The sequence below is a fragment of the Bradyrhizobium sp. HKCCYLS1011 genome (genome assembly GCF_051167795.1).
Lineage (GTDB): Bacteria > Pseudomonadota > Alphaproteobacteria > Rhizobiales > Xanthobacteraceae > Bradyrhizobium.
Genome location: NZ_JBNPTT010000007.1, coordinates 461374 through 519044, shown reverse-complemented (window position 1 = coordinate 519044; position 57671 = coordinate 461374). Strand labels below are relative to the sequence as shown.

The 57671-nt window shown below is 62.3% G+C and carries 50 protein-coding genes (1 of these 50 running past the window's edge); 15 read left to right on the top strand and 35 right to left on the bottom strand.

Going from position 1 to position 57671, the window contains the following annotated elements; translation table 11 throughout:
* The 3 genes in view from ACQR1W_RS25520 to ACQR1W_RS25510 are tightly spaced (at most 54 nt apart) and all read right to left on the bottom strand, a layout consistent with a single transcriptional unit that may run on beyond the window.
* Nucleotides 1-875, bottom strand: partial view of a fumarylacetoacetate hydrolase family protein gene (locus ACQR1W_RS25520; RefSeq protein WP_434853379.1) — the 5' portion only. It extends 34 nt beyond the left edge of the window; 875 of the gene's 909 nt are visible here — the first part of the coding sequence; the start codon lies at nucleotides 873-875; the stop codon falls past the left edge of the window.
* 51 nt (nucleotides 876-926) lie between these two features.
* A complete protein-coding gene (locus tag ACQR1W_RS25515) occupies nucleotides 927-2033 on the bottom strand; it encodes a cupin domain-containing protein (RefSeq protein ID WP_434853378.1) in 1107 nt (368 codons plus the stop codon).
* A 54-nt stretch (nucleotides 2034-2087) separates the two neighbouring features.
* Nucleotides 2088-3110, bottom strand: a complete 1023-nt coding sequence (locus ACQR1W_RS25510; RefSeq protein WP_434853377.1) for a carbon-nitrogen hydrolase family protein — start codon at nucleotides 3108-3110, stop codon at nucleotides 2088-2090.
* A gap of 125 nt (nucleotides 3111-3235) precedes the next feature.
* Between ACQR1W_RS25510 and ACQR1W_RS25505 the strand changes: the two genes are divergently transcribed.
* The 4 genes from ACQR1W_RS25505 to ACQR1W_RS25490 all read left to right on the top strand — a co-directional run bounded on the left by ACQR1W_RS25505 (nucleotide 3236) and on the right by ACQR1W_RS25490 (nucleotide 8088).
* Nucleotides 3236-5395 carry a thiamine pyrophosphate-dependent enzyme gene (locus ACQR1W_RS25505; protein WP_434853376.1) on the top strand — a complete coding sequence of 720 codons (2160 nt, stop codon included), beginning with the start codon at nucleotides 3236-3238 and terminating at the stop codon, nucleotides 5393-5395.
* The gene (locus tag ACQR1W_RS25500; protein ID WP_434853375.1) at nucleotides 5392-6957 is read left to right on the top strand and encodes an indolepyruvate oxidoreductase subunit beta family protein; all 1566 of its coding nucleotides are present in this window, start codon (nucleotides 5392-5394) and stop codon (nucleotides 6955-6957) included. Before ACQR1W_RS25505 ends, ACQR1W_RS25500 begins: the two co-directional genes overlap by 4 nt.
* Nucleotides 6958-7111: 154 nt before the next feature.
* A complete protein-coding gene (locus ACQR1W_RS25495) occupies nucleotides 7112-7606 on the top strand; it encodes a MarR family winged helix-turn-helix transcriptional regulator (protein WP_434853374.1) in 495 nt (164 codons plus the stop codon).
* A complete protein-coding gene (locus ACQR1W_RS25490) occupies nucleotides 7606-8088 on the top strand; it encodes a MarR family winged helix-turn-helix transcriptional regulator (protein ID WP_434853373.1) in 483 nt (160 codons plus the stop codon). Before ACQR1W_RS25495 ends, ACQR1W_RS25490 begins: the two co-directional genes overlap by 1 nt.
* 9 nt (nucleotides 8089-8097) lie before the next feature.
* On the opposite strand, the gene ACQR1W_RS25485 is transcribed toward ACQR1W_RS25490, so the two are convergent.
* The 11 genes from ACQR1W_RS25485 to ACQR1W_RS25435 form a co-directional block, all read right to left on the bottom strand.
* Complete coding sequence (locus tag ACQR1W_RS25485; protein ID WP_434853372.1) at nucleotides 8098-8826, bottom strand: SDR family NAD(P)-dependent oxidoreductase; 729 nt, start codon at nucleotides 8824-8826, stop codon at nucleotides 8098-8100.
* A gap of 22 nt (nucleotides 8827-8848) precedes the next feature.
* On the bottom strand, nucleotides 8849-10465 hold the full coding sequence (locus ACQR1W_RS25480) for an ATP-dependent acyl-CoA ligase (RefSeq protein ID WP_434853371.1): 1617 nt from the start codon (nucleotides 10463-10465) through the stop codon (nucleotides 8849-8851).
* A gap of 7 nt (nucleotides 10466-10472) precedes the next feature.
* The gene (locus ACQR1W_RS25475; RefSeq protein ID WP_434853370.1) at nucleotides 10473-10949 is read right to left on the bottom strand and encodes an aromatic-ring-hydroxylating dioxygenase subunit beta; all 477 of its coding nucleotides are present in this window, start codon (nucleotides 10947-10949) and stop codon (nucleotides 10473-10475) included.
* A complete protein-coding gene (locus ACQR1W_RS25470) occupies nucleotides 10946-12286 on the bottom strand; it encodes a Rieske 2Fe-2S domain-containing protein (protein WP_434853369.1) in 1341 nt (446 codons plus the stop codon). The genes ACQR1W_RS25475 and ACQR1W_RS25470 overlap by 4 nt, the downstream gene beginning before the upstream one ends.
* 18 nt (nucleotides 12287-12304) lie before the next feature.
* Nucleotides 12305-13255 carry a PDR/VanB family oxidoreductase gene (locus tag ACQR1W_RS25465; protein WP_434853368.1) on the bottom strand — a complete coding sequence of 317 codons (951 nt, stop codon included), beginning with the start codon at nucleotides 13253-13255 and terminating at the stop codon, nucleotides 12305-12307.
* A 163-nt stretch (nucleotides 13256-13418) separates the two neighbouring features.
* Nucleotides 13419-14036 (bottom strand): RNA polymerase sigma factor, encoded by a 618-nt coding sequence (locus tag ACQR1W_RS25460; RefSeq protein WP_434853367.1) that lies wholly within the window; start codon nucleotides 14034-14036, stop codon nucleotides 13419-13421.
* 1055 nt (nucleotides 14037-15091) lie between these two features.
* Entirely contained in the window at nucleotides 15092-15871 is a 780-nt protein-coding gene (locus ACQR1W_RS25455) for a class III cytochrome C family protein (RefSeq protein WP_434853366.1), read from the bottom strand.
* Complete coding sequence (locus tag ACQR1W_RS25450) at nucleotides 15868-16572, bottom strand: iron reductase (RefSeq protein WP_434853365.1); 705 nt, start codon at nucleotides 16570-16572, stop codon at nucleotides 15868-15870. The genes ACQR1W_RS25455 and ACQR1W_RS25450 overlap by 4 nt, the downstream gene beginning before the upstream one ends.
* 1 nt (nucleotide 16573) lies before the next feature.
* On the bottom strand, nucleotides 16574-18598 hold the full coding sequence (locus ACQR1W_RS25445) for a 2Fe-2S iron-sulfur cluster-binding protein (protein ID WP_434853364.1): 2025 nt from the start codon (nucleotides 18596-18598) through the stop codon (nucleotides 16574-16576).
* A gap of 24 nt (nucleotides 18599-18622) precedes the next feature.
* Nucleotides 18623-19330, bottom strand: a complete 708-nt coding sequence (locus ACQR1W_RS25440) for a Spy/CpxP family protein refolding chaperone (protein WP_434853363.1) — start codon at nucleotides 19328-19330, stop codon at nucleotides 18623-18625.
* 131 nt (nucleotides 19331-19461) lie between these two features.
* On the bottom strand, nucleotides 19462-20694 hold the full coding sequence (locus ACQR1W_RS25435) for an OpgC domain-containing protein (RefSeq protein ID WP_434853362.1): 1233 nt from the start codon (nucleotides 20692-20694) through the stop codon (nucleotides 19462-19464).
* 677 nt (nucleotides 20695-21371) lie between these two features.
* Here ACQR1W_RS25435 and ACQR1W_RS25430 point away from each other — a divergent pair.
* Nucleotides 21372-21629, top strand: a complete 258-nt coding sequence (locus ACQR1W_RS25430; RefSeq protein WP_434853361.1) for a hypothetical protein — start codon at nucleotides 21372-21374, stop codon at nucleotides 21627-21629.
* An 82-nt stretch (nucleotides 21630-21711) separates the two neighbouring features.
* On the opposite strand, the gene ACQR1W_RS25425 is transcribed toward ACQR1W_RS25430, so the two are convergent.
* The 20 genes from ACQR1W_RS25425 to ACQR1W_RS25330 form a co-directional block, all read right to left on the bottom strand.
* Nucleotides 21712-21891 carry a hypothetical protein gene (locus ACQR1W_RS25425; RefSeq protein ID WP_008968268.1) on the bottom strand — a complete coding sequence of 60 codons (180 nt, stop codon included), beginning with the start codon at nucleotides 21889-21891 and terminating at the stop codon, nucleotides 21712-21714.
* A 29-nt stretch (nucleotides 21892-21920) separates the two neighbouring features.
* The gene (locus ACQR1W_RS25420; protein WP_434853360.1) at nucleotides 21921-22391 is read right to left on the bottom strand and encodes a hypothetical protein; all 471 of its coding nucleotides are present in this window, start codon (nucleotides 22389-22391) and stop codon (nucleotides 21921-21923) included.
* A gap of 20 nt (nucleotides 22392-22411) precedes the next feature.
* Nucleotides 22412-24475: a sigma-54-dependent Fis family transcriptional regulator gene (locus ACQR1W_RS25415; RefSeq protein WP_434853359.1), complete on the bottom strand. Its 2064-nt coding sequence runs from the start codon at nucleotides 24473-24475 to the stop codon at nucleotides 22412-22414.
* A 244-nt stretch (nucleotides 24476-24719) separates the two neighbouring features.
* Nucleotides 24720-25217: a hypothetical protein gene (locus ACQR1W_RS25410; RefSeq protein ID WP_434853358.1), complete on the bottom strand. Its 498-nt coding sequence runs from the start codon at nucleotides 25215-25217 to the stop codon at nucleotides 24720-24722.
* A gap of 167 nt (nucleotides 25218-25384) precedes the next feature.
* Nucleotides 25385-27016 (bottom strand): molecular chaperone GroEL, encoded by a 1632-nt coding sequence (locus ACQR1W_RS25405; protein ID WP_434853357.1) that lies wholly within the window; start codon nucleotides 27014-27016, stop codon nucleotides 25385-25387.
* Between the two features lie 66 nt (nucleotides 27017-27082).
* Nucleotides 27083-27958: a metal-sulfur cluster assembly factor gene (locus ACQR1W_RS25400; protein WP_434853356.1), complete on the bottom strand. Its 876-nt coding sequence runs from the start codon at nucleotides 27956-27958 to the stop codon at nucleotides 27083-27085.
* 4 nt (nucleotides 27959-27962) lie between these two features.
* On the bottom strand, nucleotides 27963-28985 hold the full coding sequence (locus tag ACQR1W_RS25395) for an amidohydrolase family protein (protein ID WP_434853355.1): 1023 nt from the start codon (nucleotides 28983-28985) through the stop codon (nucleotides 27963-27965).
* A 106-nt stretch (nucleotides 28986-29091) separates the two neighbouring features.
* Entirely contained in the window at nucleotides 29092-29463 is a 372-nt protein-coding gene (locus ACQR1W_RS25390) for an MmoB/DmpM family protein (protein ID WP_008968275.1), read from the bottom strand.
* Nucleotides 29464-29469: 6 nt separating this feature from the next.
* Nucleotides 29470-30540, bottom strand: a complete 1071-nt coding sequence (locus ACQR1W_RS25385; protein WP_434853354.1) for an aromatic/alkene monooxygenase hydroxylase subunit beta — start codon at nucleotides 30538-30540, stop codon at nucleotides 29470-29472.
* 54 nt (nucleotides 30541-30594) lie between these two features.
* Nucleotides 30595-31635 (bottom strand): FAD-binding oxidoreductase, encoded by a 1041-nt coding sequence (locus ACQR1W_RS25380; RefSeq protein WP_434853353.1) that lies wholly within the window; start codon nucleotides 31633-31635, stop codon nucleotides 30595-30597.
* A 94-nt stretch (nucleotides 31636-31729) separates the two neighbouring features.
* Nucleotides 31730-33400, bottom strand: a complete 1671-nt coding sequence (locus tag ACQR1W_RS25375) for an aromatic/alkene/methane monooxygenase hydroxylase/oxygenase subunit alpha (RefSeq protein WP_434853352.1) — start codon at nucleotides 33398-33400, stop codon at nucleotides 31730-31732.
* Between the two features lie 663 nt (nucleotides 33401-34063).
* Nucleotides 34064-35116, bottom strand: a complete 1053-nt coding sequence (locus ACQR1W_RS25370) for an NAD(P)-dependent alcohol dehydrogenase (RefSeq protein ID WP_434853351.1) — start codon at nucleotides 35114-35116, stop codon at nucleotides 34064-34066.
* A gap of 145 nt (nucleotides 35117-35261) precedes the next feature.
* Entirely contained in the window at nucleotides 35262-36305 is a 1044-nt protein-coding gene (locus ACQR1W_RS25365; protein ID WP_434853350.1) for a 5-methyltetrahydropteroyltriglutamate--homocysteine methyltransferase, read from the bottom strand.
* Nucleotides 36306-36338: 33 nt separating this feature from the next.
* Entirely contained in the window at nucleotides 36339-37205 is an 867-nt protein-coding gene (locus tag ACQR1W_RS25360; RefSeq protein WP_434853349.1) for a fumarylacetoacetate hydrolase family protein, read from the bottom strand.
* Nucleotides 37202-37867 carry a polysaccharide deacetylase family protein gene (locus ACQR1W_RS25355; RefSeq protein ID WP_434853348.1) on the bottom strand — a complete coding sequence of 222 codons (666 nt, stop codon included), beginning with the start codon at nucleotides 37865-37867 and terminating at the stop codon, nucleotides 37202-37204. Before ACQR1W_RS25355 ends, ACQR1W_RS25360 begins: the two co-directional genes overlap by 4 nt.
* 9 nt (nucleotides 37868-37876) lie before the next feature.
* Nucleotides 37877-38686, bottom strand: coding sequence for an ABC transporter permease (locus ACQR1W_RS25350; protein ID WP_434853347.1), 810 nt, complete (start codon nucleotides 38684-38686; stop codon nucleotides 37877-37879).
* Between the two features lie 7 nt (nucleotides 38687-38693).
* Complete coding sequence (locus ACQR1W_RS25345; protein WP_434853346.1) at nucleotides 38694-39500, bottom strand: ABC transporter ATP-binding protein; 807 nt, start codon at nucleotides 39498-39500, stop codon at nucleotides 38694-38696.
* Nucleotides 39479-40234, bottom strand: coding sequence for an ABC transporter permease (locus tag ACQR1W_RS25340; RefSeq protein WP_434853463.1), 756 nt, complete (start codon nucleotides 40232-40234; stop codon nucleotides 39479-39481). The genes ACQR1W_RS25345 and ACQR1W_RS25340 overlap by 22 nt, the downstream gene beginning before the upstream one ends.
* Before the next feature lie 2 nt (nucleotides 40235-40236).
* Nucleotides 40237-41202 carry an ABC transporter substrate-binding protein gene (locus ACQR1W_RS25335; RefSeq protein ID WP_434853345.1) on the bottom strand — a complete coding sequence of 322 codons (966 nt, stop codon included), beginning with the start codon at nucleotides 41200-41202 and terminating at the stop codon, nucleotides 40237-40239.
* 64 nt (nucleotides 41203-41266) lie between these two features.
* Nucleotides 41267-41971, bottom strand: a complete 705-nt coding sequence (locus ACQR1W_RS25330; protein ID WP_434853344.1) for a GntR family transcriptional regulator — start codon at nucleotides 41969-41971, stop codon at nucleotides 41267-41269.
* Between the two features lie 191 nt (nucleotides 41972-42162).
* Here ACQR1W_RS25330 and ACQR1W_RS25325 point away from each other — a divergent pair, with 191 nt between their 5' ends.
* From ACQR1W_RS25325 to ACQR1W_RS25310, 4 genes are read left to right on the top strand one after another with little or no spacing between them, the layout of a single operon-like run.
* Nucleotides 42163-42744 (top strand): 2-oxoacid:acceptor oxidoreductase family protein, encoded by a 582-nt coding sequence (locus ACQR1W_RS25325; RefSeq protein WP_434853343.1) that lies wholly within the window; start codon nucleotides 42163-42165, stop codon nucleotides 42742-42744.
* 12 nt (nucleotides 42745-42756) lie between these two features.
* Nucleotides 42757-44022, top strand: coding sequence for a transketolase C-terminal domain-containing protein (locus ACQR1W_RS25320; protein WP_434853342.1), 1266 nt, complete (start codon nucleotides 42757-42759; stop codon nucleotides 44020-44022).
* 57 nt (nucleotides 44023-44079) lie between these two features.
* On the top strand, nucleotides 44080-45120 hold the full coding sequence (locus ACQR1W_RS25315) for a thiamine pyrophosphate-dependent enzyme (RefSeq protein WP_434853341.1): 1041 nt from the start codon (nucleotides 44080-44082) through the stop codon (nucleotides 45118-45120).
* 11 nt (nucleotides 45121-45131) lie between these two features.
* Nucleotides 45132-46757: an NAD(P)-binding protein gene (locus tag ACQR1W_RS25310; protein WP_434853340.1), complete on the top strand. Its 1626-nt coding sequence runs from the start codon at nucleotides 45132-45134 to the stop codon at nucleotides 46755-46757.
* Nucleotides 46758-46814: 57 nt separating this feature from the next.
* On the opposite strand, the gene ACQR1W_RS25305 is transcribed toward ACQR1W_RS25310, so the two are convergent.
* Nucleotides 46815-47759, bottom strand: coding sequence for a helix-turn-helix domain-containing protein (locus ACQR1W_RS25305; protein ID WP_434853339.1), 945 nt, complete (start codon nucleotides 47757-47759; stop codon nucleotides 46815-46817).
* 240 nt (nucleotides 47760-47999) lie between these two features.
* Between ACQR1W_RS25305 and ACQR1W_RS25300 the strand changes: the two genes are divergently transcribed.
* The 6 genes from ACQR1W_RS25300 (at nucleotide 48000) to ACQR1W_RS25275 (ending at nucleotide 56731) form a co-directional block, all read left to right on the top strand.
* Nucleotides 48000-49925 carry an AMP-binding protein gene (locus tag ACQR1W_RS25300; RefSeq protein WP_434853338.1) on the top strand — a complete coding sequence of 642 codons (1926 nt, stop codon included), beginning with the start codon at nucleotides 48000-48002 and terminating at the stop codon, nucleotides 49923-49925.
* Nucleotides 49925-50896, top strand: a complete 972-nt coding sequence (locus tag ACQR1W_RS25295) for an ABC transporter permease (RefSeq protein WP_434853337.1) — start codon at nucleotides 49925-49927, stop codon at nucleotides 50894-50896. The genes ACQR1W_RS25300 and ACQR1W_RS25295 overlap by 1 nt, the downstream gene beginning before the upstream one ends.
* Nucleotides 50897-50934: 38 nt before the next feature.
* Nucleotides 50935-51951 (top strand): sugar ABC transporter substrate-binding protein, encoded by a 1017-nt coding sequence (locus ACQR1W_RS25290; RefSeq protein ID WP_434853336.1) that lies wholly within the window; start codon nucleotides 50935-50937, stop codon nucleotides 51949-51951.
* Nucleotides 51952-52029: 78 nt separating this feature from the next.
* The gene (locus ACQR1W_RS25285) at nucleotides 52030-54147 is read left to right on the top strand and encodes an ABC transporter permease (RefSeq protein WP_434853335.1); all 2118 of its coding nucleotides are present in this window, start codon (nucleotides 52030-52032) and stop codon (nucleotides 54145-54147) included.
* Nucleotides 54144-55238, top strand: coding sequence for a hypothetical protein (locus ACQR1W_RS25280; protein ID WP_434853334.1), 1095 nt, complete (start codon nucleotides 54144-54146; stop codon nucleotides 55236-55238). The genes ACQR1W_RS25285 and ACQR1W_RS25280 overlap by 4 nt, the downstream gene beginning before the upstream one ends.
* Nucleotides 55235-56731, top strand: coding sequence for a sugar ABC transporter ATP-binding protein (locus ACQR1W_RS25275; RefSeq protein ID WP_434853333.1), 1497 nt, complete (start codon nucleotides 55235-55237; stop codon nucleotides 56729-56731). The genes ACQR1W_RS25280 and ACQR1W_RS25275 overlap by 4 nt, the downstream gene beginning before the upstream one ends.
* Nucleotides 56732-57671: the final 940 nt, after the last annotated feature.

Here is a 57671-nt window from a genome sequence, read left to right as displayed (position 1 = left end):
ACGCCATCGACTCCTGCTTCGACCACATCGCCCGGCCACAGCCATTCCTGCGGGCTCATGCCGGCTCCGACGCCTTCCGGCGTTCCCGTTGCAATGATGTCGCCCGGCTCCAGCGTCATGCCGGACGAAATGTCGGCAATCAGGACTGGGATGTCGAAGATCATGTATTTGGTGTTGGAATCCTGCTTCGTAACGCCGTTCTTCGTCAGCCACAGCCGCAGGTCATGCGGGTCGGGAATCTCGTCCGCAGTCACGATGCAGGGGCCGAACGGCGCATAGGTGTCCATGCCCTTGGAGAAGATCCATTGGCCGGCGCGGCGATTGTCGCGCGCGGAAATGTCGATCATCACCGAATAGCCGAAGACGTGATCCATTGCTTTCTCGACGGAGATGCGCGTCGCGGTCCTGCCGATGATGACCGCGAGTTCGACTTCCCAGTCGAGTTGCTGCGTCATCTTGGCGTTGTGTTGGATCGCCGCCCCCGGGCCGATCACGGAAGTCGGCGGCTTCGAGAAAACGACCGGCTGCTTTGGCAGGTCCTTGTCGGTATCAAGGCTCTTGGCGGATTCCGCGACATGCGCCCGGTAGTTCAGCCCGATGCCGAAGATGTTCTTGCGGGGCCGCGGGATCGGAGCTTGCAGCTTCACATCCTCGACGGGAACGGCGGCGCCGGCCGGCAGACACCCATTGGCACCATCAAGGCCATCCTTGAGCGCCGGCAACAGCGTGGCGTTGTTGTCGATGAAGGACAGCATGTCGCTCGGCCATGCGAGACCAGACGACGCGCCGAGACGCTCGACATCGACGACCAACCCGTTGAGGAGAACTCCGAGGCGGGCGCCGCTGGCGCCCAAAGTATAAGTCACGAGACGCATGGAGGCTTGATCCGACTCTTTTCCGTTGAATTTCCAGCGAGCAAGAAAATGTCAGGCGGCGACCGATTGGTGGCCGCCATTGTCGCCATAGGTCTCTTCCCGATACAGCCCGAGACCCTCGATGACAGGCAGATCGTTGAAGCAGAACAGGCAGGCATCCTCGCTCGTCGACGCGTTGCCGTGCTCATGCCAGGCCCAGGACGGAACACAGAAGATGTCGCGCTCCTCCCACTCGAAACGCTTGCCGGCGATGATCGAATAGCCGCGTCCCTTGGCGACCTGGTAGATGAAGCTGCCGGTGTGCCGGTGTGACTTCGTCGTCTCGCCCGGCCGCAGCATCTGCATGCTCGCGCCGATCGTCTGCATCACGTGCCCGCCGGTGATCGGATTGACGTAGTTCATGAGAATCCCATCGTGAGGCGAGCCGTCGGTCGCGGCGGCATATTTTCGCAGGGATTCATAGGTCGGCTCCCACTCATACTTGAACATGGGCGAATAGCCCTTCGACCAGCGCGTGTCAGCCGGCCGAAGACCGGGATTGCCCCAGGTCTTGGTCATGTCGTCCACGGGATAACCGGACGGCTCCTGCTGGATCTTCGGATGCACGACGAAGAAATTGGCTTCCAGCGCATTCACGAGTGGGATGTCCAACCCATCCTGCCAGATGCAGACCGACCCATCGCCTTCGACCCCGTGCTCATGCCAGGTGCCGTTCGGCGTGAGCACGAAGTCCCGTGCTCCCAACGTCATCTTGTGACCATCGACGATGGTGTAGGCGCCCGCCCCTTCCATGATGAAGCGCAAGGCGGAGGCGGAGTGCGCGTGGGCCGAGGCAACCTCGCCGGGATGCATCACCTGCAATCCCGAATAGAGCCAGCCGACAGCGGCGGACACGTCGCGGCGACCCGGATTGTTAAGATAGATCACCCGCCTCCCGGCCTTCTCCGGCGAGACCAGCTCCACCGAGCGCAGCACATGCTCGCGCAAATCACTGTAGCGCCAGAGAACGGGAACGGACGCGGATTGCGGCTGCCATGGCTCGATCTTGTTGGCGACCGTCCAGAGGGCACCGGCTTCGTACTTTTCGAGGTCCTTGTAGTAGGCCATGAGCTCGGGGGTGTCTTCGACATTGGCCCGGCCGATCACGTTCTCGCGCATCCTATCCTCCAAGTCCTGTCTCACGACCCTGCATGCTCGATACGTGCCCGACCATCATTCCGACCGGCCGGGGATCGAGGAAAAGCTCACCTGCTCGTCCCCTGCGCCTCGCTCTGTTTCTGCTAGGCCAAGCGGCGCCAACGGGCGGCGGTTCACACGCAAATCGAAAATGTCGAACCGGTTGTAGTGCCCGACAATGTCATGCATCTGTTTCGGCTGGATGCAGCGGTCGAGGTCGATGTCGGCATAGACGATGCCTTCATCGTCGATCAGCGGTGCGCCGACCACACGGCCATCGGGCCCGATGACCCCTGAGAAAGCGCTCGATTTGCGCTGCAAGCGCGCCCGCGCGTCGGGGACAATCGTTTCCATCGCCGCGATGATCTCCTCCGACACGGTCGAGCAGGAGACGATCGTAAAGATCTTGCCTTCAAAGGAATGGGCAATCGCGCGCAACTTGATCGCCTCTGCCATGTCGTAGTCGGCGGGTGCAACGGGAAGCGAGATGTAGCTGGCGACATGCACGAGTTCGCCCTGGCCCAACAGCGCGAAACGCGCGAGCGTGTTGGTGTTCTCGCCGCAAGCCAGTCCGCCGAGACGCCCGATCTCCGTATCATAGACGCGCAGGCTCGATCCGTCGCCGCCGGTCCAGGTCAGCTTCTCCGCCCAGGTCGGCACCAGCTTGCGATGCTTGCCAAGCAGCGCGCCGTCCGGCCCGATGAAAACCAGCGTGTTGTAGATCGCGCCCAGCGAGACCGGGCTGCGCTCGTTCACGCCGAGCACGACGTAGCATCCGGTATCGCGCGCAGCCTTCCGCACGATGTCAACCTCCGGGCCCGGCACGAGGACCGACGCCTTGGCGAGCTTCTCAAACCACGCGCTCCCCGTGACGGGATCGGTGATCCAGTTCCAGTAGGGATAGCCGGGAACGAACACTTCGGGGAACGCAATGAGCTTTGCGCCGTTGGCCGCGGCCTCACGGACCAGTGACGCCGCCTTTTCCGCGGTCGCGCTCGCGTCGAGATAGACAGGTGAGGCCTGGACGGCGGCAGCTCTAAAGCGAGGCAGCTTCAGCATTGGCCCTACCCTGTCGCCGGCTTATGCCGCCTTCCGCAGCAGAAATGCGCAGGCGCGATAGCATGGCGCGGCGTTGACATATTTTACATATAAACGTATGCTATCGCATATTTCTGGAGGGTGCAATGGCTGAACGGTCTTTCGCTCGTGAGGTCGAGGATCTCCGGCTCGGCGATGGTGACACGTTCCGCGGCGAGGGCATCCTCGCCATCACCAAGGCGCTGCTGCAATCAGGCGTCGCCTATGTCGGCGGCTACCAGGGCTCTCCGATCTCTCACCTCATGGATGTGCTGGCTGACGCCAAGGACGTGCTCGACGATCTCGGCGTCGTATTCCAGAGCTCCGCCAACGAAGCGGCCGCGGCGGCCATGCTGTCGGCTTCGGTGATGTATCCCTTGCGCGGCGCGGTGGCGTGGAAATCCACGGTCGGCACCAACGTCGCCTCCGACGCGCTCGCCAATCTCGCCTCGGGCGGCGTGACCGGCGGAACGATGATCATCGTCGGCGAGGACTATGGCGAAGGCTCCTCCATCATGCAGGAGCGCACCCACGCCTTTGCGATGAAATCGCAGATGTGGCTGTTGGACCCGCGTCCCGACCATGAATGCATCGTCAATCTGATCGAAAAGGGCTTTGAGCTCTCCGAATTCTCGAACACGCCCGTGATGCTGGAAGTCCGCGTTCGCGCCTGTCACATGCATGGCAGCTTTGCCTGCAAGGACAATGTCAGGCCGGCGCATACCATCAAGGACGCGCTCAACAATCCCAAGCGCGACGTCAACCGCATCGTGCTGCCGCCGGCGGCCTATGAGCATGAGCAGGAGAAGATCAAGACGCGCATGCCGGCGGCAATCGGCTTCATCCGGGACAACAAGCTGAACGAATGGATGGGACCGAAGCAGGGCAAGGTCGGCATCGTCATGCAGGGCGGCATGTACAATAATGTCATCCGCGCGCTGCAATATCTCGGATTGTCCGATGCCTACGGCAATACGCAGATCCCGCTCTACGTCATGAACGTCACCTACCCCGTGATCGACAGTGAGGTCGCGGAGTTCTGTCTCGACAAGGAAGCCATCCTGATCGTCGAAGAGGGCCAGCCGGAATATCTGGAGCAAGCGATCAATACGGTGCTGCGGCGCAAGGACATCCAGGCGCGCGTCCATGGCAAGGACGTGCTGCCGATGGGCGGCGACTACACCGCGCAGGTCCTGCTCGGCGGCCTCAGAGAATTCCTGGAGAAGACCGAGCCCCGGCTGCTCGGCAACCGGCCGCCGGCGCCGGACGCCACGCCGGTGCTCCACCACCCGGCAGTCGAGAGGCTCAAGCAGGTCGTGCCGGCGCGCCCGCCCGGGCTCTGCACCGGCTGCCCCGAACGGCCGATCTTCGCGGCCATGAAGCTCGTCGAGGAGGAGCTCGGCCAGCACCACATCTCCGCCGACATCGGCTGCCATCTGTTCTCGATTCTGCCGCCCTTCAACATCGGCGCGACCACCATGGGTTTCGGCCTGGGCCCGGCCTCGACGTCGGCCTTCAACGTCAAGGCCGACAAGCGCTCGATCGCCGTGATGGGCGACGGCGGTTTCTGGCACAACGGGTTGACCAGCGGCATCGGCAATGCCGTGTTCAACAAGCATGACGGCGTGTTCGTCATCGTCGACAACTACTACACCTCGGCCACCGGCGGGCAGGACATCCTGTCGTCACGCGCCATCAACAAGCGGCGCAACACCAACAACTCGATTGTCCAGGCCGTGAAGGGCATCGGCGGCCAATGGGTACGGCAGCTCGACCGTACCTACGATGTCGGCAAGATGCGTGACACGCTGAAGGAGGCGCTGACGACCAGGGAAGAAGGCCCTAAGGTCATCGTCGCCTCATCCGAGTGCATGCTGAACAAGCAGCGTCGCGTAAAGCCGCAGATGAGCAAGGCCATCAAGGACGGCGTACGCGTCGTGAAAGAGCGTTTTGGCGTCGACGAGGACGTGTGCACCGGCGACCATGCCTGCATCCGGCTTTCCGGCTGCCCGTCGCTGTCGGTCAAGCAGCTTGATGATCCGCTGCGCGACGATCCCGTTGCGGCGATCGACAATTCCTGCGTCGGATGCGGCAATTGCGGCGAGGTCTCCGAGGCCGCCGTGCTCTGCCCGTCCTTCTATCGCGCCGACGTCATCCATAATCCGACTCGCTGGGACACGTTCAGATCCAAGGTTGCCATGGCCGTGATCGGTTGGCTGCAGCGGCGGCGCGATCGCCGCCGTCCCGCGCTCGAGGCGCTGGCATGAGAGACGAGACGGTCCGGCTGGCCCTCCCCGCCGCAGGCGAGGCGACCGAGCGGCCAATCTCGATTGCGATCGTCGCGATGGGCGGCCAGGGCGGCGGCGTCCTGACCGATTGGATCGTCCAGCTTGCGGAGAACCATGGCTGGGTCGCGCAATCGACCTCGGTGCCGGGAGTAGCCCAGCGCACCGGCGCCACGATCTACTACATCGAGGCGATGCCGCCGCTCGATGGTCGCAAGCCGGTCCTGTCGCTGATGCCGACGCCCGGCGACGTTGATGTGGTGATGGCGGCGGAATTTATGGAGGCCGGTCGATCCATCCTGCGCGGCCTGGTGACCCCGGATCGCACCACGCTGATCGCGTCCAATCACCGGTCATTTGCGATCGGCGAGAAGATCGCGCCAGGCAACGGCATCGCCGACGGGAGTGCGGTCACCGGCGCGATCGGAATTGCCGCAAAGACCGAAATCATTTTCGATCTGAATGCGCTGGCGATCGAGCATGGCAGCGTCATCTCGGCCGCGATGTTCGGCGCGCTTGCAAGTGCCGGCGTGCTGCCCTTCAGCCGCGAAAGCTATCTTGACGTCATCCGCGCCGGCGAGAAAGGCGCCAAGGCCAGTTTGCGGACCTTCGAAGCCGCCTTCGACCGGGTCAAGACCGGCTCCGCCGGCATCGTCGCGCCGACAGAGCCGAAACAGGCCGACGATATCCCCTCGCCCGTAACGCCCGATCCGCATCTCGCTGGGCTCGTCGCAAGGTTGACGCAGGAGCTGCCCGAGCCCGCGCTCGCCATGGCCCGCGCCGGCCTGAGAAAGGTGGTCGACTTCCAGGACGTCGCCTATGGCGCCGAGTATCTGGACATCCTGAAGACGCTGCACGCGACCGACCGAAGCTCCGGCGGTGCTGGCCGGGGCTATGCGTTTACGCAGACCGCGGCAAAGTATCTCGCCAACGCCATGGCCTATGACGACGTCATCCGCGTGGCCGACCTCAAGACGCGCGCCGGTCGACGCGCGCGTATCGAGAGCGAGCTCGATATGTCGCCGGGCCAGGTGCTTCAGACCACCGAATTCATGCATCCACGCATGGAGGAGGTCATGGGCATGCTGCCCGCCGGCTTCGGCCGCTGGCTCGGGGCGAGGCCGCGCCTGCTCGGCTGGCTCGATCGGCGCGTCAACAAGGGGCGCCGGGTGCGCACCTACTCGCTGCCCTGGTTCCTGGCGCTTTATGTCGTGGGCGGGCTGCGCGGCATGCGCCGCCGCTCGCTGCGTCACATGGTCGAGACGGCTCACCGGGACGGATGGCTCAAGGCCGCGACTGACGCGGTTGGCACCAATTACCAGTTGGGTGTCGAAATCCTGCAATGCCGACGTCTCGTCAAGGGCTATTCCGATACCCACAGCCGGGGACTGTCGAAATTCGACAAGACGCTGGCGGCGATCAAGCTGATCGAGCAGCGCGAGGATGCCGCGGATTGGGCGCGCCGCCTGCGCGAGGCCGCGCTGAAAGACAGCGCCGGCCGGGAGCTCGACGGCGTAATCCAGACCATCAAGAGCTTCGCATGATGCCGTCACGCGAGACGCACGATTGCTTTGCCGCCCAACCGGAGGACGTCGGGATCACACGGCTTGACTAGGATTCTCAGGTTGCTAATCGGAGCGAACCACCCGCGATAGTCCCCCCAAATCGACGAGACACTTTGTACTCGATGGTCATGCAATGCCGGCAGCACTCAAAGAGAACATTGTTCCTGTCCCCGGGCAGATTGAAACCCGGCTCTGGCTTCAATTGCTGTCACTGCATGGCGAGCTGTTCGCCTCGCTGAATGCGATGCTGAGCTCGGAGTTCGGGCTCTCGCTCGCAAAGTTCGACGTGCTGGCCCAGCTCGATCGCTACCCCGACGGACTCGCGCTCGGACAGCTGTCGCAAAATCTGAAAGTATCGGGCGGCAACGTCTCAGGGCTGGTGCAGCGTCTTCTCGCCGACGATCTCATCAGCAAGGAAATGTCGAGCGAGGACCGACGGTCGTTCATCGTGCGCCTGACGCCGAAAGGCGACGCGCTGTTCAGGAAGGCCGCCGCCGTTCACAAGAAGCATCTCGGCAAACGGCTCGAGAACGTCTCGGCCCAGGAGCTGGACACTGCCTTGTCCGTGTTGAAATCCCTCTCCTCGAAAATTCGCACCGAGAGCAAGAAGCAAAGTCGCAAGAGATAATGGCCAAAGAATCCAAGAGCAAATGGAAGTCGGGTCCACCGAGGACAAGGGACCAGCTGCAAGCCTACATCCCGTATCTGTTCAACCGGCTCGCCAATCGCTGGAATCTCGACCAGAACCGCGATCTGAGCGAGCACAACATCAACAATGTCGTGTTCCGGACGCTGTCGGTCCTGTTCATCTACAAGACCCTCACCGTCAACGAGATCGCCGTCCTCGCGGTAACCGAGCAGTCGACCGCGAGCCGCATGGTCGAGTCCATGGTGTCATCGGGCCTCGTCAAGCGCGAGATCGCGGAGGAAGATCAGCGCCGCCGGGTGGTCGGATTGACGCCGGAGGGCGAAGCGCTGTTGCGCAAGATCTGGCCGATCATGGAGCAGAACTACGACCGGCTCACCGCAGGCATCGATCCCGACGAGATCGAGATCTGCGCGCGCGTGCTCGCCAAAATGGTCGAGAACATCCGCCAGAACCAGATCTGACCGGCGCCATCAGGGACTAAGGCCGACGAGGCTGGTGCCGCCGCAGACATAGAGCACCTGGCCGGTGACGAAGTCCGAGCGCTCATCGAGAAAGAATGCGATGGCGTGCGCCACATCCTCGCGCGAGCCAAGCCGCCCGACCGGAACATTGCGCGCCATCCGCTCCTGCTGCTCGGAACCTTTCGGGACGATGCCCCAGAAATTGTCGGTCAGGATCGGCCCCGGCGCGACGACGTTCACGGTGATGCCGCTCGCGGCGAGTTCCAGAGCCCATGTCCGTGCCATCCCGTGCACCCCGGCCTTGGTCGCCGAATAGGCCGAGCGCGTGGGCGCGCCCATCGCGGCGCGCGAGCTGACGAACACGATGCGCCCGAAGCGGCGCGAGCGCATCCCGTCCAGTGCTGCCTGGGTCAAAAGCATCGGCGCGCCCAGGTGCAACTGCGCCAACGTCAGGATGTCTTCCGGCCTCGCATCGGGCAGCAGGTTCGGCAGGATGACGCCCGCATTGTGCACCAGACAATCGATGGCGTGATCCCGGCAGATCTCCTGCGCGATCGCGCGCGTCTCCTCGATATTGGTGAGATCAGCGCGATAGGCCGCGAGCAGATCATGCGTCCAGCCGGGCTTCTCCAGCCCGACCGAGACGACGCGCTGCCCTCTCTCGACGAGCTTTTTCGCCAGCGCCTCGCCGATCCCCGAATTGCCGCCAGTGACGAGGGTGGTGCGGATCTCACTCATGATGACGTCCCCTGCCCCCGTGTCAGACCTGACGCCGCTTAAGGTCGCGCAGATCAAAAAACGCGCCATCACGCATCAGCCTGGCGACGAAATCCTTCAACCCGCCGCGCTGGATCTTCTCCGTTGCCGTTAGCGGCAGGCTGTCGACGAAGCAGATCCAGCCCGGCGCCTTGTAGTAGGCCATCTGCTCCAGGCTCCAGCGCACAATGTCTTCAGCGAGCGCGCGGTCGGCACCGGTCGCTTCGGCGATGATGACCGCGGCAACCTCGTCGCCGCGCACCTGATCAGGCGTGGCCGCAACCGCGGCCTGCCGGATTGCAGGATGGCGGTTGAGCACGGACTCGACCTCGACTGCCGCAATGTTCTCGCCGGAACGGCGGATGACGTTCTTCTTGCGATCAACAAAATGGAGGTCCCCATCCGCATCACGCGACACGATATCGCCGGTGTGCAGCCAGCCGCCCTCCCACGCCTCCGCGGTGGCAGCCGGATTCTTCAGATACTCCCGGAAGAACCCATAACGCGGATCCGCGCCTGCCCGCCGCACCAACAACTCGCCAGGCGTCCCGATCGGCGCGTCATGTCCGCCGTCGCCGACAATACGAACCTCAACCTCGGGAGCCGGGCGGCCGAAGCAACTGGTGCCGACCTTGCGCGGCTCGACATTGGCGGCGATCACGCCGCCGCTTCCCGTTTCCGTCATCGCCCAGGCTTCGAGCAGCGGAAAGCCGAACCGCTCCTCGAAGGGCGCATGCAAGAGCTTGTCGACACCGGCACCGAACCCGAAGCGCACGGTGTGCGCGCGGTCCTCAACCGACGGCGGCGCGCTCATCAGCATCGAGGGCATGACGCCGAGATAGTGCAGGCAGGTGGCGCGGCTATCGCGCACGGATGCCCACCAGGTGCGCGGGTGAAAGCGATCGAGCATGGTCAGGCTGCCGCCAACCGACAGCATCGCCATCAACGACACCGCCATCGCGTTCATGTGGAACAGCGGCAGCGGCGTGATCATGCGCTCGCGGTCGGGTTTGAGATCGATCAGCCCGCCGACATCGCGATACCAGTTTCCCGAATGCAGGAAATAAGTATTGGTGAGCACGCAGCCCTTGGGCTGCCCCGTCGTCCCCGATGTGTAGAGCAGCGCGCATTCGGTGGACCCGTCACCCGCGCTTGCCAGCCGCACGCCACCGAATGGCGGTGGTACGCCGCCCTCGTCGGTCACGACCGGGATCGGCCGGCCGACCTGAGAGGCCGCCATCCCCACCTCGACACGCCGTTCGGCGAGAACGAATGCCGCGTTCATCTCGGAATGCGCGATGATGTACTCGATCTCGCTGATCCGAAGGTCCGGATTGATCGGCACCACGGAGACGCCCAGCGCGTTGAGCGCGAACCACAGCTCGATGAAGACCGGCCGGTTCTGGAGCAGCAGTCCGACCCGGTGGCCTTCGCCAAATCCCTGGCGCGCAAATGCCGAGCGCCAGTGCTCGACCCGATCAAGCATCACGCGATAAGAGATCTCCCCTGCCGAGATGCTATAGATCCCGGCGGTCTCCGGCAGCACGTTGAGGAAGCCCGCCTCGCCGCGACGAAGGGCGGTCTCGCGGAAGCGGGCATAGACTGTGGTCGCGGCGGTCAAGATGCACTCACATGAAGAGCTGGATGTTGCCGAAGGGCGAGTCAAAATTCACGAGATCGACCCGCTTGAGCTTGATCTTGAGGTCGTCGCCGACCTGGACGAGATCATGGGAGACCCATCCCGAATAGCGCTCCAGCGCGTCGCCACGCGTCTCGGTATAGATATAGGAGGTCCGTGCCTTGAAGACCCCTGCAGTCGCGTCGCATGCCACGATCTGCGGCGCCTGCAGAAGATGGTGGCAGCGGCTCTTCGGCTTTTGGCTGAAGGTCCGCTCGCCGGCCAGGCGCTCGACCCGCACCTTGAGCAGCAGCAGGTCCTCGTACATCAACGACGGCTGCAGCACCGGATCCTGCTGTTGCCACTCGAGCGGCATCCAGTATCGCCCTTCGGGGTGAAACAGATCGAGCCACCCTTGCCATTGCATGGTGTCGAGAAGCTCCGCCTCTCGATAGATGAAATCCGTGATGGTCTTCTCGCTGATCATTCGGCGGCCTCGACGTGCTGATCCATGTCCATGGTCATGAACTTCACCCAGGCATGAAACTGGTTCCGCATCTGGCGCTCGGAGGTGCCGTTGATGACGGCAGTCGCGTCCGGTTGCTCGCCGGCCTCATAGAGCCGCTGCAGGTTGACCCATTGGTTGCCGTTGGTCGTCAGCCCTTCCTGCGCCCGCTCATACATCTCCAGGTCGTCGTGACCCACGATCGACGTCGGCGCGTTGATGAAGCGGTTGTACATCAACGCACGCTCATAGAGTTTGTCGGGTGCGCCGACCAGGCGATAGACCCAGCTCTCGACCAGCGTCCTGTCGACCGCAATCGGGATGAAGTTGCGCAGGATCTGGACAGCACCTTTGACCATGATGTTCGGGAAATACACAGTGTTGTGCCGAACCTCGCCGAGAATCTCGTGGGCCCGCTTCTCGCCATAGGCCGCGACCATCTGGTCGAGATAGCCCGGGATGCCCGCGTAGTTCGAATGGATGGAGTTGTTGACGCCGGTATGACCGTGGCCGTTTGGCCAGATCCTGATCCCGCTCTGCTCGTAGAATTCGTAAGGGCTCATGAAGGGAGCGTAGAGCTGGACCGCCATCGGCGCTTCCGTAGCCTCGCCCTGCTCGCGCTTCCAGACCTTGACCGCAGTACCGGCCGAGCTTTCATGCGCGACCATCGGATGGCAGGTGTCGGTCTGGTTTTCGACCAGCATCTTCCAGTTGCAGGTGTGCATGTAGCGGATCGGGGTGGCCATGACGGCGAGCTTGCCCTCCGGCGAGCGGTCGACCATGTTGTCGATCGTCGAAAGGCTTTCGCCGAAATAGTCCTCGAAAGAGAGGCCGCTGTCGTTGAGCCGCGCGAAGATGAAATCACGATAGACAACGACGTTCCTGACCTTCGACAGGCCCTCATTCGCCTGGGTATCGCCAAAGCCGGTACCCTCGTAGCCCTTCTTCAGCGGGATCGCGAGCAGCGAGCCGTCGGTCTTGAAAGACCAGGCGTGATACGGGCAACGGAAGAACTTTCCGGTGTTGCCGCAGGGTTCGGAAGCGATCTTCACGCCCTTGTGCGGACAGCGATTGTAGAACACGTGGATAGAGCCGTCGCTATGGCGGCTCGCCAGGACCGGCTGGCGGCCTATGTTGGCCGTGATGAAATCGCCAGGCTTGGACAATTGGCTTGCATGCCCGACATAGATCCAGCTGTTGGGGAACAGGTGCTCCATCTCGAGCTCGAAGATCTCGGGGGCGACATAGACGTCGCGGTGAACCTCGGCCTCGCGCACCAACGCCGCAATCGCGTGGGCATTCCTTCTGTAGTTCGCCATGGCGTCCCTCGCCTTTCCTCACAAATCCAGCACCAGACGTTCCGACTTCGCGCGTGACACGCAGATCTGTATGACCTTGTTGGATGCCCTCTCGTCCTCGCTGAGAATGACGTCGCGATGGTCGGGCACGCCTGCGATCACGCCGCACTGGCAGACGCCGCAATCGCCGCGCTGGCAGTCGTAGAGCACATCGAGACCCGCCGCCTCCAGCGCCTGGATGATGGTCTGACCTGCTGCAACGCTGACGACCTGCCCGGTCGAGTTGATCTGGACCTCGAACGGCACGTCGGGCGAGGACGCCTGCTCCGCTTTGAAGAGCTCGTAGTGGATGCGGCCCGCCGGGACGCCGTTGGCGAGTGCGGCTGCCCTCACCGCCTCGATCATCCCCGCCGGACCACAGACGTAGATGTGGGAGCTTGCGGCAGCGTCCCCGAGCGCCGCTGCAATGTCCAGGCGGGACTCGTCACTATCGTAGTGAACGGACAGCTCCTTGGCGCAAATCTCCTGCAACTGCGGCAGGAACGGCAACAGTCCTGGCGCACGGCCTGCATAATGCAGGCGGAACGGAGTTGCACGGGCCTTGAGCTCCGCCGCCATCGACAGGATCGGCGTGACACCGATGCCGCCGGCAAGAAGCAGCGCCGGCGCTGCTCCCTCGTGCAGATGAAAATTGTTGACCGGCGCACTGGCTGTCACGACGTCGCCGATCTTCAGCGCGTGCATGAACTGCGAGCCGCCGGTCGAAGCCGCCTCGCGCAGCACCCCGAGCGCCAGCGCCCCCTCGGGAAGGCCCGGCAAAGCCATCAGCGAATACGGCCGGTCTCCTCCATTCGGGAGCGCCACGCGGATATGCGCGCCTGCCTGCCATCGTGGCACCACGCCGCCATCCACCCCGAACACGAGGCGCCGTATGAGCGGCGTTTCCGCCACATACGATCTCACCTCAAGCTTGAGCGGATGCGTGTCCATTCAGGCATCTCGAATTATATGAATTTGCATATTTTTAGACGTGTAATATTTGCCTGTCAATCGTCGGCACGGGGAAGAGGGCTCGGATGGCGGTCCGAGGCCCGGCGCATTACGGTGCGCGATCCGCGACCGCCTGCAGGGGGCGACCGATGATCTGTCAGGTCTAGGGCGGAGTTCTGCCCCGGTTGTCGGCGCAGCGGCACTCCCAGAAGCTGTCCTCAAGACATACCACGCACATTTGCTCGAGACGCTCTCTCAGAGCCTGTCGCGCGCGATGAAGGCGGACGGTCAGATTGTTCACGGTCACTCCGAGATCTGCCGCGACCTGCTCCCTGGGCTCGCCGGCAAGATCCAGTCTTCTGATGACCTCGGCATGCTCCGCCTTCAACAGGGAGAGATGGGTGTAGAGACACTCGCAGGCGGCGGCATCCACCGTGCCGTCCTGGTCGGCGGCAAGACGATCGCTAAGTTCGTTCGGGAACGGTATCTCCCGTATTCTGTTCTTCGAGCTCCGACGATGATGGTCGGCGACGGTGGTCGCAAGCACCCGGCTGAGCCATCCGCGGACCGAGTCCGCGTCACGGATGTCGCCGGAGCGCTCCAGCGCCCGCAACATGAACGCCTGCAGCACCTCGTCGGCCTCCGCCTTCCCCCCGAAGCGCCGCTGCAAATAGCTGCGAAGACGGCCGTAGCCCCCAACAAGAGCGGCACGAACGATCGCATCCGATGCTTCCGAACAACCGGCTACCGGCTCCGAGGGCGTGTCATCTGATGATTTCATAACGCATCGTCCTTGCATCGACATTCGTCAGATCGCTTCGTTCCCGCCGGAGCGGATCGGAGGGAGCCAGCGTTGTCATCAGCGAGTAAATGGAAGAGCTCCCGAACCACGGCGACGACGGTTGTCGTCGCGCCCGGGGCGTGGGGCTGCGACCGGCTGTGCTTGGTCGGCCGGTGATCGTTGTTCCGCCGCTCAGCCAGCAGCGCGTGCGAGCGGCGATCCAGATGCAGCCTTGTCGCGTGCGTGCGAGACCGCGTCCCTCGCCATCATCGGCACGGGCATCGTGATCCCCCCGGGAGGCAATGAGACGCGACTATCCGCGCGCAGAAATAGCGCGAGGCGGCTCAAAACTCCGGAGCTGTGTCAGGCGATGGGAGGACGGTAGTGTCGGCGGGGCGCGCCGTCGTTGCCGATGCTGTCGGCCTGCGCCTCACAGCGTGACTGCGGTGCTACGAATGGAACGATCCAGGGGCCGTGCGGTGAAACGGCGCTAAAACACAGCACCGAACCACAACAGGTCGCATGCCGGTTGCAGGGCTGATCCTGCTCGTCGTCGTCGCAGTCATCAGCCATCGCAGCGTCATGCGAACCCACATCCGATCGAGCAACGGCCTGATCGTGTTGGTGCGCATCTCCAGATGCGCCTGCCCCGTGCGCGCATGGGATCAATGCATCGAGAAAAACCGAGCCCGCGAGAGACGGCGTCATCGACGCAAGCAGATAGGCGACGACAACAAGCCATCCCCACCATCTGCGCCTCGGCCTTCTCAAGCCAATCATCTCTTCACCCGCTGCCAATCCGGAACATATAGCTCCGGTTGCAGCAGCGGCCAACAAAAAAAACAAGACAGATCGAGCTGACGGCGAAGTGCGCGTGGTGCGCCTCGCGAAATTTGCAGTCAGCGTGATTGTCCGATCTTCGGTAGCGCTAAATTGAATCTATAAAAAACTTCTGGTGCAGCTGTAATGAATCACACCAATCGCCGTCGCCCGTCCGATCTCTGCCCGACACAGACGTGGCTCAGGCCGACTTGCATCAAATGCGGTGCGTATCGTCAATGATGCTTCATCCACCCAATGCCCCTGATATCGTTGAACGAGTCAGTCCTGTGGCACAGGTAGCATTGATCGACCGATGCGTGCTCCTGGCCCGTGATCATGCGATCCATCATGACGAAGTGCTCCATATAGTGGCTGGGCGGCGCCTGATGGCACTGCGCACAGTCCTTTGACGTTGGTGAGGGATGCAGGAAGCCAGCGATCTTCCAGGAACCGAGTTCGTGGCAGCCGCCGCATTCCCGCCCGAATAGTCGGCGATGCGGCTCCCGGTTGCCGTGGCAGCCGGCACAATCGAGCTCTGCCTTTTCCCGACCTTCCGATTTCGGCACGCCGACAAACTCTTTCAGATCCACGATCACCTGATCGGCGAAGATCCGCGCGGACTGCTCCAGATCCCCAGAAGGCCTAGTGGCTTGCAGCAACGAAGCGTGGTCCATCCTGGTCGGACGCGCACTCCCGGTGTGCTCGAGATGGCAACCGCGACATTGCATCCCTGCCGCGGCGTGGAAAACTGTCGATTGCTTGCCCAGCTCCTTCGCGGACGGCGCATGACAGGCAATGCAAGAGGCGGCATCGACGCCCTTGACAGGCGTATGGCAGTCTTCACATCGCCCGGACAGGAATGCATGCTTTGCGGAAAGCGGCCCGGGCGCCACAACACTCGTCCAACCCGACACGGCCTGAGAACCGCCCCGATATACAGTGGCCGATACGATTGCAGCGCCGACGACCGCTAATATGGCGACGATCGAATAGAGCGGGCCGCGAATACTCACGCGAGCCACCGCAGACCATAATACAACTCGGCAGAAACATGGAGAGCAAGCAGCGCATACATGATGATCGCGGCGATTACGTGCACCCCGATCCATGGCATGAATATCTTCCTCATCGTGTCACTCGACCCGATCGCAGATTCCAGGTCGGAAATGCCATCGACGAGCTGCCACAGCGGTACGTTCTGCAAGACGGACGCATGCGTGCCGGAGTTGTCGGAAGCCACGGCATCGCGTGAAGACAGATACGCGGCGGTGCGCTCGTAGGACGATCGCAAGACCGCAAGGTAAGACTGTTGTTCGCGGAGCTCCGCTACGGTTTGCGGCAAGTAGTAACGGCCGACAAATCCGATAACGACGACGATCAACAGGCTGATCACAAGCGCGATGCCGAGCGGGCTTTGGAACTTGTGCCCGGTATGCAGCAACGCGAAGAACGCTGCAAGAATTCCGCCATGGACGTGCAAAGTCAAAAGCGTCCGCATCGACATCCGCCAAGTGACCGACGCTTTCCAGGCCCCGCTGTATTTCGTGACCGGGTACAGAAGAAGGAGAAGCAGCAGTGCGGCCGCGCAGGAGCCAAGGACAAAGCCCGCCAGGCTCCCGGCAAACCTGCCATCGGAGTGAAGTAGAAAGGCCGGTACAAACAGTAACAGGCTCGCTAGAACGATATCGACGATCAGCCGCTGCTTTTCGTTCATATCAAGCCTCGACGACCAGATCTTCGACGGACTTGGCCTGGCACGCCAAGATGATGCCCCCCGATTTGTCGTCCTCGGTCAAGGCATCCTGGACTTCCATCGTGACGCGGCCTTCCAGCAGATGTGTCTTGCAGATCCCGCAGATGCCGGCGCGGCACGAATAGTCGATTGGCACACCGATGCTTTCCGCCACCTCGAGAACACTCCTGTCCGGAGGCAGTGCCGCGACCATGCCTGAGGTCGCAAAGCGGATAGTGGCAGTCGCCGGACCGATGGCGACAGCAGCCTGGCCGCCCGCGGCGGACTCGGCCGTTTGCGCCGCGGCAGCGATGCTCGTTGGCGGAGGAACGGCCCCACGCGCGGGTCCGAACGCCTCTGTCCTGATCTGTTCGGATGGCACCCCGAGCTCACGGAGGATCGTCTTGAGGGCCTCCATCATCCCCGGTGGACCACACAGATGAACGCGTCGCTTGACCCGGTCCGGCACTGCCCGTCTCAGAAAATCGGCGGTGATCCGACCCTCGCTCCCCATCCACGATGTGCCCGATGCTCGCGCCATGGTGGCGGCGACATGCAGATTGTTCATTCGCCGCTGAAGGTATTCCAGCTCGTCACGGAAGATGAATTGCTCCGTCGTCTGCGCGCCGTAAATCAGATAGATCTGGCCGGACCATGCGATATCCGACAGGTAGCGGATCGCCGCCATCAGCGGCGTGATGCCGACACCGCCGCCGATCAAAACCACGCTGTCGGCCTCGACCCCTGTGAAGGTGAAGGCACCCGACGGGGCCATGACCTCCAAGAGGTCTCCGGTCTTCACATTGCCATGCATGTAGTCGGACAGCAGTCCACCGTCTTCGCGCTTGATCGTGGTCTCGACAAAGGCGGTCTGCGCGGCGGACGACGCGATCGTGTAGGAACGCCTGACAACTCTTCCGTCGATCTCGATCGCATAGGTCAGGAACTGGCCCGGCAAGAATGAAAATGGAATCGAGCCGCCATCTGGCGCCTGCAGGCGGAACGTCTTGATGTTCGGGGTCTCCCGATAGATCGCAGAGACCCTTAGTTTACCTTTCCAAAGTCCGCCCGCTTTTGCCGGCTCGCGATGAGGGCTCGGCTCTGGAGAACGCACCTCTGCCGTTTGTCGGGCTGGCGCAACGCCCGCCCTTGCGTCTGGATGACGTCCTGCCCCACTGGCGCCCGGTATTTCGATCGCCGGCACGGAAGCGGGCGACACCGGCACGGGCCCGCGCGTCAATCGATCAACAAGCGCACTCGCGCGACGCATGCGCGCCACTTGGATGGCGAGCATCCCCAACGAGAAGATCGCAAGCAGCGCCATAGTGGTCACGTGAAACCAGGAAATTCCCAGTATGCCGTCCGTGTCTACCACAGCAGGCTGAGGCGGCAGGTTCATCTGTGCCTTGAGCCAGCTTTGCGCAATCTGTTGGGGAGACTTTCCTTCGTTCAGCGATCGCAGCACGGTGAAGCCGCTCTGCACCCCATTAAGCGAGTCGCGAATCCGGCCCGCTACCTGATCTGCGCCAACAACATCGCCTGCGGCGATGGCATGGCGCAGGTTCATTTCCGACTCCGAGATACGATCGACCTCGCCGTTGATCCATCCGCGCGCCCGGAATTCCAGATTTTTCCGTTGCTCGGCGGACAGCGCCGGCATGTCCATCAATAACGGGTAGAACTCCTTGCGCGGCCTCCCCATCATTTCGCTCATTCCGCCCATCATGTCCGTCGCATCGCCGCTTGACGGCACATCGGCCGCATGCCCCCTCGCTCCATCCGCCTGCGACAGCGTATCACTGCCCGCGCCTGAGGCTCCGGGATGGTGCGCCGAGTGCCCCTCCTCTGCCTGCGCTGACTGCCAGCCTCCGTCCGCCCGCCGGGCAGAGTGCTTTGCATCAAACCGCACGTCCGATGCGAGCGCGGCGTTGGCTGCAAGCGCTCCCATCAGTAGGGCGAACACACAGAGGCCACGTCGACATTGAAAATGCGATCCGAATCCGGACATGGCTTCTGCTTCCGCAAACGGCCGTCAGAACGTGGCGATCAGAGGCAGCAGGATCGTGTCTGCAGTCTGCCTTTGGCTCTCGTTCAACGATGCATACAGCCGCGTGTAGGCCGAGCGAGCTGATTTGATAGCCTCCAGACGCTCGGACAGATGTCGCTCATAATGGCCGAGCCGATCGATGCTCCCCAGCTTGTCATCCATCGCGATCATCTTACGGGCTTCCAGGAGATGCTGCCGACTTGAACGGAGCGCATCCGCCAGATTGTTCCAGTCGGCGATCTGCCCGTCGTTGATCTGCAACTCGGCCTTCAGGAAAGCGATCCGGCCTTCAAGGCGTTCCGTCACGTCAGCCGGGCCGCTCACCACATTGCCGCCGGCGGACGGGTTCATCTGGCCGCGCATCATCTTCTCCATCATTTGCATCATCTGCATCATGTTGGAGCCTTCCTGGCAGCCAGCGCCTTGGCAGTCCCGCATCTGGCTTTGCGGCTGCATCTTCATCTTATCGCCGTTCATGCGACCGCCGCCCATACCTCCGCCCATGGCGTTCGGCTGGTCACTGGGCTGTCCCATGTTCATGTTGGCGCTTGGATCGGATTTCTTCGACATCTTGTCGTCGTCCATCATCGCGAGCTGCACACGATCGGTGGCGCGCGCCGGCGGCAGCCCAAACGGCGCCAGAACGAGGACGGCAAGCGCCGCGCTCATAGCAACATTTCTTCGGTGGTCCATGGTCATTCTCCAGTTTTGATACGGATGGTCATCTGCTCATTGAGCCGGCTGTGAGTGCCGGTCGGTACGGATCAAGGCATATAGACGCGCGGCGCCTGCGACTCTTACGCGTGCTTGTCTCTCAAACGCCGTCATCCGCTCACCTCCACGCCTGCCCCGGGCGAATGGCTTCTGTCGACGCGCTTGGACCAGGTACGGTAGTAGGCGACGATCGTCATGATCCAGAGGCCTGCGGCGCCCACCAGAAGCTGCGCCAAAACTCCCTCCGATCCGAACTCGAGCACAAAGTGCGCGACAAAGGAGAGAAAGAGGCCGACGCAAAACACAGGCAGCGATTGCTGGCCGCATCTGATCAGCGGCTGCAGCAACGGCGACTTCAAACCCGGCCAATCGATTGGCACGAGCGAGACCACGACCAACAGCAGGCTCGCGAGATGAACAACCCTGTAAGGGCCCAGGTTGGTCTTGTCGTTTGGAATGAACACGCCGGCGAGATCATCGGGAACGTACTTCTGCATCTCTGGGATGCGCTCAGCCAGCGTCATCGCGAGCGCGAACAGCAGAAACCCGGCACTCAGGATGAAGAGCATGCGGGATGACAGCAGCCACCGGCTCGCGGCGGCCCCTCCCAACGCCAGCCAGGCTCCAAACACAAACGGCAATTGCCAGGCAAACGGGTTGAAATACCAAACGCCAGCCGGATAGGATGGTAAATTCCACCCATAGTGCCTGACCGCCAGATAGAGGCCGATCGAGCCGATCATCACCGCATTGCGCCACCGCAGCATGAACCAGAGGACGATCGGGAATGCAGCCATTAGCACGATGTAGAGCGGGAGCACATCGAGATTAAGCGGCTTGAACTTGAGGATCAGGCCTTGCGCGAGGGTGTCGACGGGAAACCTCATCAGCGGCGCAACGTTGAACTGATCCATCAGGTGAAGATCGTCGAACCGGTGGGCGACATAGTGCACAGCGGTGAGATAGAGGACGAAGAGCAGCAGGTGGGCCACATAGAGCTGCCACACCCGCCGCAGCAGCCTTGTTGCACCGATGACAAAGCCGCGCTCCATCATCATGTTGCCGAAGACGAAGGTCGCCGTGTAGCCCGAGATCAGCACAAAGAGATCGGCGCCGTCGCTGAAGCCGTAGTTTCGCGTCGTGAACCAGGCGAGCACCGAATCCGGAATGTGTCCGAGGAAGATCAACCAGTTTGCCAGTCCGCGAAAAAGATCCAGCCGGATGTCGCGCTCGGGCTTCACCAGCACCGACCTGATCGTGATGGTCTCCCAGATACGACGGCGCAGGAGAAACGCGACCTGCAGGGGCCGGCCGGAGACATGGCCGATAGTCTCGTCAGTCAAAGAGGATCCTCCATTCTGCGACATGCATTGAGGGTTTCGATCGCTTCGCGGTTTGCTCGCCGCTCACTGGCGCGGCACGCTAAGTCGCGTCATTGATGCTTGTTTGACGGATATCAAACAGCCACGCCGCGCTAGCCAAATCTTTTTGTAGCTCAGTCGCGTAATGAACCGAGGCGACCGCCGTCCTCAATACGGTCCACACCGTTGCGCCTCTCAGCAACATCTCTCGTTGAACCGACAACAGCCTCGCTGCGCGAAATAGTGAAATTTCGGCAAGCGTGCCGCTCGGATTGAGTAAGAAATGCAGGCCGTCCCCGTCGCAGGCGGCGCCGGCGCGATCAATGACAGGTCATTCGCTCCCCTCTCAGGCGCGATTGCACGACGAGATGGTGATCTCGACTTGGTCTTCACGACAGACGCCGCCGCAAATGCGGAGATTCTGGCCGATGAATGCCGCTCCCGACTTCCCATGAAGAATGCAATTTATTTTTGTAAGAAGATCGAGATTTTCCGTCGCCCGCAGCAAGCGCAACGCTCTGCGCATCGGCGCACGGAAGCACGCGTGGTGACGTTTGATCTTTCTCAAACAGCGCCGGCTTCTCTCGGGTTTGTTGCTGCTCAATCAAGCCGTCTGGACTTGATTGCTACTTCCACAAATTCAAACAGGAGAAACCAGAATGCATCGCTACAAATTTATTATTGCTGCTGCCGCGGCCATGGCCTTCGTCACGCTGCCTGCAATAGCGCAGACCAACACCTCCGATGAACAGAACGGCCATCATTACTCGGGCGGACCGAAGACCGAAGTCCCGCACCACATGGGCAAAAAGGAGAGCGACGCCGGGTCCAGCAGCGGCTCAGGCGGCAGCCATCACTACGAGGGTGGACCGAAGACCGAGGTCCCCCATCACATGGGGCCAAAGAAGCCGCAATGATGATCGAGCTGTGGCCCCGTAAGCACGCGGGGTCACTGCCCTGCTCCGTTCGGGCAGGCAGATGAGCTGATCGGGGCCCTTGCTATGTCGCGTCCGCCGGCATGGTTGATTTGTTCGCCGCGATGAATCTTGCTGCGAGGACCAGCGCTCCCATTGAGAAGTCCTTGCCATGCGCGGCGATCATCCGTTCGGAGAGTTCTGCGAGCTCCTTGAAAAACTGGTCCTTGCTCTCTTGCTCCGCTGATGCGCCTGCGTCTGTCATCGGGTCCTCCCTTCGATTCTTGTCAAGCACTACGGACCATCCTTCGTTTCGGAGGGTGCGCTCTCGATTTGGGTCAAAATCCGCTGCAGCCCGCCGACACCGGATACAAATCCTCGCTCCGCATAGGCGATGTGCGATTGCAGAGAGTCCCAAAGGTCAACCCGAAGCAGCCGGAGCGGGTCACCCGAGAACGTCTCGATCGCCTGCAAGCCGAACTGATGATCAAGGCTCAGACCATGCAAGACGAAATCGGCGAGTTCGCGGGCATGGGTTTCGACAAACGGACGCAGCAGTGGATGGGCGCCGTAGACAATGTCACGTCCTCCGAGCTCACGTTCGATGAAACCGACGAAATGCTCGACTAGAATGGTCTGGCTTTCGCCGGTCACGCGCAGCACGAAAGCGAAATCACGATCGGCGCGCGCCAGAAGCTCCGACGCGACCAGGCCGGCGGCTCTCGCCCCTTCCTGGACATGTCCTCGGTGCGGTACGTCGCTCATCCTGAGGCTCCGCCACTCGCTCACGGCCTCGATCGATATTGATGCAGTTTGCGATACAGCGTGCTGCGGGACACGCCCAGCTTCTCGGCAGCGGCGGCGACGTTGCCACCCGCAGCTGCGAGCGCGCGTTCGATTGCGCGCCGCTCCATTTCGTCGAACCGAGCCACTTCGTCGTCCGGGGCAGCCTTACGCTCAGACAACGGCTTCGCGGATGTCGCGGGAGCGTCCCCTTCGAACATATCTTCCGGCAGATCCTTGAGCGTCACCGGATCGCCGACCGACATCAGCACCAGGGTCTCGACCAAATTGCGCAATTCGCGCACATTCCCCGGCCAAGAGTAGTGCTGCAGGAAATCAAGACATTCCCGTTCGAGCCGCAGCGGCTCGCGATTGTAGGCCCCGGCGAACTGACAATTATAGTGATCCACCAGAATCTCGACATCACCGGCACGCTCCCGAAGCGGGGGAATCGTGATCTTGACCGCGCCGATGCGGAAATAGAGATCCTTGCGAAACCGCCCGTCGGCCACCTCCTGTTTCAGGTTTCGGTTGGTCGATGCGACCAGCCGGACGTCGACAGGTCGCAGCTTCGACTCGCCGAGCCGGCAGACGGCGCGCTCTTCCAGCACCCGGAGCAGATAAGGCTGCAGCTCGAGCGGCATTTCACCGATTTCGTCCAGGCTGAGCACGCCGCCATGTGCGAACTCAAATCGCCCAGGCCGTCCTTCGCGCGTGGCTCCCGTGAACGCCCCCGGAGCATGCCCGAACAATTCGCCGCCGAGAAGCTCGCGTGAGACCGCACCGCAATTAAGCGCGACGAAGGGCTCCTTGCCTGACTTCGCGCCGACGGCATGCACCAGCCGGGCAAACAGCTCCTTACCGACGCCGGTCTCGCCCTCGAGCAGGATCGGCGTCTTGCCCAGCGCAGCGCGCTCGGTCCTGTCCACGGCCTGCAGGAGCGCCTCGCTGCGTCCGACAATCGCGGCGCGGGCCGCCGTCCCGGCCAGGCTCCCGCCAGTTGCGGTCTTGACGGCTGGCGACCGCGGCTTCGCAGGAAGTACGAGCATCGCACCTCGCGCCACCCCATCGATCGCCAGCGGCTCGATCCGCTGCTCGCGTAGCGCCTCGGGCAGATCCTTGGCGATCTCTGCTGGTACGACGCCATCACGATCTGAGAGAAGCCTGGCACCGACACGCAGGTCCGATGCCGGCGCCACCGCCTTCCAGCGCGTCGAGGCGATGTCATTGTGATGAACGACGCGACCAAAGCGATCGAGAATCACAACGCCATCGGCGCTTCCCGTTCCCGGCAAACGTTCCAGCCCAGCTTCGAGCAGGCGCAGTCGCTCGATGCGGATTCTTTCCGCCAGCGTGAGCTCGATGTGCCCCGCTGCGATCACAGCCAGCGCCACATTGTGTCGGTGAAAGATCGCCTGTGGACCGGAGAAATCGATGATGCCGATGATGCTTCCGTCGACCGGACTGCGGATCGGACAGCCGACGCAGGTCCACGCTTTGATGCCTTCCGAAAAATGCTCGGCAGCGTGGACGTGAACCGGCTTGCCTGTCACCAGCGCTGTGCCGATTCCATTGGTGCCGGTCACCGCCTCGCCCCAGGCCGCACCCAACTCTAGACGGATATCGTGCCCGGACTCGATCGTCCGCTGATCGCCCCCGACGTCGAGAACGACGCCATTCCTGTCAGTGATGACCACCATGGTGGCGGCGTCGCCGAGGACCTCGGCCACTCGGCGCAGCGTGTTCGCGCTGGCGCTGAGCAGGTCCTCGTTCTTGAGGCGCAGTTCGTGGATGTTGTCGGCCGAGACGATCAGACTGCTGCCCCGACAACGCGCATCGACGCCGGACTGTACGCTGCGTTGCCACGACTCCTCGATGACGCCCCGCACGGATGCGCCGCCCCTGCGGAGGTCACCCGACGTCACAAAGGACTCCCAGGCCTTGCTCGTCTGTCGCTCGTTATAAGGATGCCCCTCATCCGCGTCCCAGGCGCTCGCCTGGTCGCCGGGAATATGACTTCCGTCGAAGCCAAATGGCGGCTTTGCCATGAGAAGATCCGTCAACATCGCAACACCCACCGCCGGACCACCCGGCCTTACGACACCGGCGCAATGATCCAGACTGGTTGGACCACTGCCGCAACGGTCGCTTCCACTCTCCGGCGCCATGATAGCATGCGAGGCGTCATCACATACCCGCCGAAGGCTGATCATCTCCGAGCGACGACATCGTTATTTGTAGGCGCTCGCTTCAAGCTCGTGACGTCGTGTCTGCGCGCGTCAGACTCATCGGACCTCGCGATCGGCCGCACTACCCTCCACCGCGCGACAGCACCTGGATGCCAAGCCGAATTGCCACCTCCTGCTCCAGGCATTCTTCCGCAGCCTCATCCGGGACGTGCAGCCCTTCGAGGTCTGCCAGTGCAGCATGAAGGTGGTTGTCGAGCGGGTCAAACAAACCATTTTGTGATGTTGCAAGTGCGAGACGCCGTGCAGGGCCGCGTCCTCGCAACTCTCCGATGAAATGGAGCTGCCGTCCCGATGCGAGATCAGCAACAACGATGCGCCCGTTCAGGCTGATCCTCACATAGGGCGAGACTTCGGAAGACGCCCTGCTGGACGGTGTATACCAGAGCCTGCCCGATGCCGCCGGCTGCGGTGCAGCGACGGGATTGCGCATCGCCTGCCACCGTCCACCCGTGAGTTGGTTCGCGATCTTGTCGATTGTCGCCCTGTTGGTCTGGATGAACTCCTTGGCCGCAACATCTTCCTTGCGGGGTCCATCCCGCTTCGAGATGATCTCCACCATACACGTTTCCTCCACCCTGTTCCGGTTACAGCTGCGGGGGTTGCTAGATTCCCCTTGTCTTGATCGTCGCCGGGACTGTCCCAGTCTAGTCCCTTCCACTCTTTTGTCACTCGCTCATCGCGAATCCTGAGGCATCACATCCGCACGTGCTTCCGCCTAAGTGCCGCTCACGCACGCCCCAGCCTCTCGGCACCGCCGCCGAGCGCCGGCCCAGCCGTCGGATCGATGAACTCGGGCCTGTCGGCCACCAGCGTATTTGTGGTCAGAACGAGGGTAGCAACCGACGCCGCATTGCGCAGAGCCGTGTAGGTCACGCGGACGGGATCGATGATCCCTGCGGCAATCATGTCGGTGAAGGTGCCGCTCGCTGCGTCGAAGCCGGTCCCCGCCGGAGCTCCGACCAGTTCCGCCACAATCCGGTCGGGATTGTGGCCAGCATTGCGGGCAATAAAAGCCGCGGGTCGCGAGAGCGTATCGCGAACCAGGCCGATGCCCGCACCGAGATCACCGTTGATGTTGCCGAGCATCCTGGTCACGACCGGCGCACATTGAGCCAATGCGGTGCCGCCGCCTGGGACGATTCCCTCCTCCACCGCGGCACGCGTCGCATTGAGCGCATCGTCGATCAGCTGGATGGTCCGCTTCTGCTCGACCGGCGTAACGCCACCGGCAAAGATGATTGCCGTGCCGCCGGAGAGCTTGGCCAGTCGCTCCTTGAGCTTGTCCTGCTCGATGTTCGGTGGCGCGAGCTCGTATTGCCTGGTCACCTGCTGGCGTCGCGCCGCGATTGCCAGCTCGTTGCCGCCGCCGCGGACGATCACGGTTTCGCGTGCACTTGCCCTGACCTGCCGCGCCGTGCCCAGATCTTCCAGAGCGACCTCTTCCAATTTGCCACCGAGATCGCGCGCGATCACCCGGCCGCCAGTGATGATGGCGAGGTCGTCCATCATCGCTTTCCGCCAATGGCCATAGTCGGGCGGACTGACCACCAGCACCTTGCCTCGGTTACCCTCGCCCAGCAGCGTGACGACGACCTCAGGCGCGATCTCCTCGGCGATGATCACCAGCGGCCGCTTCGTCGCCTCGACCGCAGCGCGAATGCCAGCGATCTCCGCAGGGTTCCTGATCTTCAGATCGGTGAGCAGAATGTAGGGCCGGTCGAGCACCGCCTCCATCTTCTCGACGTCCGTCACCATGTGGTGCGAAATATAGCCCCGATCGAACGACATGCCCTCGACCACTTCGAGGGTCGTCTCGATCGTAAGCCCATAATCCGAGCTGATGATCCCATCCTTGCCGACGCGTTCCACGGCCTCGGCGACGAGGCCTCCGAGATGGGCATCCGTCGCCGCGATCGTGGCGACAGCCTGCAGGGTCTTGCGGTCCGTGACCGCAACGGCGCTCTTCTTCAACGTCTCGACCACCAACTCGACCGCCTCGTCGATCCCCTTGCAGAGATCGACCGCCTTGGCGCCGCGCTCGAGCGCGGTCACACCCGCCTGGATGAATCCGTTGGCGAGCACCATTGCGGTCGTCGTGCCGTCGCCGGCCACCTGGTTGGTCTGCATGGATACCTCACGCACGACCTGCGCGCCCATGTTTTCGAAACGGTCCGGCAGTTCGATCTCGCAGGCAATGGTCACGCCGTCGCGCGACACGATCGGCGTGCCAACGGGACGGTCGACCATCGCATTCATCCCCTTCGGGCCTAACGTCGGCTCGACTGCCGCCGCCAACTTCTCGACTCCTCTCGCGAGCGCACGACGCGCCTCGATCGCATGCAGCAGCGCCTTTGGCATGATTGTCCTCCCGAATACTTTCTATTGGTTACTTCGTCTCGCGCGCACGACGCCGCTTCGCGTTGTTCATGCATCCATAGGGAGCGTCTCGATCATCTCGACGGAAAATCCCGCGCCCCCGCCTTGCTCTGCTCGCGCAGTCGCCCGCGGCTTGCCGCAGCTCGTGCCACAGCCCCCGCAACGCCCGCCATCGGCCGCTGCGGCCTGACCGGCGCTTGCATCTCCCGGCCGGTATCGCGCGTCGAGAAGCGCTCGGCAGAGCGCGCTGTTGAACTCCATGTTGATCCTGACGCCCCTGAGCTTCCGCAAATGCGCGGCCAGCTCGAGCGGTTCGAGCGGTTGCCCGGTCCAGGTGACGAACACGCGCGACTCGGGATGAGCGGCGAGCCCCCGTTCGGCCAGGATTTCAAGATAGCGCCGCTTGTGCCCAGCCGCGTCTGCGTTGTCCAGCGGGGCCTGATCCAACCGCTTCAAGTCCATGTCGGTGATGGCCTGATCGTCATATCCCGCATCCTTCAAGGCCAGGATCACGGCCTCCTGTCGTCGCTGGAAGGCCTTGCGCCGGAACGTCTCGCGCAGCTCCTCCAGCGACTCTCCCGGTGCGAATTCGCGCAGCGCCTCTTGAAATGACAGGCCAAGCGCCACCCCGCGGTTGATCTCGTCCGCCACCATATGGTCTTCCAGACGAAGCCGTACGTGCCGGACCCAGGGCAAGGCAAGCACCGCACGACGCATGTCGTCGGCCATCAGGAAAGCGAAATTCGCCGCGCACCAGTAGGTGGGAAGTCGAAACTCGATATCGACTCCTCCGGTTTCATCAATGGCAATGCGCTCGACGAATCCGAGCTCCGTCACCGGCTCGTCGAGTTCCGGGTCCGTCACCAGAGCAAGGCGTGCCCACACCTCGCTCACCCGTTGATCATCGTGCTGATTGTTCCGCATGCGACTACTCGGCGGCTGCCACTCGAACCTGCTGATCGAGCTTGGCCTTTTGGGCCTCCACATCGATGCCGTAGAGCCGCGCAGCGTTCAGTCCCAGGATCTTTCGCTTGGCCTGAAGCGATAGGTCGACGCCATGCTCTTTCTTGATATCTTCCGGAATCTCGAAGCTCCAGAATTTCTCGACCAGCCATCGCGGCGTCCAGATCGCGTAATCGCTGCCGAACAACAGCTTGTCTTCGCCGAGCCAGAACAGGAGCTCGCTGATCACCTCCGCAAAATAGCGTGGCCGGCTGTGAATGAAGGGCAACGCCACCGCGAGCCCGCCATAGACATTGGTCTCCTGCACGGCGATCCAGCAGAAGTCGTCCAGCCGCGGCAGCCCGCAATGCTCGATGATGAAGTTCAGCCCCTGGAAGTCGGTCGCGGCATGATCGACGTCGTGCACGTCGAATGCGTCCTTGTCGAGCGGGATGATGGTCGGGCCCTTGTGGACATGAATATTGGTAATGCCGAGCTTCTGGCATAGCTCGAGGCACCGGTAAGCGTTTGCATCCGTCAGTTTCCAACCGCGCGATTCGCCCTTCCATTCCGCGGTGTAGAGCTTCACGCCCTTGATGCCGAATGTTTCCTTCATGTAATGGATATATTCGAGCGCGCGCTCGCCGTCGCGGGGATCGAACGCCCCATTGACGATGAAGCGGTCCTTGTATCGCTTCGCCATCTCCGCGTTGCGATCGATCGTGTTGAAGCCGTTCTTGTAGAATTCGGTCAGATAGGTCGACTGCACGATCGCCATGTCGTCCGGCCCATCGACGAACAGATCATTGTACATCTGCTCGGCGCTGTACTTTTCGAATTGCTCCTTCGGCCATAATTTTTCCGGTGGGCTGAGTGACGTGTGATAGGCATAGAAGCAATCGATGAACTGCTTGCCATGGATGTTGAGCTGATTGGCTGGGCTGCCGTCCCAGAAATGGGTGTGCCCGTCGACGACGAAGACCTGCTCTCCGTTGGGAGCTACGAACATGATGTCCTCCTCCGAGGCTCGTGATGCTGCGCTTTGATCGGTATGGATAACGAGGGCAGAGCCTTCGGGAATGCCCGGCTTCGCCCTCCAGGCGAGGACGCCATCGTCACTCGATATATTCGAACACTTCCTCCATGTTACCGAACAGCGTCACGGTGTTGTCGTCGATCCGCACCATGCGGCCGTAGTGAGTCGACGTGTTCACCTCGAAGATCTCGGCCGTCATCTCTTTGCCGAGGATGTCGCTGATCTCATCCATCTTGAACACCAGCTTGCCTTCACCGTCGATACGGATCAAAGCCGGCTGGTAGGTCACGGTCACATTTGGCTTCTTGGCCATGAACTCCGCGATCGCGCGAGCTTCCACGCTGTCGTTCATGGTGACGCCGCACTGGTGAGAGATCGTCTGCTCGAAGACGATGTCTTTCATCTTGTGAAAGATGTTCTGATTGGTCGCTGCTCGTGATGCCACTGACATTGTCCTTCACTCCTTCGGTGCGGCGAGGCCGAGCTCGCCCAGGATTTTCTTGAGGCGCTCGATCGACTGATCCCTTGCGTCGGCATATTGCACCGGCTTGGAATGCGGCTGCGACCAGATGGGTTGCAGGCCGGCCGCCGCCTTTCGCGCGAGCGCGACGTGCTTGCCCAACCAGCTCTGGAACAATCCCTTATTGTGCTGCGCGTGCTGATTATCCGTCACGAGCAGATGGAACAGGTCGATCGCGTTGGCGAGATTTCGCTCGTAGTCGGCCTCGGCTGCCGAGATCACCGACGGCGTCATGAAATCGCCGTTCGAGGAGGCAGCTTGCATCAGGAAGCCGCTCCGGAACAGTTCCCCGACCAGCGGCTCGAAGACGAGGTTGATAGCGAAATATTGCTCGAGATAGTCGGTCGCCCCCATGATCGATTCAACTGCCTCGCGCGTGCCCTGCCAGGTCCGGTCCTCCAGCCACGCGCGCTTGCCGGCGGCATCGTCGAAGCCCGGAATGTCCATCCCGATTTCCGCGAGATAGAGCGTGATGTCCTGCGCCAGGCGGTGCTTGTAGGAGGAATTGGTCAGCGTGGCGTTGTTGATCATCTGCGTGTAGCCGTAGCGCTGCGCCTGCATCAGCGACGTCGCCAGGCCGAACTCGGCATGCTTCCAGGCACCGAGGTGGTTCTGAAGGATCTTGATCCAGGCCTTGTCGAACAGCTGCGTTGCTCCGGACTTGCGCCCGTTCGCAATCACTGACTGAACCATCGCCTCGATCTTGGACTGCCGCTGATAATGGGTCCGCTCCCACTCCTGGTCCGGCGCCCGGAATGCGTGCCAGTTCGAGCTCAGAGCGGCCGTGTTGTCCTTGGTGTAGGCGCCCTTGCCATTCGGAAAGGAGATGATCCAATCCTGGAGCAGATAGCGCTCGGGATCCGGCTGCACGTCGACCGTGACGTCCTCATAGTGCGTCGCCCGCTTTCCTCTCGGCTCGAAATAGCGGTAGCGGCGGCTGTCGGAGTCCGGAAACACTGCGGCGCCGGCCGCGCCGGATCGCACTGCGGAACTTCGCACGGCATTCATCGTATTCCTCCCTTGGTTGATGAATTGTCGATTTGTTGCGTTCGCTCCAGCCGATCAGGTATTGGCCGGCGTGAACTTGTCGAAGAAGATCCGCTCGGCATCGACGCCGCTGATCTGTAGAACCGGAGTCAGCGCGTCGATCATCGGCGACGGGCCGCAGGCATAGACATCCGCGTCGTCACCGCCGCCCGCGCTGCGCAGATGTGCGTGGACGGCTTCATGCACGAAACCGCGCTGACCCTCCCACGCCTGGTCATCTGCCGCATGCGACAAAACCGGAATGAAACTGAAGCTGGGACAGGCTGCTGCAATGGCTGCGAAGCGGTCCAGATAGAACAGATCGTTGCGCGTGCGCGCGCCGTAGAAGAAGCAGACCTGACGGTCTTCCCCCGAAGCAAGGTGATCCTGCAGGATCGACCACAGCGGCGACATCCCCGATCCGCCGCCGACCAGGATCATGGGTCCGGTTCGCCGTTCGCGGCGGAAGCAGGTGCCGTAGGGTCCTTTGAGTCTGATTTGGGCTCCGACCTCGAGCTCTCCGTCGAGCCTGGAGGAGAACCGTCCGTTGGAGTATTTTTTGATGATGAAGCTGAGCGCTTGGCTTTCGCTCGGCGGATTTGCCATGGAAAACGAGCGCGTAATCGCCTCTGATCCCGGGAGCGTGATGTCGACATACTGCCCCGCCCAAAACTTCAGGGGTTCATCCAGCGCAACATCGAGGCGGCGGATATCGTGGGTCAGGGCCGTGACGCTCATGACCGTCCCGCCGAACTCCTTGACGGGAATCGATTTCGACAGCACCTCCTCATCGTAGTTGAGCAGGTCGACCTCGAGATCGGAATAGGCCAAAGTCCGGCATAGCAGGATATAGTCCTGTCCGCGCTCCATCTCGTTCAGTGCGAACGTCGAGTATTTCTTCAGCTCGATCTCTCCCTGGACCAGGACGCTCTTGCATGCGGAGCACTGGCCTTCCTTGCAGCCATGCGGCAAGGCGATTCCCTGTCGAAACGCAGCATCCAACACGGTCTCGTTCTCCTCGACCTCGAACTCAATCCCGACCGGGTTTAGACGAACGACATTGGCAGGCGCGCCCATAGGCTGCTCCTCGACGCAGATGGATGCTGGGCTTTTCGAGAGCCGCGAGCGTGGGACGGGAAGGAGCCGGCGCGGCCGGCTCCTTCGGTGATGCTCAGTTGCAACGGTTGATGGTGAAGCCCTTGCGGTAGTCCGCGAGATGCGCCTCACGCTGATCCGGCGTCATCTCCCGCAAGGTGATCAGCGGGCTCTTCAGCTCATGGCCGCGGACATCGTCGAGGGTCCACATCTCCTTCTGGTCGAAGCGAAGATGCGGCTGCGCGACGAGCGTCTTGCCGTCGGTGCGAACGAAGCCGAGATCCTTGATGGCATCGGCAAGATCCCAGTTGTGGTAGCAGCTCTCCCATTCGCGGCGTCCACTGAACCGTCCCATCGCTGGTGTCGGCCGCCCCTGGTACTCTCCCGCGAACGCCTCGACGGCGGTCCAACGATCGAGCTCATGCGCGAAGGTGTAGAGCTTGCCGTCGATCTCATCAGTGACCATGTCCTCACGGATCAGGCAAGGCACCAGGCATGACCAGCACCGATGGGGATAGACATAACCAACATCAGTGTTGAACAGAATATTGGTCTGGCCGCGGTGCGACAGCTTCTCGTACCACTTCCAAAACTCGCCGAACTGGGCGTACCAGCCTGGATATTTGTGCTCGAACCACTCGAAATCCTTGTCGGTCTGCGCCTCGATGCGCCAGAAATTCGCCGACCAGCCGACCGCGAAGAATTGCGCGACCCTGTGGACGTAGTGCTTCTCGGTCAGGCGCTTCCAGGCGGTCTGCACGTCATCATGATGGATCTTGATGCCGTATTTCTCAAGCGGCAGCATGTAGGTCCGGTAGTAATCCTCGAAGATCCAGCGGTGCCACATCTCCGCATAGGATTCCTTGTTCTTGTCGCGGTTGGTGGTGCCGTATTCGATGAACGTTCCGATTGCCGCGTCGACAATCGCATGGTTCTGCCAGAACGCGTAGCGGAGGTCCCGCTCGATCAGGAGATGGTTCTCCGGCTCCTTGAGCATCGACATCAGCATGGAATGACCATTGCCGATATGCCGGCTCTCGTCGGACTGCACCGACAGGAACACGGTCGGCAGCGCATAGTCACCGTTGCGTGCGGCCTCCGACGGCATCGCCACGAACAGCGTATTGGTGAAGGCGGTCTCGGCAACCACCGTCAGGTAAATGTTGGCCGAGGTGATTGCGTCACCCGTGATGAATCCCTCGCCGAACTGCCGGCCGATCGTGGTCGCGTAGCACTTGCCGAACGCTTCCTCGGTAATGTCGAAGCCGGCCGGATCGATGTAGTTCTCCATGTACCATTTCTTCAGGTTCATCTGGATGGTCGAGTGGCGAAACTCATCGACCATCTGCATGGTGAAGCCGGTCCTTAAGTCCTCACCCGGAGCGAGCCGGCCGACCATCGCCATCGAGCGTGCCGCCGAGATTTCCGGGAACGGGATGATGGCGAGGAACAGCTTCATCCATTCCACCCATCGCGGCTCGACGTTGCGGAACATGTCGCCGCGGAGCGCTGCGTCGAGCGCGCCGTAAACCCGATTGTCCTTCTCCTCCTGCATCGGGAAGTAGGATCGCAGGACCTGCTTCATCGGGTCCTTCGGCGCCTTGGTAATCTTGTAGTCGGTCGGGAAGGTCATCGCTTCCTGGACGTAGGACGGATTCCATCCGAGATCGGCGATCCGCTTGGCCGCCTCAGCGACGGGAATGCCGCGCTGGGCCGTGATCTTGTTGAGTGTCAAAGTTCCGGACATCTATTCATTCCTCCTGCTCACGTCAGAGACCACATCGATATACCACCCGACAGGAACCTGATCGGACCGGGCGGCGCTTACCCGCGCATCGCGGGCAATGTTGCGACCGCTCGCGCGGCCGCACGCTGGATATCGGCAAGGGTCTCGGAACGGCGGGCACAGGCTTTGGGATGACTTGCGATCGCCGGAGCCTCGCTGCTCCTCGATCCCAATCGGTCACCGCCGCTGCTGCGTTCTCCGCCTGGGCGTCCCTTCCCTCGTTCTTGTCGCGACCTGCTGAGGTGCGCGGTCGCCGTTTTTCTCTTGCCCTTGCGTTAAGCAACGGACGTGCCACACCGGCATCTGAGTTGGTCTTGTTAGTTCCCAGCCAAAACGCCGCAGAACGGATGGTCGTGTGGCGCGGAGTGGGTCGACGTCGCAGCCCGGCGAGACGCAAATTGCGACAACAATCGCAAATTGCGACTCAGTCTCACACGCATACGCGTCAACCGCACAGCACCCCTTGCAACGCAGCGTCGACATATTGGCGAGGAGAGATGAGTGAGGAGCCCTGTCCAATCGGCGTCACAGAATGCTCGCGACCAGAGGCATAAGGCAATTACGGAGCGCATCGCGCGAGGCCATCGCGGACGTTTCCGCCCGCGATGGATTGGCACGGCAACCTCACGGAATCAGAACGGCGCGCCCGTGAATCTTGCCAGCATTGAGATCATGCAGCGCCTGATTGGCGTCGGCGAGACGATATTCAGTCGTTGCCAGCTTGACGAAGCCGCGGTCAGCCAACGCCATCAACTCGGTCAACTCCGCCCAGGTGCCGACCAGGTTTCCGATAATGTTTTTCTCGGTGATGACCATGTCAACGGTGGGAACGCGAATGTCTTCGCCGTAGCCGACAACATAGTAGCTGCCCATGGCGCGCGTCATCGCGAGTCCATTGGCGGTGGTGCCTTTCTCGCCGACGAAATCGATCACCGCTTCCGCGCCGTTACGGCAGGTGAGATCGACCACGGCCTCCACCTCGTTGCCGTCGGCTCTGACGAGATGATCAGCGCCAGAGGTCTTGGCAAGTTGGAGCGATGCCTCGGACTTGTCGACGACGACGATATCGGCTGCGCACATGGCCTTCAGACACTGGATCCCAATATGGCCGAGCCCGCCCGCACCGATCACCACGCAGGTCTCACCTGGCAGCAGATGGCGCGTCGCCTTTTTCACCGCGCGATACGCCGTCAGGCCGGCGTCCGCGTAGGGCGCAACGTCCTTCGGCGCGAGTGTGCGCGGCAACGGCACGATGTTGCGCTCCGAGGTGCAGAGAAACTCGGCATAGCCGCCGTTGCAGTCGAGACCAGGAAAGCTTCCCGGCCCATGCATGTCGAAGCCGCGACGGCAGGCCAGACAGGTGCCCCCGGTGATCTTTGGATGGACGATCACCGGATCTCCCTTCTTGAGACCCTCGACCTCCTTGCCGACATCTTCGATCCATCCGGCGTTCTCATGCCCCATGATCAGCGGCAAGAGCTTGTCGCCGGTCGGATCCATGTGGGGCTTCCACACTCCTTCGACGATATGAAGATCGGTGCGGCACACACCGGCGCCGCCGATGCGCACGATCACGTCGGTCGATTTGGTCAGCTTCGGATCGGGAACGCGTTCCTCTTGGACCCATCGCTCTCCCGACAATTTTTCGTCATACGCTCGCAAGACTTGGGCTCTCATGTCATCCTCCGTCTAGCCGGCGAGATCTGCGCTCGCCCTGGCGGAGGATGACGTCAGCATTTTTCGTGCCAGTGGAGTTCCGATGCAGTGCAACGGATTGCGGGGTGCAATCGAGCGAGCCCTTCGCGACGAGGACGAAAACGGGTCAGCCGATCTCCGCACGTAGATTGGCCGCCGCCTCGCACATTGCCTTGAGCTTGCCGAACGCCGTTGCGCGCGGCATGTATTTCATTCCGCAATCCGGTGCAGGTATCAAGCGATCGGCCGCCACGTATTTCAACCCGTTACGAATGCGGTCCATCACTGTCTCGACGCTTTCTATGTTTGGGTCGCCAAGATCCAGCACACCGAGCATGATTTTCTTCGACGAGAGATCCTTCAGCACGCCGAGGTCGAGCTTCGGTTGTGCAGCCTCAATCGAGATCTGATCGGCGATGGTGTCGTCGAGCTCGGCCAGGAAGGAATAGCCGGCCGGCTTGTTCGATCCCGGCACGACCGCGGCATAGCCGAAGCAAAGGTGCACCACCGTCGGAACGGTGATGCCCTTCAGCGCGCGGTTGATCGCCTTTACGGCATAGCGCCTGGCAAGCTCCGGATTGTTGCGTACCCAGGGCTCGTCGAGCTGGATCACGTCAGCGCCCGCCTTTTGCAGGTCAAGCGCCTCGGCATTGACGGCCTGCGCGAAGACCATCGCGAGCTCTTCGTCGTCCTTGTAGAACTCGTTCTTCGCCTGTTGACTCATGGTGAACGGGCCCGGCAGGGTGATCTTCGCGGCACGATCGGTGTTTCTGCGCAGGAACTCCATGTCGCGCAACTCCACAGGTTGCCTGCGTTTCACTGGCCCCACGACGCGCGGCACAGGGGTCTGGGTGTTGCCGGTGCGCGCGGTGATCATCGCGGGATTGTCGGCATCGATCCCTTCAAGGGCCGTCGCGAAGCGGTTCGAATAGCTCTCTCGCCGGATCTCGCCATCGGTCACGATGTCGATACCGGCGCGCTCCATGTCACGGATCGCGACGATGGTCGCATCATCTTGCGCCTGCTCTAGATGCTCCGCAGGCAACCGCCACATCGCATGCATGCGCGTGCGCGGCACCGACTTCGACAGCATGGCGCGGTCCACCAGCCATTCCGGCTGCGGATAGCTGCCGACGACGGTGGTCGGCAGGATATGTGTTGGCAGCGGCACGAGAGGTCTCCTTATACTTGGTGAAGGCGGCACTCAAGCCGCGCGGGCGGCAGCGCCGGGTGCCTCGTCCTTCACCGGATTGCGCAAAATACCTATGCCCGAAATCTCGATCTCGACGACGTCGCCGCCCTTCATCCACAGCGGCGGATTGCGATAGGCCCCGACGCCGCCGGTCGTGCCAGTGACGATCACGTCACCGGGCACGAGCTCGGTGAATGTCGAGCAGTAGGCAATCAATGCTGGCACATCGAAGACGAGGTCCGAGATCAGCGCCTTCTGCACTTCGACGCCGTTGAGCCGGGTGATCAGCGTCTGCTTGCTGATATCTGTCAATTCGTCCGTGGTGACCATCCAGGGCCCAAAGCCGCCTGTGCCGACGAAGTTCTTGCCGGGCGCGAATTGTGAGGTATGCCGCTGCCAGTCGCGGATGGAGCCGTCATTGTAGCAGGCGTAGCCGGCGATATGACTGAAGGCCGCCTCACGTGGAATGCGGCGGCCGCCCGCGCCGATGACGACCGCCATCTCGCCTTCATAGTCGAACCGCTCGGATTCCAGCGGGCGGATCAGGGGCTGCCCGCTGCCGACCTGGCTGTTGGCAAAGCGGGTGAAGATCATCGGGTGCGGCGGCGTGGGATGGCCGCTCTCGGCCAGATGTGTCGCGTAGTTGACGCCGATGCAGAGGATCTTGTCCGGGTTAGGAACGGTCGGCAGCAAAGTCAGCTCATCGAGCGCATAGTCAGGCTGCTGGTCCACGAGCGTCTTCAGTTCGTCGACCGAAGATTTCGTGAGCAGCTCCTTCAATGTCGGGACCTTGAGGCGCTTGCCCGCATCGATCACGGCCCGGTCGGTGACGATGCCGTAGCTCGCTGTGCCAGCGTGGGTGAAGCTCGCGATTTTCATGGCCGGTTACTCTCTTCAATGCAGGAAACGTAGTCTTGAATTGAGAGTACGATCTCGCCGTTGCGGATCGGAACGCATTGCGGCGGAAAGTCCTGCCGGAAGCGCGCGCCGTTCGCGTCAGCGCGATCGAGAAAGCGCTCCAGATGGTCCATGGCGCCGGTTGGCAGATCGTGCAATACCAGCAATGTCCACGGCTGCCGGCTGCACTGGTCGAGCGCACGCTCGATCCATCCATCCGGATCGTCCCAGTCGCGTGGAATCGCGTTCCAGAGTACGCAACTATGCGCGTTGCGCACGAGATGATCGACGACCGATGGCTTCAGCAGGCGCGCGTCGAGATTGCCGCCACCACCAAATGGCCGGAACCAGCGTTGCGGATGCGCGAGATCGCCGATTGCGGCCTGTGTGCGGCCGATCTCATTCCTCGCCGCATCGCGGTCCGGCTGCTCGCCGAGCGGAATGCTGTGCGTGAAAGTATGATTGCCGATCCAATGGCCCTCTCCATGCGCACGAACTGCAAGGGCGCGTCGCTCCGGATCGGCAAGCTTCTCGCCAATGACGAAGAAGGTGGTCTTGAGCCCGCGTGCGTCGAGGATATCGAGCACGCGCGGTGTCACAACAGGATCAGGGCCGTTGTCGAAGGTCAGGGTCAGATCGTACACGCTGATACCTCAAGTCGACGGCTGCATCGCGCCTGACGGGACGTCGTCAGCAGCCTGACCGGCGCGCGTGCCGGTCTGCCAGATTGCCGCCTTGCGCTCGATCCACCGGATCGCGGCATTGAAGGCGATCGCCATGAACAGCACGAGAAGAACGCCGGCGAACACGTGCGGGCTGTCGAGGATTGTACGATAGCGCGAGATCAGATAGCCGATACCGGCGGAGGAGATCAGCATCTCCGAGACGACGACGCCCACGATCACCAGCGCGCCGCCGACGCGCAGACCTGATAGCACCGTCGGTATCGCGGCCGGGATGATGACGCGGACCAGCCGCTGGCTCAGCGTTGCGCCCATGCTGCGCGCCGCAAGCAGGAGCTGCGGATCGATGGTCTGGATGCCGGCAGCCGTCGCGAGCATCGTCGGCAGGAAGCCATAGATCGAGGCGAACGCGATCTTGGATTCGGATCCGATACCGAGCCACACCGTAAAGACCGGATAGAGGATCACGAGCGGTACCGCATAGAGGCTGGACACCATCGGCATGATCAGGATGCGTGGGCGCGGCAGGCTGCCAACGATGGCACCCAGAAGAATGCCGCCGCCGCAGGCGAACGCCATGGAGACGAGGACTTCGTAGAGCGTCACGGCAAGCGCATGACCGTATTCAGCAGCCTCCGTCCATCCGGCCATCAGCGTCGTTGACAGCGGCGGCAAGAACAGCTCGGGAATGAGACCGGTTCGCGGCAGAAGCTCCCACAGCGCAATCAGGCCGATCACGATCAGATATCGCAGCGTCTTCGCACTTAGCCTGATGCTCATCTCCGCCTCACGCCGATTTGCGGATGTGGCGCCAGATGCGATCGCGCAGCGCACCGAAAACATCGCCGCTGAGCATTTCGTAGGTGCGCGGCCGCGGCAACTGGACCTGGAGATGATCGACGACACGGCCGGGCCGCGCCGACATCACGATCACCTCGTCAGCGAGATAGACGGCTTCGGTAAGGCTGTGCGTGACGAAAACGACCGTCTTGCCGGTCGCTGCCCAGATGCGCAGGAGCTCGTCACCCATGGTCATGCGCGTCTGCTCATCGAGTGCTGCGAACGGCTCGTCCATCAGCAGCACCGGCGGATCCTGGACCAGTCCCCGCGCGATCGAAACACGCTGCTTCATGCCACCGGATAATTCGTGTGGATGGCGCCTGCCGAAGCCATCGAGGCCAACCAGCTTCAGCGCGTCCTGTGCCCTGGCCCGGCGCTCGGCCTTGGGCACGCCACGCAATGCCAGCGGAAACTCGACATTGTCCTCCGCCGTCAGCCATGGAAACAGGCTGGGCTCCTGGAACACAACGCCGACCCTGTTCGGGTCCGGCTGCGGCATCGGCGCGCCACTGACGGTGATCGTGCCCGAGGTCTGCTGACGAAGCCCTGCCATCATCATCAACAGCGTCGACTTGCCGCAACCGCTTGGGCCGACCAGCACGGCGAAACGTCCCGGCTTGATCTCGAGCGAGACGTCCTCAAGTGCGACGACATCCTGGGACCGGGTCTTGAAGACCTGGCCGACATTCTTCACCTCGATCGCGCCGGCGCGGCCAGGAGGCTTCAACGGGGTCACGTTCGCCAATGGCTGCATCGCGTCTCTACCCATCTGACAAGCTCGTTGAAGGTCATGGCGACCGCGGCGACCATGACAACCCCGGCGAGGAGCTGCTTCATCTGGAAGTTCTCGCCCCAGGTCGCGATCTGGTGGCCGATGCCGTCGCGCGAGGCGTACATCTCGGCGAGGATCACGCCGGTGAGATTGAAGATCATCGAGATCCGCAACGCTTCGAGCAGCACCGGCAGCATACTCGGCAGATAGACGCGGAACGCGGTCTGCATCGGCGTGGCGCCATAGGAGCGCGCGACTGTGAGATGCTCGACCTTGACGGACTCCACGGCAGTCGTGGTCGACATGATCACGATGAAGATGGTGGAGAAGAAGCCGAAACCGACCTTCTCGGCAAAACCGACCCCAAACACCAGGATGAACATCGGCAGAAAGATCGACTTCGGGATGCTGAAGGCGAAAAACAGCAGGGGCTTGGCCACGTCAGCGAAATAGCGGTTTTCCGCAACCAGAAAGCCGATCACCGCCCCGAAGGGAACTGCCAGCGCGAACGCGGCCAGGACTTCGGTCGCGGTCACCATCAGATCCTTCTGCACGGAAGAGCGCTGGAGGAGTTCGGCGAGCGTCGCGCAAGTGTCGGACGCCGACGGCAGCAGGCGCGGATTGACGATGCCAGTGCGGGACAACACCTCCCATAGGCCCAGGACCGCGATCACGATCGCGATCCTGGCAAGGAGGATGGCGAGCCTGCTCTGCATGTTCACGGCTTGGTCGGAACCGGCTTGAACCTGGTCGAGATCACGTCCTCGACCGGCACGATATCCTTCAGCCCGCCAAGCTTGGCGAGGTCGAGCGACAACTGCACGGCGGCGGTCACATTGTCGCCGCCCATGTTGCCATCGGTTTCGAGCTTCATGATCGTGTTGTCATATTCCATGCCAGCGATCTCCGGCGGCATCTCATAGAGCTCGGCGATCAGTTTGACCGTGACGTCACGATTGGCGCGCATGAACGCGACCGCGCCATAGAGCGCGTTCAACGCCTTCTGCACCATCTCCGGCTTGGCCTCGGCAAACTTGTCGAGCACGATCCAGCCCGCGGTGAGGTTCGGCGGGACCGCAGTCGCGTAGTCGAGGATGGTGCGCGCCTCACCGGATTTGGAGATTTGGAAGCTCAGCGGCGAATAGACCACGGCCGCCTCGACGTTGCCGGCCAGCAGATTGGGTACCAGGCCGCCACCACCGACCGGGACGCGGGTGAAGTCGATCTTCCTGTCCTGGATGGTCCACAGAGCCAGCAGGTCAGACCCAGAGCCGGCGGCAGTGATCGCAACTTTCTTGCCGTTGAGATCCTTGACGTCGAGCGTCGACTTGGTAGGGACCATCAATTGCCAGCCAAAATTGCCCATCGAGGCATTGGCCACAATCCTCGACATCACACCCTTCTTCCGTCCGGCTGAGACCAGCGACGGCGGATCGAGAATGATGTCGGCGGCACCGGCGGCCATACCCTCAAACGTCTCGGCTCCGCTTCGGTAGACGGTCAGCTCGGCCTGGATGCCTTCCTTCTCGAACAGCTTCTGCCGCACCGCCGTCTCGGCGATCGTCGTCGGCCAATAGGTCTTCGTGGGCAGGCCAACGCGAATGGTTTCGGCCGCGCTCGCAGGCCCAGCAAGAATGGCGGCGACGACGAGCGACATGAGCGCATGACGGCGATTGATTTTCATTGTTCGTTTCCTCCCGGTCTTTGCTTCTTGTTTTGCTTCTTGCCTGCCGGATCGTTCCTGATCCTCAGGGGCCGCCGCTGACCTCCGCAATTCGAGATGCGGCGAGCTCAACGAATTCCTTGGTGATGCCGAAGTGCTTTGACAATGCGCGAACTGCCGCATCCGCATCGCGTTTGATCACTGCAGCCACGATGGCCCTGTGTTCCGCCTCGACGTCACGCCGCTTTCCGACCGCTCTGCGGAGCGCGAGGCGCCGATACCTCTCGCTTTGCTCGTGCAGCACATCACGGAAGCCGAGCAGCCATGGCGAGCCACAGGCATTGACGAGCGCACGATGGAAGATGCGGTGGCGGACGACCCACTCCTCGTAATGCACCGTCGGATCGTCCGGATAGTGATAAGGAACGGCTTTCAGGTCTGCCCAAGCGGATTTCACCGACGCGAGCCAGGCCTCGTCGCCCCGCTCGATCGAGCGGCGAAGCGCGAGACCCTCGATGTCGATCCGGGTCTGCGTCACGTCGGCGAGATCGGCGAGCGACACCGGGCTCACCCGGAAGCCGCGCTGATCGGATGCCTGCACGAGCCCATCGGCAACCAGTCGAGAAAGGGACTCGCGCACGGCGGCAAGGCTCACGGAAAACTGCTTGGCCAGCCCCGCAATGTGCAGCTTCTGGCCGGGAAGCAGACGCGTTGCCAAGATATCGGCACGCAAGCGTTCATGCAGGGCCGAGGTCAGGCTGCGGGGACCATCGCCGGAGCTTCCGGACATATGAAACTGAAGCGGACCCATTTTCAGATGATCGCAAGAGAGCCCGCCCGGGTCAACACAAAATCGAAAATCGATTTTTTAGCCTCAGAAGCCGACCTCGCAGCGAACAGAGTTTGATCAAACGCAAGGTGGCTGCCTTGCCACTGGGCCAATCTGTCATTGCATCCGATCACGACGGTCGAAGGACGCCCATGTTTCAGATTCGAATTCACGGTCGCGGCGGACAGGGCGTTGTCACGGGAGCCGAGATGCTTTCGGTCGCCGCCTTCTGCGAAGGACGCCACGCCCAGGCCTTCCCCAGTTTTGGATCAGAGCGCACCGGCGCGCCGGTCGTCGCCTTCTGCCGGATTGCCGACCAGGCGATCCGCTTGCGCGAGCCCGTCCTCGAGCCGGATTGCCTGATCGTCCAGGATCCGACCTTGTTCAAGGTGGTCGACGTGTTCGCCGGCCTGCTTGGCGACGGGTATCTGCTTGTCAACACCAATAAGAGCTTTGCCGAACTTCACCTCGACGCGACCGTCAATCGGCTGCCCAAGGGACACGCCGTGATCGTGCCGGCAACCGAATTGGCGCTGAAGCATGTCGGACGCCCGGTGCCAAATGCCGCCCTGCTCGGCGCCTTTGCCGCGCTGACCCGGTTCGTCCACATCGACAGCGTCAGGCGCGCGATCGAGGAGACGTTTCCGGGCAAGGTCGGCGCCGCCAATGTCGGAGCGGCGGTGGAAGCCTACGAATTCGTCCTGTCGCAGCAACACGCCGCCAGTGCGGCGTAGACGGAGTCCGCGATGCTCAAGCAAATCGAGGGATCGCACGCGATGGCCGAGGCCATCGCGCTCTGCAGGCCCGAGGTCGTCTGCGCCTACCCCATTACGCCGCAGACCCATATCGTCGAAGGCCTCGGTGAACTCATCAAGATGGGCAGCCTTGTCGATTGTGAATACATCAATGTCGAGAGCGAGTTCGCTGCGCTCTCCGTCGCGATCGGCGCGTCCGCCGCCGGTGCCCGTGCCTACACGGCGACGGCCTCACAAGGGCTGCTGTTCATGATGGAGGCCGTCTACAACGCCTCCGGCCTTGGCCTGCCGATCGTGATGACCCTCGGCAACCGCGCCATCGGCGCCCCGATCAATATCTGGAACGATCATTCCGACGCGATGTCGGCGCGCGATTCCGGCTGGCTGCAGCTGTTTGCCGAAACCAACCAGGAAGCTGTCGATCTGCACATCCAGGCCTTCAGAATCGCCGAAGAGCTGTCGATGCCGGCGATGGTTTGCGTCGACGGCTTCATCCTGACCCATGCGGTGGAACGAATCGACATTCCCGACCAGGCGACCGTCGATGCCTATCTGCCGCCCTATGATCCCGTGCAGGTGCTGGATCCCGCAGCTCCGATCTCGATCGGCGCGATGGTCGGGCCCGACGCCTTCACCGAGGTCCGTTTCCTCGCGCACTACAAACAGACCCAGGCGCTCGGGCTCATTCCCGAATTCGCCCGCGAGTTCGCCGAGAAATTCGGGCGCGAATCCGGCGGACTGCTGCGCTGCTATCGCACTGAAGATGCCGAACTGCTGGTGGTCGCGATGGGGTCGGTCTGCGGCACCATCAAGGACACGATCGATGAGATGCGCGACGACGGCATCCGCATCGGGCTCGTAACCATCGTCTCGTTCCGGCCGTTTCCGGTCGAAGCGCTGCGCGCCGCGCTTGCCGGCGCCAAGGACGTCGTCGTGGTCGAGAAGAGCGTCGCAGTCGGCATGGGCGGCCAGCTTGCAGACAATGTCGGCGTCGCGTTGCGCAATCTGCCTCGTGCGCCGCGGCTGCACTCCGCCGTGGCGGGGCTCGGCGGCAGGCCGATCACGCGCGCCTCGCTGCATCATCTGTTCCGGCAGGCCACCGTGCAGCCCTGGGAAGGCACACATTTTCTCGACCTCAACGAGCGCGTGGTGGGCCGCGAGATCCATCGCAGGCGCAAGAGCCGTCGTTCGGGACCGACAGCCGAAAACATTCTGCGCCAGCTCGCCATCGCATCCGGCCTGCCGGCCACCGAGTGAGGCGATCCCAAGGATGTTGCCAAGGATCTTGCCAAGGATTTTGCCGAGGAACATGTCATGACCGATCCCGTCGCGACACTCGCCCCCGAGGACGCCGTCCAGAAGCTGAAATACTATCAGAAGGGAACTTTCACCGTCGGCAACCGGCTGGTCGCGGAAGCCGAGCGCTCGGTTCAGGCCTCCCGCGATCGATCCAATGCGTTGACCTGCGGGCATCGCGCCTGTCAGGGATGCGGCGAGGCGCTCGGTGCGCGCTATGCCATCGACGCGGCGATGCGTGCCACCAACAACAACCTGATTGCGGTCAACGCGACCGGGTGCCTGGAAGTTTTCACCACACCCTATCCGGAGACGTCTTGGCAACTGCCCTGGCTGCATTCGCTGTTCGGTAACGCGGCCGCGGTCGCAACCGGTGTCGCGGCGGCGATGCGCGTGAAGAAGCGCAGCAACGTGCGCGTGATCGCGCAGGGCGGCGACGGTGGCACCACCGACATCGGCTTTCAATGCCTGTCCGGCATGTTCGAGCGCAACGATGATGTGCTCTACATCTGCTACGACAACGAAGGCTACATGAACACGGGGGTGCAACGCTCCTCCGCGACGCCGCCGACCGCCCGCACCGCGACCACGCCTGCGGTCGGGCCCGAGCCGGGCAATGTGTTCGGGACCGGAAAATCCGTGCCCCGTATCGCCGTCGCCCACAATATTCCCTATGTCGCCACGGCGACGGTCGCCGATCTGCATGATCTCGAGCGCAAGGTCATCAAGGCGATGAGCATTCACGGCGCCCGCTATATCCAGATCGACGTGCCCTGCCCGCTCGGCTGGGGCGCGGCATCACAGGATACGATCCGCCTGGCGCGGCTTGCCGTGGAATGCGGCCTCTATCCGATCTTCGAGGCGGAGCACGGCAAGGTCACGCAGGTGCGCAAGATCCGGCGCCAGGTGCCGGTGGAAGACTATCTGAAGCTGCAACGCCGCTTCGCACATCTGTTCCGAGGCGGCCGCGAAGACCCCCGCGTGGCACGACTGCAGGCGATCTGCGACGCCAACATCGCGGAATACGGCTTGGGCAACGCGGCGGCCGACGAAGAGTGAGGATCGCGATCATGGAACATCCCTTTGCCATTACCCTTGATGTCGGCACCTCGCTCATCAATCACACCGGATCATGGCGCACGCTGCGGCCCGAATATGTGCATCGGCTGCCGCCCTGCAATCACGCCTGTCCGGCCGGAGAAGACATCCAGGGTTGGCTTGCTTACGCCGAGAGCGGCAACTACGAGGCCGCTTGGCGCGCGCTGACGGAGAACAATCCGCTGCCCGCGATCATGGGGCGGGTCTGCTATCACCCGTGCGAAAGCGCCTGCAACCGTGCGGCGCTCGATTCGTCTGTCGGCATCAATTCTGTCGAGCGCTTCTTGGGCGACCTCGCAATCAAGAACGGCTGGTCGTTCAAGCAGACCGCACAGCCGTCTGGCAAGAAGGTGCTGGTGGTCGGCGCGGGCCCGTCCGGCCTGTCGGCGGCCTATCACCTGGCGCGGCTCGGCCACGGCGTGACGATCAAGGAGGCCGGTCCGCTGCCGGGCGGCATGATGCGCTTCGGCATTCCCAAATACCGCCTGCCGCGCGACGTGCTGGATGCGGAAGTCAAGCGCATCACCGATCTCGGCGTCGCCATCGAGTACAATGCCAAGGTCGCCAATATCAGCGATGTCATGACCGAGGGCGGCTTCGATGCGGCCTTCCTGGCCGTCGGCGCTCACATCGCCAAGCGCGCCTACATTCCGGCCGGAGAAGCCGCCAGGATCCTGGACGCCGTGCTGGTGCTGCGCTCGATGGAAGGCGAGGACAAGCCGCTGCTCGGCCGGCGCGTCGTGGTCTATGGCGGCGGCAACACTGCGATCGACGTCGCGCGCACCGCCAAGCGGCTCGGCGCGGAGGAAGCCATCATCGTGTACCGCCGCACCCGCGAGAAGATGCCGGCCCATGATTTCGAGCTGGAGGAAGCGATGGACGAAGGCGTCATGATGAAATGGCTGTCGACCATCAAGAATGTCGAGGCCGGATCGATCACCGTCGAGAAGATGCAACTTGACGACAAAGGCTTTCCACAGCCGACCGGCGAGTTCGAGACGCTCGAGGCCGATTCCGTCGTGCTCGCGCTCGGTCAGGACGTCGATCTCTCATTGCTGGAAGGCATCCCCGGCATCGACGTGAAAAACGGCGTGGTGCAGGTCGGCCCTAACATGATGACCGGCGTACCCGGCATCTTTGCCGGCGGCGACATGGTGCCGTCGGAACGCACTGTCACGGTGGCGGTTGGGCACGGCAAGAAAGCCGCCCGCAACATCGACGCCTGGCTGCGTGGCGAAGCGCACGTGCCGGCGCCGAAACATGAGATCGCCACGGCCGACAAGCTCAACACCTGGTATTACGGCGAGGCGCCGAAGACGCTGCAGCCGATCCTGGAAACCGCGCGTCGTACCTCGACCTTCGAGGAGGTCGTCAAGGGACTGGACGAGAGCAACGCGCTCTATGAGGCGCGCCGCTGCCTGAGCTGCGGCAACTGCTTCGAGTGCGACAATTGCTACGGCGTATGCCCCGATAATGCCGTGATCAAGCTTGGCCCGGGCAACGGCTTTCAGATCAACCTCGACTATTGCAAAGGCTGTGGCATCTGCGCCCAGGAGTGTCCGTGCGGCGCGATCCGAATGGTTCCGGAAGCGATCTGAGAGACTGACGATCTCTGGAGTGCTGATCTCGATGTTCTCTGCGAACCTCCGATAGGCCTAGCGCCGCCGCAGGTCAGACGGGCTATGTCCAAATTTCTTCCGAAACACTGTACTGAAGTGCGACGAGCTGCTGAATCCGAATCGATAGGCGACTTCGGTGACCGAAAGCGAACGCAGCTCCGGCCGTGTCAGGACGTCGTAGCATCGGTGCAGACGGCGATCCGTGATCCACTCCGAAACCGACATGTCCGTCAGGCGAAAAAGATAATGAAGATGCCTCAACGAGACGCCGTTGCTCTTCGCAATCGTCTCGAGCGAAAGATCGGGATCGGTGAGATGCTGCTCGATCCAGGCCTTGACCGAGCGCAGACGACTCTTCTGTGCAGTGGCATCCTCCGAGAGTTCGTCCTTATCGCCCATATCGAGCGCAAGTGCGAGGACATCCATCAGCTCGGTGCCGAGCCGGGATCTGACGGTCTCGTCAAGCGATGATCCCTGGGCTGCGATGGTCGCGCAGAATTCTGCGGCAATGCGGCCAAGCCCACGCCCGGTCGGGATGGTCATCGCAACGGGAAGCTTGCTCTCGCTGAATCGCGCCGCGAATTCCTTGCGCGGGATCTCCAGATAGAGCGACCGGACCTTCCCCACGCATTCCAGATCATAGGCCTCGGACGCCGAGAAGATCGCGCCGACACGGGGATTGGATAGCAGCGTCTGACTTGCCTGGAGGATGTTGACCTTCCCGCGCTGTACGAACTCGACATAGTAACAATCCTTGTCGAGCTTCGCGATGTGTCGCTCGCGCCGCGTGATCCTCTGCTCAGACAACAGCACGTCCGTCATCGTCACAGTGCCGAACCGCGCTTCCCGGACGAAGCCTTCATAGTCGGAGCGCCGTTCTGCGTTGACGTCGACATGCACATAAACGTCGCAAATGGCATCCTGCCAAGCCGCGTAGCGCTTGGACGGCTCCAACTCATCCGTCGTGAACACCAGATCCATTGGTCGCCCTTGCTGCAGGTGCGAGACCCTTGCGCGCTGCACAAATCCGCGAGCAATCAAATTCTAGAGTTCCATCCGCGCTGCGCAAGCGAACTTTGCGCGCAGACGCAAAAGCTTTGCGCTCCCGGGCAAGCCTCATCGGGGATGGCAAGCTATGGACACAAAAAATGGGAGGGATGCGTTTGTACGCGCCGGGGTCGGCACCGGACCGCGCGAACGGCTGCTCCAAGGATAGCAGCAATGGTTTTCGGCCAGGCTTCAACGATCACGACAAGGTTCACCAGACCTGTGAGGTCCATTGCCGATATCGAGGCGTTGGAGCGTCTGTCTTACGATTCCCTCGTCCCGGCACGCAATCTCCATGACCTCTTCGAAGCCACGGCGCGACTGCACCCCGACAGGCCCGCACTGACGGTTATGACTCCTCCCGAATCTCCTGAGGTCGGCCTCACACATTGTCAACTGCTGGCCGAAATATCCCGCGCGGCGAACTTATTCAGATCCTACGGCATCACACCTGACGGGCCGACGGTTGCGGTGCTCTGCCCTATCCTGCCGCAGATATTTCCCGCGCTACTCGGCGCCCAGGTCGCCGGCGTCGCAAGCTCGATCAACTATCTGCTGAACGAAGACGCGATCGTCGACCTGCTCGAAGCGCAGAATGCCTCCGTGCTGATGATCCCGTCAGAATCCGCCGATCCGGCGATCTGGCGCAAGGCGAGCAAGGTGGGCGCACGAGTCAGAGCCTTGCAGCAGATCTTGGTCGTCGGCGAGAGCGGCGGTCTCACGGGCCGACTGGTGGACTTTGATCAGGCGAATGCAGGCCAGCGCGACACACTGGATTTCGAGCCGTCGCACGATCGCCAGTCGGTGTGCGCGCTGTTTCATACGGGAGGGACGACTGGACGTCCGAAGCTGGTTCGCCTGACGCATGGAAATCAGATCCATGCCGCCTGGAGTTTTGCCCAGGTTCACGGGCTGGACGAGCAGGACACCGCCTTGAACGGATTTCCGCTGTTTCACGTCGGCGGCACCATGACCGTCGGTCTTTCGATCCTTGCAGCCGGCGGCCATGTCATCATCCCCTCGCCCTACAGCCTGAGAAGCCCGGAGGCCATCCGCGACTACTGGCGCACTGTGGCACGCTACCGCGCGACCATCGTCAGTGGCGTGCCGACATCCATCGCCGCGCTTGCCGAGGTGCCGATCGGCAACTGCGATATCAGCACGGTCAGGATGGCGCTGACCGGCGGCGCGGTGCTGCCAAAAGCGATCAGCGATCGCTTCCAGGCTCGGACCGGAATCAAGCTGTTCGAAACCTACGGCATGACGGAAACTGCCGCTGCGATCGCCTTCAATCCGGGACGGGGCGAACCGCTTCAAGGCAGCGTCGGCTTCCGGGCGCCGTTTGCGAAAACCAGGATCGTGGCGCTCGGGGATGCAGATATGGCCAGAGAGTGCCCGCCGCTCACTAGCGGCCTGGTGCTGGTCCAGGGCCCGCAGGTCTTTCCTGGCTATGTCGATCCCAAGCACAACCGCGGCGTCCTCACCGACGATCATTGGATCATCACCGGCGACGTCGGCTATCTCACCGAAGATCAGCGGCTGGTTCTCACCGGCCGGGAAAAGGATCTGATCGTCCGTAGCGGACACAACATCGATCCCGCGGCGATCGAAGACGTCGCGAATGCGTTTCCCGGCGTGCAAATAAGCTCGGCGGTCGGCATGCCAGATGCCTACGCTGGAGAGGTTCCGATTCTTTTTGTGGTACCCTCGCCGAACCAGACCATCGATATCGCGCGGCTGCAGGAACATCTCGAACTCAACGTCCACGAACCGCCTGCGCGGCCGAAGCGCGTCGTGCTGTTGGACGCGCTGCCGGTCACCGCCGTCGGCAAGATCTTCAAGCCGACGCTGCGCGACCTCGCCATCCAGGAGAAGGTGAGGACAGAGATCGAGCGCATCTTCGGCACGGCCATGTCTGCAGAGATCCAGGTCGACAAGGATGACAGGCTGAACACGGTCGTCCGCGTGTCGGTCGGCTGCGACGACAAAGCACTGCTGAACCAGCTCGCGGAGAGCCTGTCCGCGCTGCCGCAAACCTATCGGATCGAGGGCACGTCGCCAGGCGCGTTCGCTCAATCCGGAGTCGATGAGAGCAAATGATGAAGCGTTTTCGGTTCAATCAGCAGGAAATCGTGTTCGTCGTCTTCGCGGCGCTGTTCCTCGCATTCTCGATCTTCCTCAACGGCTTCCTCACCGCCGACAACATGCTGACGCTGCTGCAGAACGTCGCCGTGCTCGGGATCCTCGGCCTCGCCATGGCGATCGTGGTGATCGGTCGAGGCATTGATCTCTCGCTGATCGCGACGCTCGCGGTTCCAGGCGGGCTCGTGCTGCAGATGGTGCAGAACGGGCACTCGCTCCCCGCATCGCTGCTGGCCGCCGGCCTGCTCTCGATTGCGATTGGGCTGGTCAACGGCTGGCTCATTGCCTACGCCGAAGTGCCCCCGCTGTTTGCAACACTGGCCACCGGCCTGTTCGTCGCGGGGCTCGGCCAGGCCGCGCTGTTCCAGCTCGACGTCGTGCAGTGGAGCGACAGCATGGCAGGGTTCGAACGGCTCGGGCAAGGCAGCATTCTCGGCATCCCCACCTCGATTGTGATGTTTGCGATCGCCTGCCTCGTGGTGTTCGTACTGCTGCGCCGGACCCGCTGGGGCGCCTACATCTATGCCATCGGCGATAATCCGTTCGCCGCGCGCGTTACCGGTATTCCGTCGCGGCCGATTGTCGTGCTCCAATATGTGCTAGCGGCACTGATCGGCTGCTTCGCCGGCCTGGTGATGGCAGCATCCGTCAATTCGATGCCGACCCGCATCTTCAATTCGACCCTGATCTATGACGTCATTCTCGTTGTGGTGCTCGGCGGGATCGGGCTGTCGGGCGGACGCGGCGGCGTCGTCAACGTGATCATCGGCACCTTGCTGATCGGGACCATGCTGAACGGCATGACCATCCTGAACATCCCCTATGCCGGCCAGAACCTGATCAAGGGCGTCGTGCTGCTGATCGCGGTCATCACGGACACATTCTTAAATCCAAGGAACGAAGAAACTGCCCAGCAAGGCGACATCTAGGCCGCCGAAGCATCAAAGCATCAAGCAAGGAGGAAACAATGCTGCGCGCTCATCAGTTTGCATGTGGGATCATCGCCGGATTGTCGTTTGCGAGCGTTGCCGTGCCGGCGCTCGCCCAGCAGGGGCTCGACGAGCCGTTCCAGAAATCCTTCCGCGAGGCGCTGGCCGGCAAGACGGTGGCCTATGTGCCGGTCGCCATGAACTTCGATCTCACCGAAGGCTGGTATGCCGGCCTGAAGAAGGAGCTCGAACCCTACGGCGTCAAGTTCGAGATCCGTGATCCCAACTGGAACACCAATGCCGGCGCGCAGGCCGTCACCTCGCTGATCTCCGAGAAGCCTGCGGTCATGGTGATCCATAACCCCGACGTCCAGACCTACGCCAAGCTGCTGCAGCGCGCCGAGAATGAAGGCATCTACGTCATCCAGATCAACATGGGCTCGGCCTATCGCAGCTCAGCCTTCGTCGGCGCAAACTGGATCGAGATCGGCGAACGTCAGACCGAGGGCGTGGTGAAGGCTTGCGAGGGCAAATCGAACAAGATCGCAGTGATCCAGGGCGCGCTGTCCGCCGCCGCCAGCGCCTACACGCTCAAGGGCGTCGAGAATGTCCTCGCCAAGCATCCGGAGATCAAGGTCGTCTCCAGCCAGGCCGCCGATTGGGATGCCGCGAAGGCCAAGGCGATCACGCAGACGGTACTGAAGCAGAATCCCGATCTCTGCGGCATCGTCGGCTTCTGGGACGGCATGGACATCGGCACCGCTGCCGCCATCAAGGAAGCCGGTCTCACGGGCAAGGTGTTCCTGGCAACATCAGGCGGTGGCGAACGCAAGGGCGCCTGTGAGCTGGTCAAGAACGGATCGTTCGACCTCGATATGAGCTACGACGTGCCGACACAAGCGGCGCAGATGGCCGGGACGATCAAGTGGCTGCTGTCGTCAGGCGCCAAGCCCGGCTCCATCAAAGGCTCAGAATACACGACGCTGATTCCGATCACCAAGGACAACGCCGACAGCCAGACGGCGTGCTGGAATCTCTCCGATCTGAAGAAGTAGTCCGCCACGCCGGAGCGCGTTCCGTTTGCAGCGGAGCGCGCTCCATCTATGCAATCGGGAATGATCCACGGAAGGCAGATGCGCGAGACACTGACCAGGCTGCGCTATCGATACTGGCCGGACCATCTCCTCGGCGAGGTCCTGTCCAAGAGATGGACCGAAACCGCCGTTCCGGTGATCCTGCTGCTGATCGTCGGCTTCGCACTCAGTCGGTCGCTCGAGCACTTCCTGTCGCCGTCCAGCCTCGCCGACACGGCGCGGCAGGCAGGCGAGATCGGCTTCATCGGACTGGGAATGGGGCTCGTCGTCATCGCCGGCGGCATCGACCTGTCGGTTGGCTCCATGTTTGCGCTCACCGACTTCTGTGCGCTTTACCTGCTTGATGTGCTGGAATGGCCCGTTCCCGCCGTGATTATCGCGACCATGGTCGTCGGCGGGTTGCTGGGCGCCGTAAATGGCCTGCTGATCGGATATCTCAGGCTTCGCGCCTTCATCACCACGCTGATCACCTTGATCATCTACCGCTCGGCGTTCGATCTCCTGATCCAGCGCTATTCGAACGCCATCGCATCGGCGTTTCCCGATATTCCCTCATGGAATTTCATCGGCGGCGGAGACGTGCTCGGGGTGCCGAGCGTGGCGCTGGTGTACATCGTGGTCGCCATCTTCGGTCATATCTTCCTGACGCGGTTGCGGCCGGGCTGGCACATTACGGCGATCGGCGGATCGCGCCGCTCCGCCTATAACTCCGGCATTCCGGTGCGGCGAACGATCGCGCTGTGCTATGTCGCGAGCGGCGTGTTGACGAGCATCGGGGCCCTGTTCTTTGCCGCGCGTCTGGGCACGGTCGGAGGCGACATCGGCGTCGGCCTCGAGGTGATCGTTCTGACCGCCACCGTTCTCGGCGGCATCACGCTCGGCGGCGGCAAGGGCTCAGTCGTCAAATCGCTGGTCGGCGTGCTGGTCGTGCTTCTGATTACCAACGGCCTGACGGCGATGAACGCGCGCGGCGGCGTCAACCGAATGGCGCTCGCCAGCATCCTGCTGGCGGCCGCGATGATCGACATCCGCTGGCAGAAGAATCGCACCCGCATCATCAGCAAGGTCTATGTCGCACCGACCTACCATGCGCTGCCCCCACCACCTCCGACCGAAATCGGCCAAGGCGGACCGTTCGAGCAAAACGACAAGCTCCGTAACGTCTCGCTGATCGGGCTCGGGCGGATCGAGGCGCCCGAGGACGTCATCCTCGACCGCAACGACGTGCTTTATGCCGGATCGCGTCACGGCGACATCATCCGGTTCTTCCCGCCCGATTACGAGCGCATGGAGGTCTTCGCCCATATCGGCGGCCAGCCGCTCGGCATGGCGTTCGACCGGCAGGACAATCTCTACGTCTGCATCGGCGGCATGGGCCTCTATCGCATCACGCCCGACGGCATCGTGCAGAAGGCCACGGACGAGACCAACCGCAGCCTATATTCAGTGAACGACGACAGCCGCCTGCGGCTCGCTGACGATCTCGACATCACCGATGACGGGCTGATCTTCTTCTCCGAGGCGACGGTGCGCTACGAGATGGACGAATGGCCGGTCGACGGACTGGAAGCGCGCGGCAACGGCCGCATCATCTGCTACGACACCAAGACCGGCGCGACGCACACCGCATTGCGCGGATTGAAATTCCCGAACGGCGTCGCCGTCGCGAGCGACGGGCAGTCGATCCTGTTTGCCGAGACTTTCGGCTGCTCCATCAAGCGCTATTGGTTTGCCGGCCCCAGGAAGGGGGCCGTCGAGATCGTGATGGACAACCTGCCCGGCTATCCCGACAACATCAATCTCGCTTCCGACGGCAATTACTGGCTGGCGCTGGTCGGCATGCGCAGCCCATCGCTGGATCTGGCTTGGAAGATGCCCGGCTTTCGCCGGCGCATGGCCAAGCGGGTGCCGATCGACGAATGGTTGTTTCCAAACATCAACACAGGTTGTGTCGTCAAGTTCAACGAGCAGGGCAAGATCCTGGAATCCTTTTGGGACCTCAAGGGCGTCAACCATCCGATGATCACGTCGATGCGCGAGCACCGCGGCTATCTCTATCTCGGTGGCATCGCCAATAACCGGATCGGCCGCTTCAAGCTGGAGAATGCCGATCCCGACTTCGTGCACTACGACAAGCGCTGGAGGAAGCCGTCGTGATCGCCACCATCAGCGAGCTCGCCAACCGCTTTCTCGGCCGCGGCGATGCGACCATCACTGTGCCATCGTTCGACGGGGCCTTGAAGCCGAATCAGTTGCTCGAGCAGGCCGAGACGCTGCTCGCATGCGACGCGCCGGAAGATCTTGCGGTCGACGGCGACGCGCTGCTGATCGCCGACGGGCTGAGGCTGGTGCGTTTAGCGGGATCGTCGCCGGCCGAGATCCGAACATTCGAGCGGCCGATCTCCGCGCTCGCGATGCTTCCCGCTGGAGGATTGGCAGTGGCGCTCGGCGGAACGGAGGTTCGCGTCTACGACGACATCAAAGCCGGCACGCCAACGTCGGTGTTTACGGGTGATCTGAACGCCGTCAACGCGCTCGCGCCCGCAGCCGATGGTACGCTGATTGCGACTGACGGCTCGACGGTGCGGGGTTTCAGCGACTGGGCCCGTGACCTGATGGAGCTCGGCGCCACCGGACGCGTGTTCCAACTCGATCCAAAGACACACACAACGAAGCAGCTCGCCAGCGGTCTTGGCTACGCCTTCGGCGCTGTTGCAGACGGCGGCGACGTGCTCGTCAGCGAGAGCTGGCGGCACCGCCTGATCGCGATCGCACCGGACGGGACCCGAAAAACCGTGCTCGGCCGCCTGCCCGTCTATCCGTCGCGACTTACACCGGCCGGCGGCGGAGGATTCTGGCTGACGGCGTTCATCGCCCGCACGCAGCTCGTCGAGTTCGTGCTGCGCGAGAGCGCTTTCCGACGCCGCATGATTACGGAGATCGAGCCGGACTATTGGGTGGCGCCGCGACTCAGCTCCGGCCATTCTTTCAAGGAGCCGCTGCAGGGCGCGCATATCAAGACCATGGGAATCATGAAGCCCTGGGCCCCACCGCGGTCGTATGGTCTCGTCATCCGCCTCGCCGCCGACGGCTCGCCGCGCTATTCGCTGCACAGCCGCGCCGACGGGGTCAATCACGGCGTCGTCGCCGCCGTCGAGTTCGGCCGGGACCTCGTCATGATCGCCAAAGGACCGGGACGCGTCCTCAAGTTGCCGCTTGCGAACCTGGATGAAGGGATCCGCGCATGAGCGAGGTCATTCTGTCGCTGTCGAAGGCAACCAAGCTCTATGCCGGCGTGCCGGCGATCGAGAGCGTCGACTTCGAGCTGCGGCGCGGCGAGATCCACGCTCTGGTCGGCGAGAACGGTGCAGGCAAATCGACGCTGACAAAGGTGATGGCCGGAGTCGTGACATTGACATCGGGCGCCATGACCGTGGACGGCGTCACGGTCGCACCGAAGACGCCGCTCGAGGCGCGTCAGCTCGGGATTGCGATGGTGTTCCAGGAGAACAGCCTCGTGCCAACCATGACCGTGGCGCAAAACCTGTTCCTAGGCCAGGAGCAGCTCTACAACCGCCTCCGCGGCATCTACATCGCCGCCCAGCAGTTCCTGCAATCGCTCAACTTCGATGTGACGCCGACGGCGACGGTCAGCGGCCTTGGTGCGGCCAAGAAGCAGATGGTCGAGATCGCTCGCGCCGTGCTGCACAAGGCCAAAGTCATCATCTTTGACGAACCCACGGCGACGCTGACGCCGGAGGAGAAGAAATATTTCTTCGATCTGGTACGAGATCTCAAAAAGCGCGGCGTGTCGATCGTTTTCATCTCGCACGCGCTGGAGGAGGCACTGCTGCTGGCCGACCGCATCACCGTGCTTCGCGACGGCAAGCATGTCGTGACCGACGATGTGTCGAAGTTCGATCGCACGCGCATCGTCCAGGCGATGGTCGGGCGCGATCTCTCCAACACGCTTTACGGCGCGCGCAAGGACAAGGTGCGCACCGCAGGACGGCGCGTGCTGTCGGTGCAGAATCTGAAGATGGCGCCGATGGTCAAGAACAACTCGCTCTCGGTGTTCGCCGGCCAGATCACCGGGGTGTTCGGCCTGGTCGGCGCCGGCCGAACCGAGACCTTCAAGATCGTGTCGGGCGTCATGAAGCGCGACTTCTTTCATGGCGGCGAGATCCTGCTCAACGACAACCCGGTACGCTACCGCGCGCCTGCGCCGGCCGTGAGGGACGGCATCGCCTACGTGACCGAAGACCGCAAGGTCGAGGGCTTCTTCGAGACCGCCTCGATCGCACGCAACATCTATCTCGGCCTGCTCGCCAAGTTCCCGTCCGGACGGGCCTGGCTGTCGCGACGGGAGAGCAATGCGGTCGGAAAGACCTGGATCGAGCGCCTGAAGGTCCGCGCCACTGGCGACGACATCAAGGTAGTGGAGCTCTCGGGCGGCAATCAGCAGAAGATCGTCATTGCCAAATCGCTGATCCAGGATCCGGAGCTGATCATCTTCGACGAGCCGACACGCGGCGTCGACGTCGGTGCGATCGTCGAGATTCACGAACTGATCAACCGGCTGGCCGACGACGGCAAGGCTGTCGTTGTGATCTCCTCCTATCTACCGGAGATCATGGCGTTGTCGGATCGGATCCTCGTCTCCCGACAGGGCAAGGTCGTCGAGGAATTCTCTGCGCTCGAAGCGACAGAGGAAAAGATCATGTACGCGGCCATCCACTGATCGGCCGCCAAGAAACAATTGGAACTTTTGGGCGCACCTCTCGCGGGAAAGCCGGCCTGGCCGCCGTAATCGGACAGCCAATGCACTGGGCGCTTGCCGCGAACCGGCAGGCATCAATCGACGTAATCTGAGGTCCCCGCCTCCGCGCCTCCTCTAGAGTTGAATCCCGAGATTAGCGGGACCAGACTTCACATGGACACAATTCCCGCTGCAGGCCGTCCGGGAGTCACGGGGGCTGGGAGACGCGCCCGAACGGCCTGCTCACCGGGCGATGCACCGCGTGGGACTACGGTGCTGCCCGAGGTCGAATCTGGTGAGTTGCGATCCGCCGCGCGTACCCCAACTGAGCTGAACCCAGAGGGCTCATGGCCACGGCAGCCTTAGCCGCCGCTTGCTACGCAAGCCCCCCATGCGTTGTGGCGGAGGGGACTAGCTTCGACGCCGCCCGAAGTACCGAAGGCAACCTCTCCGATGAGGGCTGCGGCAATCAATCGGCTATCGCAAGAGTGAGCCTCCTCGGGTGACAAAGTCCAAGTCACATCGGCGCTGCAACCACAATAGCCGCGAACTTCTCTATGCCCCTACAGTCCGTCACTCTTATCTGATCTCGCCTACCTACATTACCGATAGATTACGGCCGTCGCTGGCGAGACTCAGGGCGCGCTGCAATCGAACAAAGGCTGCCCGACTGCCTTATCAGCTCATTTTTGGAATGGTTCATTCAGGCGACCGTTCACACCGTATTTGACTGCCTGAAATTCCCTTAGAACATTGGTGTGATGCTCGCCCACATCCAGCGCCCAGACTATTGCACGTAAGCCTCTGGTAAGCGTTTGCACACAAATCCAGTCGGACCACCGCCCGAGAGGCGCTGTCGAAGGCAGCAAAGCGGGCACACGATCAAGGCCCATGACGATCAAGTGCGAACATATCGCCATGG

Bases quoted from the DNA above. Each gene is read 5' to 3' on its own strand.
- ACQR1W_RS25515 (WP_434853378.1), bottom strand. From the start codon at position 2,033: ATGCGCGAGAACGTGATCGGCCGGGCCAATGTCGAAGACACCCCCGAG.
- ACQR1W_RS25510 (WP_434853377.1), bottom strand. From the start codon at position 3,110: ATGCTGAAGCTGCCTCGCTTTAGAGCTGCCGCCGTCCAGGCCTCACCT.
- ACQR1W_RS25505 (WP_434853376.1), top strand. From the start codon at position 3,236: ATGGCTGAACGGTCTTTCGCTCGTGAGGTCGAGGATCTCCGGCTCGGC.
- ACQR1W_RS25500 (WP_434853375.1), top strand. From the start codon at position 5,392: ATGAGAGACGAGACGGTCCGGCTGGCCCTCCCCGCCGCAGGCGAGGCG.
- ACQR1W_RS25495 (WP_434853374.1), top strand. From the start codon at position 7,112: ATGCCGGCAGCACTCAAAGAGAACATTGTTCCTGTCCCCGGGCAGATT.
- ACQR1W_RS25490 (WP_434853373.1), top strand. From the start codon at position 7,606: ATGGCCAAAGAATCCAAGAGCAAATGGAAGTCGGGTCCACCGAGGACA.
- ACQR1W_RS25485 (WP_434853372.1), bottom strand. From the start codon at position 8,826: ATGAGTGAGATCCGCACCACCCTCGTCACTGGCGGCAATTCGGGGATC.
- ACQR1W_RS25475 (WP_434853370.1), bottom strand. From the start codon at position 10,949: ATGATCAGCGAGAAGACCATCACGGATTTCATCTATCGAGAGGCGGAG.
- ACQR1W_RS25470 (WP_434853369.1), bottom strand. From the start codon at position 12,286: ATGGCGAACTACAGAAGGAATGCCCACGCGATTGCGGCGTTGGTGCGC.
- ACQR1W_RS25465 (WP_434853368.1), bottom strand. From the start codon at position 13,255: ATGGACACGCATCCGCTCAAGCTTGAGGTGAGATCGTATGTGGCGGAA.
- ACQR1W_RS25460 (WP_434853367.1), bottom strand. From the start codon at position 14,036: ATGAAATCATCAGATGACACGCCCTCGGAGCCGGTAGCCGGTTGTTCG.
- ACQR1W_RS25450 (WP_434853365.1), bottom strand. From the start codon at position 16,572: ATGAACGAAAAGCAGCGGCTGATCGTCGATATCGTTCTAGCGAGCCTG.
- ACQR1W_RS25445 (WP_434853364.1), bottom strand. From the start codon at position 18,598: ATGTCCGGATTCGGATCGCATTTTCAATGTCGACGTGGCCTCTGTGTG.
- ACQR1W_RS25440 (WP_434853363.1), bottom strand. From the start codon at position 19,330: ATGGACCACCGAAGAAATGTTGCTATGAGCGCGGCGCTTGCCGTCCTC.
- ACQR1W_RS25430 (WP_434853361.1), top strand. From the start codon at position 21,372: ATGCATCGCTACAAATTTATTATTGCTGCTGCCGCGGCCATGGCCTTC.
- ACQR1W_RS25425 (WP_008968268.1), bottom strand. From the start codon at position 21,891: ATGACAGACGCAGGCGCATCAGCGGAGCAAGAGAGCAAGGACCAGTTT.
- ACQR1W_RS25420 (WP_434853360.1), bottom strand. From the start codon at position 22,391: ATGAGCGACGTACCGCACCGAGGACATGTCCAGGAAGGGGCGAGAGCC.
- ACQR1W_RS25415 (WP_434853359.1), bottom strand. From the start codon at position 24,475: ATGTTGACGGATCTTCTCATGGCAAAGCCGCCATTTGGCTTCGACGGA.
- ACQR1W_RS25410 (WP_434853358.1), bottom strand. From the start codon at position 25,217: ATGGTGGAGATCATCTCGAAGCGGGATGGACCCCGCAAGGAAGATGTT.
- ACQR1W_RS25405 (WP_434853357.1), bottom strand. From the start codon at position 27,016: ATGCCAAAGGCGCTGCTGCATGCGATCGAGGCGCGTCGTGCGCTCGCG.
- ACQR1W_RS25400 (WP_434853356.1), bottom strand. From the start codon at position 27,958: ATGCGGAACAATCAGCACGATGATCAACGGGTGAGCGAGGTGTGGGCA.
- ACQR1W_RS25395 (WP_434853355.1), bottom strand. From the start codon at position 28,985: ATGTTCGTAGCTCCCAACGGAGAGCAGGTCTTCGTCGTCGACGGGCAC.
- ACQR1W_RS25390 (WP_008968275.1), bottom strand. From the start codon at position 29,463: ATGTCAGTGGCATCACGAGCAGCGACCAATCAGAACATCTTTCACAAG.
- ACQR1W_RS25385 (WP_434853354.1), bottom strand. From the start codon at position 30,540: ATGAATGCCGTGCGAAGTTCCGCAGTGCGATCCGGCGCGGCCGGCGCC.
- ACQR1W_RS25380 (WP_434853353.1), bottom strand. From the start codon at position 31,635: ATGGGCGCGCCTGCCAATGTCGTTCGTCTAAACCCGGTCGGGATTGAG.
- ACQR1W_RS25375 (WP_434853352.1), bottom strand. From the start codon at position 33,400: ATGTCCGGAACTTTGACACTCAACAAGATCACGGCCCAGCGCGGCATT.
- ACQR1W_RS25370 (WP_434853351.1), bottom strand. From the start codon at position 35,116: ATGAGAGCCCAAGTCTTGCGAGCGTATGACGAAAAATTGTCGGGAGAG.
- ACQR1W_RS25360 (WP_434853349.1), bottom strand. From the start codon at position 37,205: ATGAAAATCGCGAGCTTCACCCACGCTGGCACAGCGAGCTACGGCATC.
- ACQR1W_RS25350 (WP_434853347.1), bottom strand. From the start codon at position 38,686: ATGAGCATCAGGCTAAGTGCGAAGACGCTGCGATATCTGATCGTGATC.
- ACQR1W_RS25345 (WP_434853346.1), bottom strand. From the start codon at position 39,500: ATGCAGCCATTGGCGAACGTGACCCCGTTGAAGCCTCCTGGCCGCGCC.
- ACQR1W_RS25340 (WP_434853463.1), bottom strand. From the start codon at position 40,234: ATGCAGAGCAGGCTCGCCATCCTCCTTGCCAGGATCGCGATCGTGATC.
- ACQR1W_RS25335 (WP_434853345.1), bottom strand. From the start codon at position 41,202: ATGAAAATCAATCGCCGTCATGCGCTCATGTCGCTCGTCGTCGCCGCC.
- ACQR1W_RS25330 (WP_434853344.1), bottom strand. From the start codon at position 41,971: ATGTCCGGAAGCTCCGGCGATGGTCCCCGCAGCCTGACCTCGGCCCTG.
- ACQR1W_RS25325 (WP_434853343.1), top strand. From the start codon at position 42,163: ATGTTTCAGATTCGAATTCACGGTCGCGGCGGACAGGGCGTTGTCACG.
- ACQR1W_RS25320 (WP_434853342.1), top strand. From the start codon at position 42,757: ATGCTCAAGCAAATCGAGGGATCGCACGCGATGGCCGAGGCCATCGCG.
- ACQR1W_RS25315 (WP_434853341.1), top strand. From the start codon at position 44,080: ATGACCGATCCCGTCGCGACACTCGCCCCCGAGGACGCCGTCCAGAAG.
- ACQR1W_RS25310 (WP_434853340.1), top strand. From the start codon at position 45,132: ATGGAACATCCCTTTGCCATTACCCTTGATGTCGGCACCTCGCTCATC.
- ACQR1W_RS25305 (WP_434853339.1), bottom strand. From the start codon at position 47,759: ATGGATCTGGTGTTCACGACGGATGAGTTGGAGCCGTCCAAGCGCTAC.
- ACQR1W_RS25300 (WP_434853338.1), top strand. From the start codon at position 48,000: ATGGTTTTCGGCCAGGCTTCAACGATCACGACAAGGTTCACCAGACCT.
- ACQR1W_RS25295 (WP_434853337.1), top strand. From the start codon at position 49,925: ATGAAGCGTTTTCGGTTCAATCAGCAGGAAATCGTGTTCGTCGTCTTC.
- ACQR1W_RS25290 (WP_434853336.1), top strand. From the start codon at position 50,935: ATGCTGCGCGCTCATCAGTTTGCATGTGGGATCATCGCCGGATTGTCG.
- ACQR1W_RS25285 (WP_434853335.1), top strand. From the start codon at position 52,030: ATGCGCGAGACACTGACCAGGCTGCGCTATCGATACTGGCCGGACCAT.
- ACQR1W_RS25275 (WP_434853333.1), top strand. From the start codon at position 55,235: ATGAGCGAGGTCATTCTGTCGCTGTCGAAGGCAACCAAGCTCTATGCC.